A 57,671-nucleotide genomic window follows, 5' to 3' on the forward strand; every position below is an offset into this window, starting at 1 on the left:
TTGATTTTAAGAAGCTAATTTAAGTATTTTTTTGCAATAGGATAAAGCTATTACATTAAAAATCTTATTGATTAAAATAGATTAAAATAATTTTGTTAATGTACCATACGTCTAGAAGTTTAAATTATTGAAATTTTCTAGGTTCTGTGAACATTTATAATTGATTTTTAGTGAAAATTAATGAGATTTTTGAAGGAATAGCTACCTATTTTAAAAAAATATTATAATTTGTTGCAACAAACAAATAACCAAAATCAAATCTTTTTGGAAATGTTCGTAGAGCCTACACAAGATCTAAATAAGAAACTTACTAGGTTTCTTTAATTTAAGTTCTATGTGAAAAATTTTAAAACAGTATATTTTATTTTACTGCAAATTATAAGTATTTTATTGAAATAGGTATCTATTCCAATAAAAACTTTATTGTTTAAAATATAAATAATTTAAATTTTATATACAGAACCTAGGTTCTGAACACTTTTGATTAATGATTATTAAGGAGATATTTTTAAGCGAAAATTAATAAGATTTTTGAGAGGAGAGTTTATTACTATTTCAAAAAAATCTTATGATTTACAGCTAAAAAGAGCCATAATTATGATTATTCTATTAAAAGTGCATAGGACCTAATCACTGTAATACGGGCAGTAATTTTATCAGTCAGGAGATTATATGGTTTCATTAAGGGATAATATAGAAGCACAACCCTTGTCACATAATAGAAGAATAAGAAAAAATTTCGGTCACATAAATTTAGTAGCAGATATACCGAATTTGATTGAAATTCAAAAAAATTCATATGAGAAAAACTTTCTACAGTTAAATATTAAAGATTCTGAAAGAAAAAACAAAGGTTTACAATCTATATTAAACTCAATTTTTCCTATTTCAGATTCTTCCAATATTGCTAATTTAGAATTTGTAAAATATGAATTCGATACTCCAAAATATGATGTAGAAGAGTGCAGTCAAAGAAGTTTAAGTTATGCTGCTCCTCTTAAAGTTACTTTAAGATTAAGTATTTGGGATATAGATGAGGATACCGGTACTAGAGAAATTAAAGGGATTAAAGAGCAAGAAGTATATATGGGTGATATCCCATTAATGACTAAAAGCGGTACTTTTATTATCAACGGTACGGAAAGAGTAGTTGTATCACAAATGCATCGCTCACCTGGTGTATTCTTTTATCATGATGAAGGAAAAGTCCACTCTTCCGGCAAGCTTTTATATTCTGCTCGTGTTATTCCATATAGAGGGTCTTGGCTTGATTTAGAATTCGACGCTAAGGATGTTATTTATTTCAGGATTGATAGAAAAAGAAAGCTTTATACTACTACTTTGCTTAGAGCTATAGGTATGAGTACTGAAGAAATTATAAAATTTTATTATAATTCAGTAACTTATAAACTTGTTAAAAATAAAGGTTGGGCGGTTAAATTTATACCTCAGCATATTACTGCTCATCGTTTAACAAGTGATTTAGTAGATGCAGATACCGGAAATATTCTACTGAAAGCAGGACAAAAAATTACTCCGCGTTTGGCTAAAAAATATTTTGGGGAAGGGCTTAATAATATTTTAGTAGCTCATGAAACTTTAATCGGCAAATATCTATCCGAAGATTTAAGAGATCCTGCAAGCGATGAAGTATTAGCAAAAATCGGTGAAATGATTACTGCTGATATGCTAAATGTTATTAATGATCTTAAAATTAAAAATGTTAACGTATTAGTAATCAATCCTCAATCCGGTCCATATATAAGGAATACCTTATTTGCTGATAAAAATCAGGATCGTGAGGCAGCATTATGTGATATTTTCAGAGTTCTAAGACCAGGCGAACCTGCTAATATCGAAGCGGCTGAAAGCCTGTTTTATAATTTATTCTTTGATACGGAAAGATATGATCTTTCAGAAGTCGGGCGAATAAAAATGAATTCTAGGTTAGAGCTGAATATTTCTGAAGAAGTTACGGTTTTAACAATTGATGATATTAAAAATATCGTAAGAGTTTTAGTAGAGCTTAAAGATGGTAAAGGTATCATAGACGATATTGATCATTTAGGTAATAGAAGGGTTAGATCGGTAGGTGAATTGATAGAAAATCAATTTAGAATAGGTTTAGTCCGAATGGAAAAATCTGTAATTGAAAGGATGTCGGCAGGTGATGTTGATACCGTAATGCCGCATGATTTAGTAAATTCTAAAATTTTAGTTTCAGTAGTAAAAGAATTTTTTAGTACCTCCCAATTATCCCAATTTATGGATCAAACAAATCCATTATCGGAAATAACTCATAAAAGAAGGCTGTCGGCACTCGGTCCCGGAGGTCTTAGTCGAGATCGAGCAGGTTTTGAGGTGCGTGACGTACATCCGACTCATTACGGTCGTATTTGTCCTATTGAAACACCTGAAGGTCAGAATATCGGGTTAATTAACTCTATGGCTACTTATGCTAGAATAAATAAACACGGTTTTATAGAGAGTCCGTATAGAAGAGTTAAAGATGGATGTGTAACCGATGAAGTGGTATATCTTTCTGCTATTGAAGAAGGTAAATACAAAATCGGACAAGCAAATTCTAAAATTAATAAAGACGGAAAGCTGCAAGGAGAGTTTATTAATTGCCGTGTTGAAGGCGGTAATTTTGTAATGGTAGAACCGTATGAGGTAGACTTCATTGATGTGACTCCTATGCAGGTAGTATCGGTTGCGGCTTCTCTTATACCTTTCTTAGAAAACGATGATGCTAACCGTGCTTTGATGGGTTCAAACATGCAAAGACAAGCCGTTCCTTTAATTAAAACGGATGCACCTTTTGTAGGTACCGGAGTTGAAGGGGTAGTAGCTAAAGATTCCGGAGCGTCAGTGCTTGCATTACATGACGGTATTGTTGAGCAGGTAGATTCAAATAGAATCGTGATTAGAACTCTAGAACAAAAAGTTGACGGTTCTCCTTCGGTTGATATTTATAACTTACTAAAATTCCAAAAATCCAATCATAATACTTGTATAAATCAAAAGCCTTTAGTTAAGGTCGGTCATTACGTTAAGAAAAACGATATTATAGCTGACGGGCCTAGTACGGATAACGGTGAAATTGCTTTAGGTCGAAACGTGCTTGTGGCTTTCTTACCTTGGAACGGTTATAATTTTGAAGATTCCATTTTAATATCCGAACGTATAGTAAAAGAGGATGTATTTACATCTATTCATATTGAAGAGTTTGAAGTAATAGCTAGAGATACACGCCTTGGTCCTGAAGAAATTACCCGTGATATACCGAATGTAAGTGAAGAAGCGTTGCGTCATCTTGATGAGGTCGGAATAATTTATATAGGTGCAGAAGTAAAAGCTGGTGATATTTTAGTTGGAAAAGTAACACCAAAAAGTGAATCGCCTATTACTCCTGAAGAGAAGCTACTACGTGCTATTTTCGGGGAAAAAGCTTTTGACGTAAAAGATTCATCGCTGCATGTACCTTCCGGAGTGAGCGGAACTGTAGTAGAAGTAAGGGTATTTTCTCGTAGAGGTGTAGAAAAAGACCAGCGAGCTATTGCTATTGAAAAACAACAAATTGAAAAATTCGCAAAAGACAGAGACGATGAATTAGAAATTATTGAGCATTTTGTGTTTAGTTGGATTGAAAAGCTTTTAGTAGGGCAGGTGATTATTAACGGTCCTAAGCAAGTAAAAGTAGGACAAACTATTACTACTGAAATGCTAAAAGGCTTATCTAAAGGGCAATTTTGGCAGATTACCGTGGAAGATGCAAATGTAATGAATGAAATAGAGCAGATAAAGACTCATTATGATGAGAAAAAAGAGGCTCTTGATAAAAGATTTGCTGCTAAGGTAGAGAAATTGCAAAGTGGTGATGATTTACCTCAGGGAGCTTTAAAAGTAGTAAAAGTATTTATTGCAACTAAGCATAAATTACAACCCGGGGATAAAATGGCAGGAAGACACGGAAATAAAGGTGTTATTTCACGTATCGTACCTGAAGAAGATATGCCGTTTTTAGAAGATGGAACTGTGGTAGATATCGTTCTTAACCCTCTAGGTCTTCCGTCCCGTATGAATATAGGACAGATTTTAGAAACGCATCTTGGGTGGGCATCAATAAATTTAGCAAAAAAAATATCTACCTTAGTAAAGGAATATAAAAATAAACATATAGGTATTGAGCAGATTAAGAAATTCTTAATTGAACTGTATGGAGAAAATATTAATTCTATACTTGAAAGACCGGAAGAAGAGATTATCTCTTTTTGTAAGCAAGTAAGTAAAGGCGTACATTTTGCAACTCCTGTATTTGACGGAGCAAAAGTTCAGGATGTTAAAGATATGCTAAAGCTTGCCGGTCAAGACCCTTCAGGACAAGTGAAATTAATTGACGGTAGAACCGGTGAATATTTTGACCGTCTAGTAACCGTCGGACAGAAATATTTGCTGAAATTGCATCATTTAGTCGATAATAAAATTCACTCCCGTTCTATAGGACCTTATAGCTTAGTAACGCAGCAACCGCTTGGAGGTAAGTCTCATTTCGGCGGGCAGCGTTTCGGAGAAATGGAATGCTGGGCATTACAAGCTTACGGTGCAGCTTATACGTTACAGGAAATGTTAACGGTTAAGTCGGATGACGTAAACGGTAGGATCAAAACTTATGATTCTATAGTACGTGGTGAAAATAATTTTGAATCAGGCATTCCTGAATCATTTAATGTTATGATAAAAGAATTTAGATCTTTATGTCTTAACGTAAAGCTTGAAGTAACTTCAAGTTAAGAAAGACAGGTCATTTAAACAGATAAAAAACAAGTTTTTTATCTGTTTTACTAGATTCCCGCTTTTGCGGGAATGACATATAGGGTGCAATAAGAACTCTGGGTAGACGAAGGTCAATTTCAAAAAGAGCTAGGAGTTCACAAGGCGAGGAGCGGAGCGTATACTTAATACGTGAGCACCTCAGAACTTGTAGAACGACAACGCCAATTTTTGAAATTCACCGAGTATATACGAGTAATTTTTAAGGAAAAGTATTTATGAGCGTAGTAAATTTTTACGGACAATTAAGTAATACTCAACAATTTGATCAGATAAGGATTAATATAGCAAGTCCCGATCAGGTACGTTCGTGGTCTTTCGGTGAAGTAACAAAACCTGAAACAATTAACTATCGAACTTTTAAACCTGAGAAAGATGGTTTATTTTGTGCAAGAATTTTTGGTCCGGTAAAAGATTATGAATGTCTCTGCGGTAAATATAAGCGGATGAAAAACCGTGGCATTACGTGTGAGAAATGCGGCGTTGAAGTTACGGTTTCTAGAGTAAGACGTGAAAGAATGGGGCATATTGAACTTGCAGCTCCCGTTGCTCATATTTGGTTTTTAAAGTCGCTACCTTCAAGAATTAGTACACTTCTTGATATGACAATCCGAGATGTAGAAAAGATTCTTTATTTTGAAAATTATGTAGTAGTTGACCCAGGGCTATCGATTTTACAAAAAGGCGAACTCTTAACAGAGGAAGAATTACAGAAAGCAAAAGATAAGTACGGTGAAGATGCATTTACTGCCTCTATAGGTGCAGAAGTAATACAACAAATGCTTAAAGAGCTTGATTTTTCAAAGTTAAAGCAAGAGTTATACGAGGAATTACAAACTACTTCTTCAGAAGTCAAAAAGAAAAAATTAGTAAAGCGTTTAAAATTAGTAGAGAATTTTTTAGAGTCGGAAAACAAGCCGGAATGGATGATTATGGATGTTTTACCGGTTATTCCTCCTGAAATTAGACCGCTTGTTATGCTTGACGGCGGAAGATTTGCTACTTCAGACTTAAATGAACTTTATAGAAGAGTAATTAATAGAAATAATCGTTTAAAGAAATTAATAGAGTCAAAAGCTCCTGATATAATAGTCAGAAACGAAAAAAGAATGTTACAAGAAGCGGTGGATGCGTTATTTGATAACGGTCGTCGCGGTAGAGCAGCGAAAAATGCTAATAAGCGTCCATTTAAGTCATTAAGTGATATGCTTAAAGGTAAGCAGGGGCGTTTCCGTCAGAACTTGCTAGGTAAGAGGGTTGATTACTCAGGACGTTCGGTTATCGTGGTAGGACCTGAGCTTAAACTTCACCAGTGCGGTTTACCTAAAAAAATGGCTCTGGAGTTATTTAAGCCGTTTATTTATTCTAAGCTTGAGTTGTACGGCATCGCTACAACTATTAAAGCCGCTAAAAGAATGGTGGAAGCTGAAAAATCCGAAGTGTGGGACGTGCTTGAAGAGGTAATTAGAGAGCATCCGGTTTTACTGAATAGAGCTCCGACGTTACATAGGCTTGGTATTCAAGCATTTGAACCGCTATTAATTGAAGGTAAAGCGATCCAGCTTCATCCGCTTGTGTGTGCTGCGTTCAATGCGGATTTTGATGGTGATCAGATGGCAGTACATATCCCATTATCGATTGAAGCACAGCTTGAAGCTAGGGTATTTATGATGTCTACAAATAATATCTTAAGCCCCGCAAACGGTCGTCCTATCATTGTACCGGATAAAGATATAGTGCTTGGTTTATATTATCTAACCCTTGCATTTGATAATGAAGTAGGCGCAGGGATGATGTTCTCAGATTTAGCTGAGATGGAACATGCTTTATATAATAAATTTATAACTATTCATACAAAGATAAAATATCGCAGAAATCAGTTAAATGCCGAAGGTAAAATGGTCCCTGTTATCATTGATACTACTTATGGTAGGTTAATGGTCGGTGAGTTATTGCCTTCTAACCCTAATATAGAATTCAAGTTTATTAATAAACAACTAACTAAAAAAGACATATCATTAGTTATAGATTTAGTTTATCGTCACTGCGGTCAAAAAGCTACGGTAATTTTTGCCGATCAGCTAATGAAACTAGGTTTTAAATATGCTTGTTCTTCAGGTATTTCTTTTGGAATGGACGATATGGTAGTACCGGAATCTAAGAGTACTCATATCAACGAAACTCAGCTTGAAATAAAAGAATTTGAACAACAATATTCAAACGGTTTAATTACTTACGGAGAGAAATATAATAAAGTAGTCGATGCTTGGTCAAGATGTACCGATAGAGTAGCAAACGACATGATGAAAGAGATTGCTACGCCGCCGGTTAATGATGCTCCAAATCATCAGAAAATAAATGCTATATATATGATGGCTATTTCCGGAGCAAGAGGTTCTTTCCAGCAAATTAAGCAGCTAGGCGGTATGCGAGGTTTAATGACCAAATCAAACGGTCAAATTATACAAACTCCTATTATCTCTAACTTTAAGGAAGGATTAACTGAATTTGAGTGTTTTAATTCTGCTAACGGAATGCGTAAAGGGCAAATAGATACGGCTTTAAAAACGGCAAGCTCAGGTTACTTAACAAGAAAATTAGTAGATGTTGCACAAGATTGTATTATTACTGAAAAAGATTGTGGAACTGATAAAGGAATTGACGTTAAGAGTGTTATTGAAGGTGGAGAAGTTATAGTACCTTTAGCTGAAAAGATTTTAGGTCGTACTGCTGCTATTGATATATTTCATCCGGTAACTAATGATCTAATTCTCAATAAAGGCGAGCTTATTAATGAAGCAAAGTTAGAGCAGATTGAGTCGGCAGGACTCGACAGAATTATGATAAAATCCGTATTAACCTGTGAAAGTACTACCGGTATATGTAGCATATGTTACGGTAGGGATCTTGCTACCGGTACATTAGTATCGGAGGGTGAAGCAATCGGGGTTATTGCTGCTCAATCTATCGGTGAACCGGGTACGCAGCTTACAATGAGAACTTTCCATATCGGAGGAGCGGCAACAAAAGGTGCTGAGGTGTCTTCCGTAGACGCTTCCTATGACGCAAAAGTGAAAATTATAAGTCGTAACGTTGTGATTAATTCTGAAGAACGCAAAATTGTTATGAGCCGAAATTGTGAATTATTATTGCTTGATAATAACGGTAATGAAAAGGCTCGTCATAAAATTCCATACGGTGCTAGATTACTTGTTGATGACGGTGATATGGTGATTAAAACTCAAAAACTAGCAGAATGGGATCCTTATACTATACCGATTATCACGGAGAAGTCAGGTAAAGTTTTATTCAAAGATATGGTTGAGGGTATTTCTGTTCGTGACGTAACTGACGAAGCTACCGGAATACCGAGTAAAGTTATTATTGAATCAAAGCAATATTCACGCGGTGCAGAATTACGTCCGCGTATACAGCTTTTAGATGCTAAAGGTGAAGTTATCACCTTATCAAACGGTTTAGAAGCTAGATATTACTTGCCGGTTGGAGCAGTTTTAAGCGTAGAAGACGGAGTACAAATATCGGTAGGTGATATCATTGCACGTATACCGAAAGAATCAACCACTACTAAAGATATTACCGGTGGTTTACCAAGAGTTGCTGAGCTTGTAGAAGCAAGACGCCCTAAAGATCATGCAGTTATTGCCGAAATTGACGGTAGAGTAGAATTCGGTAAAGACTATAAATCTAAAAGACGTATTATTATACATCCGATTGATGAAACAATGTCTATTGAGTATATGGTACCAAAAGGCAAGCATGTTGTAGTTAACGAAGGTGACTTTGTTAAAAAAGGTGATTTATTGATTGACGGTAATCCGGTACTTCAAGATATTTTAAAAGTAATGGGCGTAGAGGTTCTTGCAAATTATATTGTTAATGAGGTTCAAGCTGTTTATCGTCTACAAGGTGTAAAGATTGATGATAAGCACATAGAAGTTATTATCCGTCAGATGTTACAAAAAGTAGAGGTTACGGATTCAGGCGGAACTACATTATTAGTAGGTGAAAAAATAGATAGACATGAATTTGATGAGATAAATGAAAAAGCTATGGAAAATGGTTTAAAACCTGCTGAAGCACAATTAATATTACAAGGTATTACTAAAGCTTCTCTGCAAACTAGATCGTTTATCTCCGCGGCATCATTCCAAGAGACTACTAGAGTTTTAACTGAAGCAGCTATTGCTGGTAAAGTAGATAAGTTGCGAGGACTAAAAGAAAACGTGATAGTTGGACGATTAGTACCTGCTGGAACCGGTTACTTTATGGATAAAATGCGTAAAGCAGCCGTAAAGCTTGATGAAGAGAAAGTATAAATATACTAAGATAGAACTTGAAAAATTGGCTGTGTCATCTTTGTAAGTCGTAGGATACTGAACGTTTAATATATGCTCTGTTCCTCGATTTACAGACCCTTTGCTCTTTTCCAAATTGATCTTCGTATGTACCGGATAGTTTATAAAAAACCCGTCATTGCGAGCCAACATTTATGTTGGCGTGGCAATCTCATGAAATAATAACAAACTCCCCTGAGCTGGCTTCGTCAATTACTTTGTAATGTCCTTGTAATGACGAGGTGGTATCCACGCAACAATGCCTTCCTAGCTAGAAGCGGGAATTCAGAAAAATAACTTACTACGCATTATTGACAAAAAAAAGCCTATAAAAAACCAAGTTTTTTATAGGCTTTTTCTTATATTTCCCACTTGCAGAAATGACGCTTTAATAACAAGCAATCGGTGCTGTTAAATGCTCGTAGGTTTGACCTAAATAAGATACTGGTTGTTCAAAGATATACGTATTATTGTTATCATGATTATAATTACCGTATAATTGTAATCTTGCTAAAGAATCGTCATATTGGAAGTTTTCAAGTGTTTCTTGATTTTTAGATATCTGAATTTCTGCTAAACAATGTTCAACATAAGTTTTCAGTACTTCTTGACGAATTGCATCATGTAAAGTTTTTAACATGAGTAAGTTTACTAATGGGGTAATACTATTATTTGCATTAGTAGTAATCGTAGCTTCTTCGTGTTTTTGATCAATAGACATCTTTCCAAACTTCACTTCTAGAGGTAATTTAGACGTCGATCCGGTACTCGCATCCTCACGTATGTCTATATACGCTGCGGTGCTGCGTTCCGTATCTCTTAATTCTTCTCTATAAGCTGGTTTAGAAAGATGTCTAACAGGCAATTCAGAAATTAAAGACTCTTCATTGCTTACTTCTACCTTCTCTGTTTCAAGATTGGCTGATGCAGCATTGACTTTTTCTTCAAAATTTATCTCTGGGAAAAGTGCTGTCACATCTGTTATGTCAAGTTTTCCTCCTTTTTTACCTACTTCATAAGCTTTAGCAATAATGTGTTTATAAATAACGTCAATTAATGCTCGTTTTGTTTGTATTTCATCAGAATAGTGAATTCCTCCTTCATTCCAAAACTTTACTATTCTAGACAAAGCAGGAATATATTTACTGGCCTTTGCTAAAAATTTTTGTATAAATGTAGGTTCAATAATAGGGGTTAATGTAGGATTTTCTTCATATTGTCTAAATACATACTCGACAATTTTAGGTATATTTTGATCTGCTTCTACTTCGTCAGGTAAGCCGTGTAATATTTTTTTGGCTGTTGCTTGAGCCATCTTCTCATGCAAAATATTAACTCCGATCCATGTCCATGACGGATTAGCCGTAAAACAAAGCTTTGTTATATAAAATGCTAGCGATATAGGTAGAGATAATAACTTTAAATAGTTAAGGCAATTATATCGTATTGGATGAGGAGTGAGGCTATAAATCTTACCCATATCTTGGTTTAACTCACATGATGCTTTAATCATTATATACTTCTGCTTAATTAAATGAGAAGTGATGTCATGTATTGGCATATTATTACTTAAATTTAACTAACTCGTCAGTAAGATATAAAAAACGTTAACATTTGTCAAATGCTATTTAATAAGATTTTGTTTTAAATCAATTATAATACTTGCAAAGTTTTATCAAGATAAATAGAATGACCCAAAGTCAAAAATAATATAAGGAGTAAATATGCTTAACGTAAATTTTGTGAATGAAGAATCATCTACTAATCAAGGTCTAGTAGTTTTTATTGATGAACAGTTAAAGCTTGATAGTAATTTAATAGGACTTGATCAACAACATCATGGATTAATTTCTAAAACTATTCAGAATAAACTGCAATTTACCGGTAAATATGGACAGATCAAGGTTATTCCGTCCGTCATTAAATCAGGCGAGGTTAGATATTTGATAATAGCAGGTCTTGGGAATGAAGAAAAATTAACTGAAGCAAAAATTGAAGAGTTAGGCGGCAAAATCTTACAGCATGCAACCGGTTGTAAAATTTCTACTATTGGCTTAAAACTTACAAATAGAATTAGCAGGTTTACATCTCAAACATTTGCATCTTTAGTTGCTAGCGGTGCGTTTCTTGCTTCTTACAGATTTGATAAATATAGAACTACCTTAAAAGAAGCAGAGAAGTTCGCAGTAGAGTCAATTGAAATTTTTACTGATAATAGCACTGAAACGGCAAAATTATTTGAAATCAAAAAATTAATTGCTGAAGCAGTATTTTTTACAAGAGATATAAGTAATGAACCGTCAAATATTAAAACTCCTCAAGTTTATGCCGAAAGAATAGTTGATAGACTTGAACCGCTAGGGGTAGATGTTGATGTTATCGGTGAACGTGAGATGAAAAACCTTGGTATGGGAGCATTACTTGGTGTGGGGCAAGGTTCACAAAACGAGTCAAAGTTAGTGGTGATGGAATATAAAGGTGGCAGTAAAGATGCTCCGACTATTGCTTTGGTCGGTAAAGGAGTGATTTTTGATACAGGCGGTATTTCATTAAAACCGTCAAGTGATATGCACTTAATGCGATACGATATGGGAGGTTCTGCAGCAGTTGTGGGTACCATCATTGCGGTTGCTGGTCAAAAATTACCTATAAATATAGTCGGTGTTGTAGGGCTTGTCGAAAATATGCCGTCCGGTAATGCACAGCGTCCAGGGGATGTAGTCACTACCATGTCAGGGCAAACTGCCGAAGTTTTAAATACCGATGCAGAAGGGCGTTTAGTACTTGCTGATGCTGTTTGGTATGCACAAGAAAAATTTAAGCCTAAATGCGTGATTGACGTTGCAACTCTAACAGGAGCAATAACCATAGCACTTGGTAATATATATGCTGGTTGTTTTTCCAATAATGATGAGTTAGCTGATAAGTTAATAAAAGTAGGGGAAGAAGTTAATGAAAAACTTTGGAGAATGCCGCTGCATGATGAGTACGATGCAATGATTAACTCCGACATAGCCGATATGGCAAATATCGGGAACGTACCGAGAGCTGCTGGAAGCTGCATAGCTGCACATTTCATTAAACGTTTCATTAAAGATGGAGTAGATTGGGCTCATTTAGATATAGCAGGCGTTGCAAATAGTAATAAAGCTTCAGCACTCGGTCCTAAGGGGGCAGTAGGATACGGCGTGAGATTACTAGAGAAATTTATCAAAGAATATACTTAAATGCTATTCTTGCGTTGCATTGCCTGCATGGATACCGAGTCGTCATTGCGAGCAGCCTTAGGCTGCGTGGCAATCTCGTCAAATATCCTGAGATTGCTTCGTCAATTTTACTTACGTCATTTTCTTGCAATGACGGAAAAAACTATCCACATGTGTAATACTGAGCTAAGGATGACATTAAACTTCGTCTATTTACTATTCGTTTATTCTGAATATAATTATGAACACAATAAATAAACCTTATATATTTGTTATAGGTAATGAGAAAGGCGGAGCAGGTAAAACTACCTGTTCTATGCATCTAATAATCGCTCTGCTTTATCAAAATTATTCGGTAGTAAGTATAGATACCGATTCACGTCAAAGTTCGTTAACGAATTATTTAAAAAATCGAGATTTATATAATAAACACAATCCTGATAAACCTGTATTAGTACCGAAACATTTTCATATATCGGAAAGCAAAGTAGAAGAGCAAGCAAAGAGTTTTGAGCCGATACTCAAAAATAATCAGGATGTCGATTATATAGTGATTGATACCCCAGGCAGTCATACTCCTTTATCAAGGGTTGTTCATTCTTACGCCGATACAATTATTACACCGATTAATGATAGCTTTCTAGATTTAGACGTAATAGCAAAAGTCGATAGCAAGGATGAAATTATTAGCCCATCAATATATAGTCAAATGATTTGGGAGCAGAAAATGGAACGTGCTAGTCGTGATAGAATTAGTATAGATTGGGTAATACTTCGTAATCGTTTAAGTAATCTTGATGCATTAAATAAAAGACGCGTAGGAAATGTATTAGCTAAACTTGCTAAAAGAATTAACTTTAAACTCGCAGAAGGATTTAGTGAACGTGTAATATATAGGGAGTTATTTTTACAAGGTCTAACATTACTTGATCTAAAAACTGCAAAATATGATAGAGCATTTAATAGCTCACACGTGCTTGCACGTCAAGAATTACGAAATTTTTTAGACTTTCTAGGTATTAAGGCTGCGTTCAAAGGTTAATTTCTATTAAAGTTTTTCTTGTATAAAAAAATATATAAAAATATATATATAATGTAAATTAATATGTTTTAACTTTATAAGAGAAGAGAAACAAATGCCAAATATTGCTGAAAATATTTCAAAACTACCGGAAGAACAAGAAAAAGTTAATAAGCTTGTTGATCAATATAAAAATTTAACTCCGGAAGAACAAAAAATTGTTGATAGAAAACTTAAGTCACATTTTACAAAAGAAGAGCTAGAACAAGATGAGCTTAAATCAAGAATGAATAGGATACGTAGTAATTTGTCTAAGCAAGACCAAGAAAAACTACAAGCAGGTAATAATTCTATAGGTGAAATAGCAAAAGATGTATTATCGTTAGTTAAAGGAATAATAAATCTAGTCGAAAATGTTGCAGAGATAATTAAAAATCCTAAGAAAGCAATATATGAATGGATTAAAGGTGAGTTAAATCAAGTAAAACCTCAACAACAAAATTATCAGCAACGCCCATCAAAGCCAAAAGCTGCTGTAATATCAAGATAAAACTTTGGCAAGATAAATTTTTAGTTTTTATTTGCGAAAATTTGTGATTTTATGTATATAATGGGGAAATCGTATAATAAAAAAATAAAAATGCATAAATACAGAACTCATAATTGTAACGAATTACAAATATCCGATGTAGAAACAGAAGTTAAGCTATCCGGTTGGGTACATAGAAGAAGAGATCACGGGAATCTAGTTTTTATAGATTTACGTGATCATTACGGTATAACTCAAATCGTGTTTACCGATCAAAACCCTCAGCTTATGGAGGATGCAAGTCGCTTGCGTTATGAGTCGGTAATTACGGTAAGGGGTACAGTTGTAGCAAGATCAGAGGACACGATTAATAATACGCTTCCGACAGGTCATGTTGAAGTGCTAGCTGTGGAATTTAGTGTTGAGTCAGTTGCGGACACTCTACCTTTTGTTATTAATACTGAAAAAGACGCTCCCGAAGAGTCTAGGCTTAAACATCGCTTTTTAGATCTTAGACGTGAGAAATTACATAATAATATAATACTCCGCTCACAAATTATTTCTCATATTCGTCATTTGATGACGGCAAGCGGTTTTACCGAATTTCAAACTCCGATTTTAACAGCAAGCTCACCTGAGGGGGCTAGGGATTTTTTAGTACCTAGTAGAATGCATCCGGGTAAGTTCTATGCATTACCGCAAGCACCTCAGCAATTCAAGCAGTTATTGATGGTATCAGGCTTTGATCGTTATTTCCAAATTGCGCCTTGTTTTCGGGATGAAGATGCAAGAGCCGATAGATCACCCGGCGAGTTTTATCAGCTAGATGTAGAAATGTCGTTTGTTACACAGGAAGACGTATTTAGTACTATTGAGCCTGTGATGTATGATTTATTCACTAAATTCACGGATAAGAAAGTATCAGAGACTCCTTTCGTTTGTATTCCATATAATGAATCTATGCTAAAATACGGCTCTGATAAGCCTGATTTGCGTAACCCTATTATAATTGCCGATGTAACTGAGATATTTAGAGATTCCGATTTTACAATCTTTAGAGAGAATATTAAAAAAGGTAGCATAGTTCGTGCAATTCCTGCACCTAAGGCAGCTGCACTGCCTCGTAGTTTCTTCGATAAAATGATAGAGTTTGCGATATCAGAAGGAGCAGGTGGACTTGGCTATATTCAGTTTAGTGAAACCGGTGAAGCAAAGGGACCGGTAGTAAAATTCTTAAGCCCGCAGCAATTAGAGAGTCTAAAAGCTACAGCTAGTATTAGTAACGGTGATGCTGTATTTTTCGCTAGCGATAAGAAAGAGAAAGCTACTAAACTTGCCGGTAAGGTTAGAATAAGACTTGGTGAAGAGCTTGATTTACTTGAAAAAGATTGTTTTAAATTCTGCTGGATTACCGATTTTCCATTCTATGAGTTAAATGAAGAAACAGGAAAAATTGATTTTAGCCATAATCCGTTTTCTATGCCGCAGGGCGGAATAGATGCTTTAGAGCAAGCTAAAACCACTGAAGAGTTATTAGAACTTACCGCATACCAATATGATATTGTTTGTAACGGTATTGAATTGTCCAGCGGTGCTATTAGAAACCATAAGCCGGAAATTATGTATAAAGCATTTTCCATAGCAGGTTATAGTAAAGAGGAAGTTGATAAGAGATTTGGAGGGATGATTAGAGCATTTAAGTTTGGAGCTCCACCACATGGTGGAATAGCCCCCGGTATTGACCGAATCGTTATGCTGCTTGCGGAAGCAACAAATATAAGGGAAATAATTGCGTTTCCTTTAAACCAGCAGGCTGAAGATTTACTAATGAACGCCCCAAGCTATGTAGAGGATAAAGCTCTAAAAGAGCTAAGCATTATGCTCTCACCGTCTGCTAGAAAAAATGCAGAAAAAGAATAAGAATTTATAGTTGTTGTATGTTATTATATCATGCCGCAACTTGGCTATAGTATGTCATTTCTAGCTAAAAGCGGAAAGCCAGTACTTTTCGCTGTCATACCGTGGCTTGACCACGGTATCGAGAAAAAAATTTAAAAAAGACTAGATACTGCAATCAAGTCGCAGGATGAGATTAATAGTTACTGGCTTTCCGCTTTTAGCTAGAAATGACATTAGGACTATGCAACGACTCTGTGACTGCTCGCAATGACGTTTAAGGCATACACTCAACAATGCTTATCTTTGTTGATGTCTTTCCTTCCTAGCTTGTAATTGAGAGAATGCGATTTCTTTTACCGTTTCTACTCTTTTTGTTTGAAGTCTTTCTTGCTTCTTCTGTTGTAGTACATTACCAATTTTTATACTTTCTGCTATAAGTTTTTCTGTATTATGAATTTTATTTAAATTCTCAGGAGAAATTTGTTTCATAAAATAATTTGAGATACTAGGTAAACCTCTCTTTTCACAAAAAATTCCTACCTTGTAATATATAGTATCTTTAGAATTTAACTTGAAAGATTTAGCATTTAATAAGTTGGTCGTGTTTTCGATGTTATCCTGATATTTTAAATTTTTCTTTATACCCTTAATATCTTGCTCAGTAAGATAATTTTCTTTTTTTAGCACTTTCATTATATTGTCGTAGAATTTTGCTACTGCTTTATCGGTTACGTTTTTAGTTGTTGCCTGCTTTGTAAAATCAACAATTAGTGATGCCAATTTTTCGCCTGTAGATTTGTCTTGTATACGCATTGATTTTGCAGGATCAGAAATTTGTACTTCTACTTTATCTGTCTTAACCTCAACTTCTTTTTCTTGCCATTTTCCGTCCAAATCTTTGCTCCATTGTTGTTCCTTGATTGTTTCTTTTTTCAAGCCTATAGAAATTTTAATTTGGTAATTATTTTCATACGCCCACTCTTTAGCATCTTTACCTTCAATTGTAATGTTATTATCTATTGCATAGAGTACCGGGTCTTTTACAGGTGAATTAGCGAAAGCCTCTAACCAACCACCATTTTTAAATTCAGGTGAAACATTACTGAATTTTGTTACTATCTCAGCTCCTTTGGCCACTTCTTGCATATTAACAAGATTTTCTTTTATACTGCTTTTATAGTGTTTTCTCAAATCATCAAAATTTTGAATATTAGTGGATAACATAATATTTTTTGGATCAAACCCAGCTTTTTTTAATTCATCAATTTTTTGATCAACTATTGCTTCCATCTGTTTCTCATCAAATTGACTTATCATTTGATTTAATGATGCGCTATATTTATCGATACTAAATGAGAAATTACCTGCTTTAATAGCAGCACTGTAGCCAACACCAGGATGTGTAAACATTTCAGCTGTTGATTGAATCATACTGCTAAAATTCTTATGAAATGCTAAAAAAGAGCGACCATGATCAATTTTGGTTATTGTTTTACCATCCTGTACCATTAAATTACCAGCATGATAATCTACTTCCCCCAGCATATGACAAGCAGCTATGGCTTTTTCAAATCCTTCCAACTTTTTTAAATTTTGATCATTAGCTCTGACTCTAGTTTCACCTGATAAACCGGAAAATTCTGTTAGTGTTACAGCATTATCAAAAAATTTAGAACGTACATAAAGTGAATCAGGGTGTTTTTCATCCGCTGTTACCAGCCCTTCTTTTGGTGCGCGATCATGTAATAAAAATTGATACATGGTAGAGCCTATTAATTCTTGTACTCCGTCTCTTCGGTCAGCCATAGCCTGTCTTTGTGCATGATTACCTTGTATTTTTTGGCATGCAGCATGAGTTTTATAAAAATGTTTTAAAATAAAAGTATTACCGGCGTTATCTTTAGCAACATAACCGGCCGAGACGCCTGCTGCCTTTTTTCCTTTCTCCTCAAACTCAGCTTGCTGTGCCACCCTCTTATCACGTAGCATAGCATCAATTACTTTTTGAGGGTCATTAGGATTTCTTATTTCTTCAAGTTTTCTGTAATCTGCGTTATATCGGCTATCATCTAATCCAACCTGTCGTTCAATTGCCTCTATCATAACTAAGTGCTCTAAAAGAGGTGCATCAATTATTTCCCTGAATTTCTTGTTTTTATCTCCTGGAAACGAGTTTTTTATTATTGTTGTAACTTTAGCTAAATCCTTAGTGTTTAAATCGGCTAGGGCCATATAGCTAATATATAGGCTTTCAGTAGTAGGAGATTGGTCATTAGAAAGGTCAATAACAGATTCGGCAATGCCTTTGCAGGTTTTAGATATTTTGGCATTCAATTCTGTATCGTTAGTTTTCAGGGCTTTAAAAAGTTGCTCTTGTAATAATAATTCTTGTTGAGTTTTCTCTTTAGACATAAAAATAACCTGCTTAATATTAACTAATAGTGAAAAAGTGCATTGTGAAGAAACCACGCAGCAATTGACGAAGCAATCCAGTAAACATTTTGATTTACAGAATTTTTTTATTATTTTTTCTGGATTGCCGAGTTCGCTGCGACCGTTTGCAATGATGATTCGGTATCCACGCAACAATGCCACGTGGGAATGACATTGAATAAGTTTTCGAAGCCGTGCAACAAAGCCCCCGCTTTTGCGGGGATATGACATCCAGGTCTTTTTAAAAACTATTCAGTACTATAGATTTGATCGTGATATAACAATGAAAAAACCGAAGCAATGAAATAAAATCATGACTTTGCAAGCATGATGATACCAATTAATCTCTTCTATTGCCTAAAAATCTCATTAAATATAGGAAAAGATTTATAAAATCTAAATATAAAGTAAAGGCTGCCATAATAGAAAGCTTTTGTCCTACTTCATCGTTTCCTGCCATGTAATACATAGACTTAATCTTTTGAGTATCCCAAGCAATTAATCCCATAAATATTACTATTCCAATAAGAGAAGTAGCAAAAGAAAGAGCCGAGCTTTTTATAAACAAGTTGACTAATGAAGCAATGATAAGACCTATAAGACCCATTGCAAAAAATGAACCCATAGATGTTAAATCTCTACTTGTACTATAACCGTATAAACTCATTGCTCCAAAAACGGAAGAGCAAATAAAGAAAGTACGAGCTATTGATGCACCGGTATAAATAAGAGCTAAATATGCAAGCGACATACCGGTTAAACCGGCATAAACCCAAAATAATATTTGTGTCGTTTGCAGGTTCATTTGTCCGAAGCCCATAAAGAAATATAAAGCAATACCGAGCGGAGCAAACATTATAATAGTACCGAAACCTGTTTGAAACATTAAATTATAAATAGGCTCAACTGATATAGTCGTTACGGCTGCTACACCGGTTAGTAAAAGTGCTAAAGCCATATAATTATATACTTTAAGCATGTATTTTCTTAAGCCTTCATCAAAAGTTTTATTTTTTGAGGCGGCAGTTAAAGTTTTTGTATAATCGATCATAAGTAACCTTAGGATTATGTTATTTACATAATAAAATATAGCCTCTTAAAGGTATTTTTTCAAGCTATATTAATTATATTTTATAAATATCTTGCATTGAATATAAAGCAGAAGGTTTATCTTGTAGCCAAATAGCGGCTTTAATTGCACCAATAGAAAAAGAATTTTTATTCAGAGCTTCGTGTTTTAAGGTGATTATTTCATCGTCACCTAGGAAAGATATTTCATGTATACCGTGAACATTTCCACCACGAAGCGAGGAAATACCTATTTCTTTTTCGCTTCTTAGTCTATTACCACGATTAAATGTTATATTTAATCCTTTTTTGCTGGCAATTGTTTCAGCAAGCATAACAGCAGTTCCTGAGGGTGAATCTTTTTTATTACGGTGATGCGTTTCTAGAATTTCAACATCGTAATCATCTAGTATTTTTGTTACTTCTTTAGCTAGATAGCTAAGCAAATTAGCTCCTATACTCATATTTGCAGAATATAAAACAGGTAAAGTTTGAGCTGCTTTTTCTAAAAGCTTAAAATGTTGAGGTTGGAGACCTGTGGTTCCGATTACTAATTTTGTATTATGTTTTAATGCATAATTAATTAATTTTTCTAATATTTCAGGGGTAGAAAAATCGATGATCACATCAGAATTTTTACAAAAATTATCTAAATCATCTAAATTATTAGTACTATTAAATTTTGCTGCAATTTTGCAATCTTTAAATTTATCTATTCTCTCTAGAATAGTTTCTCCCATTTTACCGGTAGAACCACTAAGACCGATATTTAACATATTGGCAATGTATACTCCTAATAAATGAACAGTAAATAGACGAAGTTTAATTTGGACAAGAGCAAGGCGTCTAAAGTCCTTGGATCGCAGTGTATACTTAATTATAGTTCGAACCGCAGATCTTATTAGACGACGCCAATTTTTCAAATTAAACTAGGTTCTGTAAATATTTCTAATTGATTGGCTATTTTGAGGTGTTTTTTAGCGAAAATTAATAAGATTTTTGCTGGAATAGTTACTTATATTTCAAAAAATCTTATAATTTGCAGCAAAAAATAACCAAAATTAAATCTTTGTATACGATTTATGAAAATATAATAGAGGCTTTAAATCATTTTTAATAGCGGTATTTATTACTTCACCGATAAATATAACATGATCACCGGCATCGTAAGAAGCATATTTATTACACTCTATATGATAAGTTGCACCGTTTATTAAAGGGCAATCAGTTTTATTACCAAGCTCATAATCAATTTTTGTAAATTTATTAGATTGTGATTTAGCAAAATGTTTTGAGATATCAATTTGATTCTCTGCTAAAATACTAATTGCAAACTTATCACTTTTTTGAAAACTGTTTATACTAAAAGAGTTTTTATTAAGGCAAAATAATATTAATGGCGGTTTTAAAGATACGGAAGTAAGAGAACTAGCAGTAAAGCCAAAAAGTTCGTTATTGCAATTTGTTGTTATAATAGTCACTCCCTGAGGGAATCGGCTCATAGCATCTTTAAATTGACTTTCTGTTACTGTCCCAGCCATTTTTTCATAATTTTGTTAATGGTTCCGTCTTTTTTTAATGAATCGATTGCCTCATTAATTTCATTAATTAGTCCTGAGTTTTTAGACATGCCTATAGCAAAATCGGATGAAAATTCTTCTAAAGTACTGCTTTCTAAATTTGCATTATTTTCTTTTAATTTTTTGCCTTGAAATTCCTCAGAAATAATAGCATCTATGACTCTGGCTTTTAATTCTTCAACCAACATTAAATGATTTGCTAAAGAATGAACTTTAATATTTATTGTCTTTGATAGATCGTGTGCTTTTTTTTCTAAAACACTACCGAGCTGTACCCCTACTATTTTATTTTCGAGATCTTTGCTATTTTGTATATTATCACCTGTTCTATATATTATGGCAAATCTTGCAGTAGCATAATTATCGGAAAAGCTGATATATTCAGCACGCTCCGGTGTTACGGAAAGCTCCGCCACCGCAACATCAATATTTTCACTAACCAAAGCTGCAAGTAAACCGTTAAAGTCGAAGTTTTTTATGATAACTTTTTTATTTAGACGTTCGCTTATTGCTTTGATAATATCAATATCAATCCCAACAATCTCTCCGTCTTGGATAAATTCATAAGGAGGATTATCTGCGGCAGTACCGACTATTAAAGTTTTTTCCGTTTCTTTTTTTTCACAAGAAACTAGTAAGCAAGATAGTAAAAATATTTTCAGAAATTTCATAAAAATAATGTTTTAAGTTTGAGTATGTTCTGTGTCATCCTACGAGGCATTGCCCTTGTTGTACGGATATCAAATCGTCATTGCGAGGAAAATTACGTAGTAATTGACGAAGCAATCTCAGGATATTTGGCGAGATTGCCATGTAGCCTACGGCTGCTCGCAATGACGATAAAACCGAGCCATGCAACAAAGTCTATGGCTGCTCGCAATGACAGGAAAATCTATCCACGCGGGCAATATCTTCAAAGGAATAGCATCAAGAACTCAATTTCTCCTTTAAAAGCTGATTCACAAGCGTCGGATTAGCCTTACTGCCGGTTTTTTTCATTACCTGCCCTACAAAGAAACCGAATAATTTATCCTTACCACTTCTATAACCCTCTACTGATTCAGGATTTTCAGCTATTACCTCGTCAATTACCGTGTTTAGCACGTTATTATCCGAAACTTGTACAAGTCCTTTTTCTTCTACTATTTTATCAGGTGCTTTACCGGTTTCAAACATAATTTCAAAAACGGTTTTTGCAATTTTACCGGAAATAGTATCATTTTCTATTAATTTTACCAGTTTTGCAAAGTTACTAGGGGTAATTTTGCATTCATTTATTCCTATCGATGCTTTATTTAATTGGCCAAATAATTCACTAGTTAGCCAATTAGTAAGCATTTTAGGGTTACATTCATTTGCTGCTTTCTCAAAGTACTCAGCAACCGATTCATCGGCTACTATTACTTCGGCATCATATTTACTTAAGCTAAATTCCTTCGTATATTTTTCAATCTTTTGATCAGGTAGCTCAGGTAAATTTGCTTTTAGCTCATTTATTAACTCATCAGAAATAACAAGCGGTAATAAATCGGGATCAGGAAAATATCTATAATCAAGTGCTTCTTCTTTTAAACGCATAGTTCTTGTTTCGCCGCTATCGGCATTAAATAGGCGTGTTTCTTGAATTATTTCTTCACCGCTTTCAAGCAAGTCAACTTGTCTTTTAGCTTCAAATTCTATTGCTTTAATGATGTTACGAATTGAATTAATATTTTTAATTTCGCATCTTGTGCCGAGTGGTTCGCCGCTACGTCTTACTGAAATATTAGCATCGCAACGCATCGAGCCTTTTTCCATATCACCGTCACAGCTGCCAATATAACGTAACAAATTTCTTAGCTTTTTTACAAATTCAGCTGCTTCTTCTGGTGATGATATATCAGGTTCGGTCACAATTTCCATAAGTCCAATACCGGCACGATTCAAATCGATAAAGCTGTAATGTGGTGATTGATCATGCATAGATTTACCCGCATCTTGCTCTAAATGCAAACGGTTAATACGAATAGTTTTAAGATCGCCGGTACTAGTCGGTATTTCCATAGTGCCGTTTTGTACTATAGGATAGTAAAATTGCGAAATTTGGTAACCTTGCGGCAGATCGGCATAAAAATAATTTTTACGGTCAAATACCGAATATTTATTTATTTTAGCTTTAAGCCCAAGCCCTGTTTTAATTGCTTGGTGTACACAATGCTTATTTAATACCGGTAACATCCCGGGCATTGCTGCATCGACATAGGAAACCTGCGAATTTGGATTTGCTGCAAAAATAGTACTACTTCCTGAAAAAAGCTTAGATTTTGAAGAAATTTGAGCATGGATTTCAAGCCCTATTACATATTCCCATTTCCCCGTATTACCTTCAATATATGCCATAATTAAAAACCCTTTGGTTCAAAGTTAATATGTTTTACACCTGACTCAATTGTCGATGCTACTTTCAAAACATTATATTCGTCTAATTGTTTACCTATAATCTGTATCCCAAGAGGTAAACCGCGTGCCGATAATCCAGCAGGAACCGATGCACAAGGTAAACCGGCTAAACTTGCAGGAATAGTAAATAAATCGTTTAAATACATAATAGTCGGATCATTTTGTTTTTCACCAATCTTAAAAGCTGCAGTCGGGGCAGCCGGTAATAAAATGGCATCAACTTTTGCAAAAGCATTATTAAAATCGTTTGCAACTAAACGACGTACTTTTTGAGCTTTTAGATAATATGCATCCATACCACTAGATGATAGCACATATGTTCCAATCATAATACGACGTTTTACTTCCTCCCCAAATCCGGTTGATCTAGTCATTTCATACATTTCGTCAAGCGTCATATTTTCACGTTCTACTCGAAGACCGTATCTAACGCCGTCATATCTAGATAAATTTGAAGAAGCTTCAGCCGGTGCTATTACGTAATAAACAGCAACACCGTATTTAGCATGCGGCAAAGTAATATCAACTATTTCAGCACCGGCGTTTTTAATGAGTTCTATGGTATCCTGCCACATTTTCATAATATCAGGTTCAATAACACTGCCCTCACCAAGGCTAAGAGGTACGCCTATCTTCATATTTTTCATAGAACTTCCGATAGCGGATTGTAGCTCTGGAACTTCTGCTTTAATCGAAGTAGAATCTTTTTCGTCAAACCCCATCATCGCTTCAAGCATAATGCTACTGTCTAAAACGCTTCTAGTAAATATTCCTGCTTGATCAAGGGAGCTAGCAAACGATATCATTCCGTATCTTGAGCAACGACCATATGTCGGTTTAAAACCGACTAAACCCGTAAAGCTTGCAGGTTGACGTACCGAGCCTCCCGTATCGCTACCAAGAGCAGCAGATGCCATAAATCCGCTAACTGCTGCAGCTGAACCGCCTGAAGAACCGCCTGGAACTAAATCAGCATTGTCATCATTTGCTTTCCAAGGGCTAATTACATTTCCAAAACAACTAGTGATATTTGCTGAACCCATAGCAAACTCATCCATATTGGTTTTGCCGAGCATCACACCGCCCTTATCAAAAATATTTTGTGTAACACTTGATTCATAATTAGGTATAAAATTTTTCAGTATATTAGAACATGCCGTAGTTCTAATTCCTTTCGTGCAGAAAAGATCTTTAGCGGCAAACGGGATACCCTCAAGGGTTCTTGCGTTATTTTGAGCATAATTTTGATCGGCTGCTTCAGCCTGTTTTAAAGCTAAGTCAAAAGTTTCGGTAACATAAGCATTTAGGTTTCTATGCTTCTCTATTTGTTTAATATGTGCACCTATTAATTCCGTACTTGTAAAATCTTTATTTTTTAGACCTTTTATACTGTCTGCTACTGTTAGTTTGTTTAGTTCCATCATAATTATTCAACAACCTTTGGAGTGATAAAATATTTTACTTCTTTAGCCAGCTGAGCACTATTTCCACTTACATTATCAAATAACTCACTTGATAAATCAGAACTTGTAATGGCGTCCTCTCGCATTCTAGCACTTATATTACAAACCGAAGTTAAAGGCTCTATATCTTTGCAATCTATTTCATTTAAAATATCGATCATATCCATAATAGTACTAAGCTGAGTAAAAAATTTTTCTACAGTATCTTCTTCAAATTTTAATCTAGCTAATTTTGCTATTTTCTGTGCTTCTTCTTTTGTTATCATAGTTTTATTATTTTGAGTGATATAGTCTGATGTTATTCCTGTGAAGGCTTGCCTGTTTGTAACGGTATTTCTGTCGTCCTGCGACTTGTGAGCTAGATCCTGGATACAGCCTGTGATACAAGGTTCTATAGCCGATTTTATTGCATGACTCCTTTATTTTATTAAGGCAAAAAAGCTAATTAGTTATTTTTTCTAAAATTATCTTATTATCAAAACCACCATTAACTTTCTTTTTTGTTTTTTAATTTTTAATATATCTTTTAGTTTATAGCCATTAATATTACAGATTGTTTCAAGTATTTCTAATATATCGGCAACTTCTCCATATACTCATCTTGTAAAATTTCCTCTACTTCTTCTAGTAGTTTATTTTTTAATAATTCTTTATACTCACATGATTTAGCAATATGAGTAGCTGGTATCCTGCCTGATTTTAAGATAATTTCTGGAATTAAGTCTCTAACTAATTTTGTCATTTTATTTTGTCAGTATAGATTCAATTTATGTCATTCTCGCTTAGCATTGTTGCATGGATCGATTCCACTGCTGTCATCCCGCGACTTGATTGCGGGATCCAGTTAAAAATAAAATTATTAGTATTTTTTATTGTTTTTATAGACCCTGTGGTCAAGCCACGGGGTGACACAGTGGATTTTACCGGTCCACGCAACAAATCTAAAGCAGGAATGACATAGAAAATCAAACAGTCATTATTTCTTGTTCTTTTTGTTTTATTACCGAGTCAACTTTACTACTATAATCATCGGTTAGCTTTTGTACTTGTTCAGATAAGCTATGATGCTCATCTTTTGCGATAACGTTATCCTTTTCTAGCTTTTTAAGTGCTTCATTGCCGTCTCTTCTAATATTACGTAATGCAATTTTAGTATCTTCACCGTATTTATGAGCAAGTTTTACCAGTTCTTTACGTCTTTCTTCAGTTAAAACCGGTATCGGCAGTCTGATTAATTGACCGTCCGTTGCAGGAGTTAAGCCAAGATTTGCTATCGTAATTCCTTTCTCTACCGATGATACCATAGATTTATCCCAAACCTGCACGTTAATTGTTCGTGCATCAGGTGTGGATAGAGAAGCAACTTGTGAAAGCGGTATTTTACTCCCGTAAGCTTCCACGGTTACGCTATCAAGTAAATTCACTGAAGCTCTACCGGTACGTAGCCCTTTAAGCTCATGATCTAAAACTTTTAGAGCTTTCTCCATCTTTTCTTGTAAGTTTTTCTTTAAATGCTCTTTATCCATCTTTATTTATCCATATATTATTAGTACACGAATTGAGACATTGTTATATGTATTAGGAAATGCCCCCGATGTAATTCCCGCGTAGATTGGTTTTTCCGTCATTGCAAGGAAAAACTATAAGTTTTGACGAAGCAATCTAGTAAAAAATTCTGATCTACAGAATTTTTTACTATTTTTTCTAGATTGCCACGCAGCTTACGGCTGCTCGCAATGACGATTTAGTCTCTACGCAACAACACCTATGCGGGAATGACATAAAAATCATACAACAATTCACACTACAATATATTATTCCTCAATTGTCGTATATTCCCCTTTATCTTGTATTACTCTAGCAAAATTTCCCTGTTCTTTTATCGAAAATACCCTTATAGGTAATTTATTTTCTCTTGCAACTGCAATAGCTGCCGTATCCATGACTTGCAGGTTATTAGTTATAACATCTTTATAGCTAATAGTGAAATATTTCTTAGCATCCGGATTTTTTTTAGGGTCGGAATCATATACACCGTCAACCTGAGTTGCTTTTAATAAAATATCGCAATTCATTTCGATTGCGCGAAGTACTGCGGCACTATCGGTTGTACAAAACGGGTTACCCGTACCGCCGGCAAAAATTACTACACGCTTTTTTTCCATATGTCTTTTAGCTTTGCGGCGCATATAAGGTTCGCACACGCTCATCATAGGAATAGCCGATAGAACTCTTGTATAGATATTGAGGCTTTCCATAACGTTTTGTAAAGTTAAAGCATTAATCACCGTTGCAAGCATACCTATATAATCCGCTGAAGCTCGGTCCATACCGACAAGTGCTGCATTAATCCCGCGGTAAATATTTCCACCGCCGACTACAATAGCGACTTCTACTCCTAAATCGATAACTTCTTTAATATCGATGGCAATCTTTTTTATTACGTCATATTCATGCCCAAATTGCTTATCTCCCATTAAAGCTTCCCCTGACACTTTAAGTAAAACTTTTTTATACTTTAGAGCGTTTATATCTGATATCATTTTCTGCTTCAAGTTGTTTTTAATATCTGCTTAATTTTTTTAATCATTATACCTCTTTGTAGGTCGGTAATCGATGATTTATTGAGTGCATGCACTAATAACATATTATTATTTATATCAAGTGTTACTGTACCTGGAGTTAGAGTAATCGAATTACCATAAATTATTTCGCCTATTTCTTCTAGCCCTTCTGCGTCAACCCATTCAAAAACCGGCTCTATTCCTATCTTTCTTTGCCAAATTATTTTAATAACCGTGAAAGCCGATTTCCATATTTCTAATAATAACCAAGGAAAATATAATATAAATTTAATTTTAGTGAGCATTAACATTTTCGGTTAATTTGATATTTGAAGTAAAAGGTATTAGTAGCATTATAAATACAAATAACAGCCCTATCATATTAAATATATTATTTATTGCAATTACAAAAGCATCATGATTTAATTTGTTTGCTAATAACAAATATGATGCTTTTTCGGGATTTAAAACTTTTCCGCTTAATAATTCATTATAAGAATCTAGTTGTTCTAATGCCATTATAGAAGTAGACGAGATATTTTCCGATAAATATTGCATAAAGGTTTTAGTATCATTAGTAAGTATAGTACTGATTATTGCAAGCCCTACCGCTCCTCCTAAATTACGAGTAAGATTATAAAGCCCGCTAGCGTTACCTACTCTTTCTTTCGGCATATTGCCAAGAGCTATATTATTAGTCGGTATAAAACAAAACATTAATGAAAGCCCTCTAACAAATTGAGGAAGCACAAATGCAGCAAATTTAGAATCAGGCGTTAGAAAACTATTCAAATGACATCCAAGAGCAAACCCTCCAAGCCCTATAATAAGCATCAGGCGTAAATCTACCCCTAACCCTAACATTCTACCGACGAGTGGTGCAGATAAAAATTGTGCTCCGCCCGTCACCATCATAGTAGCCCCGATTTGTAATGTATCATATCCGGCAATAGTAAAGAGAAATAGCGGTAATATATATACTGCCCCGTATAATCCGATACCCATAACGAACGAATAAAGGCAACCAAAAGTAAAGTCTTTATAAAGAAATGTTTTTAAGTCTAAAATTGGATTAATAAAGGTTAGTTCTCTAATGATTAATAAAATAAAACCTAAAACTACTGTAATACTTAAGAATAATATTAAATTATCCTCAAGCCAACCTTTTTTGTTTCCTTCTTCTAACACATACTGTAATAAGCCAAGCGTTAAAGCCATTAATAATATACCGAGAAAATCAAAATTTTTCAGTAATTTATAATTTGGTTTATCAAAATCCCCATATAAAAAAACCACCGTACATACGAAAATACCGGGTATGACGTTTAATAAAAACATAAAATGCCATGATAAAATCTCCGTAATATATCCACCGAGTGTAGGTCCTAAAGTAGGGGCAACAGTTACGACAAGTCCGATTAAGATAATAACGATAGGACGTTGCGATGCAGGAAAAAGTATAAAAACGGTACTAAAGACCGTCGGTATCATAGCACCGCCAAAAAAGCCTTGTAATGCTCTAAAGATAATCATGGATTCAATATTAGTTGCAAGCGAACATAATACGCTCATAACCGTAAACCCTAAAGCTGCAATAAAATAAGAAATTCTAGTAGTAAGTAACCTTGCTAAAAAGCCGGTAATAGGAATAATGATAACTTCAGCTATTAAGTACGATGTTTGAACCCAAGAAAGTTCATCGCTTGAAGCGGCAAGACCGGCAGCTATTACGGATAATGAGCTAGCGACAATTTGAATATCAAGTACCGACATAAACATGCCGACAACCATACCAAAAAAAGCAAATAATTGCTTTTTAGAAAGAGCAGGCGGTTGTAAATTATCATTTGACATAATTAAATTATACAGTTTAAATTAAATAAAGTTAATAAGTGACATATATGTTTAAAATAAAAAATCATCGTACAACTTTTAATTTTTAATTAAACTATTTATTAGGATATAAGTAGACAAGACATAATATATGGTAATCATTTTATGTATATTTAGCAAATAATAAATATGTGATTGATTTATTAAAAATATTTACTATAATACTAATTAACTATAATTGATTTATCAATATGCAAAACCCAGCACAAAAAGTTATATCTTTTTCAGAGCATAAATCTGATATAGAACGCATAAAGAAATCAATAGAAGAGGGGTGGGCGATAGTAAAGCTAGTACCTAATAACGACCGTTTTATCGGACTTTTAGAAAAGATTTCGCATGCTGAAGATGAAACAATCTATATTCCTCCAAGAAAAAAGATAATAGTTAATTAACACAAATAGCGAATTATTACATAATCTGCTATTCGGCTTAAGAAGTTGAATATAAAAGGTGACAATTGGCTTTCACTTGTTATATAAAGCTAAGTATATATTGTTTTTAGCAACAACTTATAATTACCTAAAAAAGGTAGTTTTGTTTTACCCCATGCTTAAAAAGACCTTATTGTCGTTTTCGTGTAGCATTGGTGTTATTGCATGGATTAATTCCACCCTGTCATCCTAGCTCATTTGTAGCGAGATCCAGTTTAAAATACTCAGGTGACCTTGCGGTTAATAAAGTGCATTACCGCAGTTGCTGCAATCTGGCCTATATTTATTGGGGAATCACGAATGGCGTCATATTCTCTTGTTACCGTCCTGCTCTAAACGACTGTAAGCACTTAGCAATATCCCGTTATTAGAATTTAAAGTTGGAGTAACGCTCCCCGCTATTTTATTCTCTATCTTCTGCCCTAAACCAGATAGTGCGTTGTTATTTACAGCATTTACTGCAAGTTCCGTTACTTTCTCTATCGCTATCATCTTCGCCAGCTGTACTCCCGATGCTTTCGCTAGCTCTATGATGGTCTTAAAAAAGTTTCCCACTTCAATCTTTCAAGCATTTTGATAGTTCAATACTCATAGGTCTTATTGGTAAAGGTTTATTTTCTGCTATAGCTTGCTGACGTTCTTTCGTGATTGCTTCCCAGCATCTGTAATCTTCATCTTGTCTTTTCATAAAATCAAATTGGGCAAGGTAGGTATTTAGCTTTTCTTGAGCCTTTGTTACTTCTCCATCTTTAGCGTGTAAAAATTCTATTAAATGCGGGACATCTTCTGGAAATAGTCTTGGATTACACATTTGTATATATAGTTACTATCAATAACCAACCTAAATTATGTCTATCCTCTTTAGAATATTTAGGATAATGTATATATTTTTCATCATCCATAAAAACATAATCGCAATATTCTTCTAATATTTCTCCAGTATCATATAATTCGCCTAAATGAAAATGATATTGTTGATAATGTTTTAACATTACTTCTAAAAATTCACCTAAATTTTCTAAGGTTATATCTTCTACTGCTTTAAATTCTACAGAATCAAAGAAATATAAATCTATATATTCTTGAAGTGTTTTTCTGATATATGCATCTTCTTCATTTATTTTTGCATACCATAATTTATCTGTCATTGTTTATTTCATTTTGTTATTCTAATAATTTATAGCGCTTCGAGGTTTCATTAAAGTTTTTATTACCTTATTTGCATATTTTTGTTGTGATTAGGTTATTTTTTAAAACAGCATCTCTCTCTATTTCTTGATATGTCCTTACATGAGCTACATTACCACTTGTATTATCAAATATTACAAACTGGTCATTTTTTATATCAACAGCAATAAGTTTTTCAGTATCATTACTTATTTTATAAGCATTTTTTAAAACCGCTTTAGGTTCTTTAGATGCTGGATTTTTGACCACTTGAATTGAGGGTGATAATAAATGATTAGTATTTTAAGTTATTTTTTTGGATATCGTGGTCAAGCCACGGTATGACACGAATGCGTTTTTCTACACATTATTAGTATATCAGGTTCTACCACGTCTATCACAAATAGGGCTATAGTTTTATTTAGAAGATGGTGCCAATGTGGGGATTTGAACCCCAGACCTACGCATTACGAATGCGCCGCTCTACCAGCTGAGCTACATCGGCTGAAATATGATTATATTATGCTGAGATATGGATTCCTACGAGACATGTTTCGTCATTGCGAGCGATGACTGACAAGGAGCGTGGCAATCCAATAAAAAATTTTAAAATGCTAAAAGACTAGCATCCTTAATTGGATTCCGTGGTCAAGCCACGGGGTGACAATGAAACATCTTTATAAATGCGTCGAAAATCTTAAATGGAAATGCTGCGTATCGTCATATTTCTTCTTCTTAACCGGGAAACCCCAATCCATTCTGATTGGTGCAAAACGTGTTACCCAAATAAAGCCGAAACCAATGGAAGCTCTAAGAGATTTATCGTTATAAAAACCGTTTGGAGTTTGATATTGTTTCTTATTTAGGCCTACTCCCCAAACGCTTCCTAAATCCATAAAGACTGTACCGGTTAAATTAAATTCCTCAGGTATAGGTGTTGGGAAATTAAGCTCTGTTGAGAATGTGTAATATCGCTCACCACCAAGTCCTTCGTTAGTGACCTTTTCACGAGGTCCTACACCACCGCTTGCAAAGCCTCTTAAACTATAATCACCTAAATTAAAGCGATCGGAAATTCTAATAATTTTTCCTCCAAGCCCTGCAATATCGCCTCCGGAAGCAGATAATTTTAAAGTAAGCTTGTTATGTATGAAAGATTTATAATATTTACCGTCAACTTCATGCTTTATATATTTGTTATCACCTCCAACGCCGGCAAATTCTTGTGTGCCGCTTACTAAATAACCGTTCTTTGGAACAATTTTATTATCGGTTTGATCATAAGTAATAGTATGTCCTATAGCAGAAGTAATGAATCTTCCCATTTGCTCCTTTAAGAATATTGAGCTTGATGGAGTTGGAGCACTTAAAATATCACGTTTGATTAAATAATCTATTTCGTGACCTAAATCCTCTTTAATTTCATAACCAAGAGAAGTTTTGACTCCTATAGAGTGTAACTTATAGCTTTGATCAGTTGTATTTAATACACTAGCACCGCGTCCGGTATAGTTTCTAAATGTGTTTACGCCAAGTGATAAATCACGATCTAAAAAGTGCGGTGCGGTAATACCACCGTAATAGCTTGTAGTGTTTTTACTTACTTGCACACCGGCATTAAGCAGTTTCCCGGTACCGACTAAATTACGCTCTAAGAAAGAGAAACGTCCGAATAAACCGCCGGCAGTATTATATCCTAAATCAAAACCTATAGAGGAAGTAGATTTTTCATCAACTTCAACGTTAACATCATATTTATCTTTAGCTTTAGTCGGAGTTAAGCTAATTGCTACTTTCTCAAAATAATCTAAATTTCTAAGATTACGCTCACCTTTTTCAATATATGAACGATTAATTATATCACCTTCTTCTATTTTAAATTCTCTTCTTATAACAGGGTCTTCGGTTTTAAGGTTATTAATAATATTAATTTTATTAATATAAACCTTATCGGCTTTTTCAATAATAAATTTAATATCTGCAGTATGATTAGTATTTTTCATTATATCCGGATAAACATTTACCGCAGGATAACCGTTCGCTGTAAAATATTCTCCGATTTTTTCAGCTATATCATCAACCTTTTTCATATTGAAAACCTTGCCTTGCTTAATATTAACAATTTTATTAAGCGGTGTTATATCTATATTAGTTAATTTATTGTCTATTGTAATATTACCGAAGCTATATTTTTCTCCCTCTTCAATGGAATAGGTAAGGGTGAAATATTCTTTAGTATTATTGAGTTCTGCCGATGCCGAAATTACTCTAAAATCTGCAAAACCTACAGATTGATAAAACTCTCTAAGTAATTCTTTATCATATTCCATTCTATCAGGATCGTAAGTATCGTTACTTTCTAAAAAACGAAACCAACGAGATTCTTTAGTTAAAACAATAGATTTAAGTTCTGAATCACTATAATTTTCATTACCGCTAAAATAAATATATTTAATACCGGTTTTTGGTCCTTCTGCTATATCAAAAATAACCTTAACTCTGTTGTTTTCTAAATTTTCGATTTTAGGTGTTACCGTAGTAGCAAAACGTCCGCTACGTTTATAAATTTCTAATATTTTCTTTACATCTAATTCAATTTTAGCTTGGCTAAGAGATTCACCCGACATTGTGTAAATTTCTTTAGCGAGCATATTAGTTTTGATTTTAGAATTACCGCTAAATACTACACTACTTATAAAAGGCGTTTCAGTAACGTTAACTATTAAATTACCATAATTTGTTATATGCATGTTTATATTTCTAAAAAGTGATGTGGCATATAAACGTTTTATTACCTCATCTTCTTTAGAATTATTATAGGTTTCTCCTACCTTAAGCTTTAAATAGCTCTCAATAGTAGAACGCTCAACCCTATGATTACCCTCGATAGTTATTTTACGAATTACAGAGTCAGCTAATGAAATATGATAATAAAAAATCGTTAATAATAAAATTGTTAACTTACTAATTGATCTGATTGTCACCTAAAACCTTCTTTAAGATTTAATTTAAATTTTTGTGTTTAAACCCAATGTCATCCCGTGGCTTGACCACGGTAAAAATAATAAATTAGATACCGAGTTCAAGTCGCGGTATGACAAAGAACTGGATTGCCGCTTTTAGCTAAGAATAATATAAAGTTCTCCTAACTAATGCATTCAAACATAATTAATGTACTCCACTATAGTAGATAATATAAACGAGAGCAAGCAAATCTATAATTTAGGAAAACAAATTTTGTATATCGTTGGAAACAGCAATTATAATAATAAAAATTATGATTATTGCTCCTAATTGTAATAAAATATTTTTAGTCTTAGGATTCGGTAATTTACCTGTAATTGCTTCATATAATATAAATACTAAATGTCCGCCGTCAAGCACCGGTATAGGTAGTAAGTTAAGTAATCCTAAATTAACGGAAAGTATTGCTATAAATAACAGATACATTTGGGTTCCACCAGCTATAGATTTGCCTGACTCTTTAGCAATAGCTATCGGCCCTCCTATTTCATCGAATGAACGTTTTCCTACAATCATTTGCGATATTGCGTTTAGAGTTAAAGCAGACATATCTATAGTAGTATTAATAGCTTCCCATAATCCTCCTAAAATTCCTATTTTAGTATGAATAGGTTCATTTTTAGCTATAATACCGATGCGAAGAGTTTTCTTAACTTGCTTTTCTTCGGGAGGTGATATAATTATTTCTTGAGGCATTATATTAACGATAAATTCCTCACTTTTTCTTTCTATAGTTAAAGTAGAAGAGCTAAAACCGTTAATTAATATCTCTCTCTGCACGTCCCCGAAATCTTTAACAGATTTATCGTTAACCTTAACAATTTTATCTCCTGCTCTTAAGTCTGCTCTCTCTGCCGGTGATGAAGCTACTACATCACCTATTATAGGAGGAATCTCTGTTTTTCCAAAGTAACAATAAAAACCTGCAAATATTATTATGGCAAGTAAATAATTAATTAACGGACCTGCTGCAACGATTAAAAAACGTTCTAAACAAGATTTAGCATCAAAAGCTACTTTTTCGTTAACTTCTTTAGTCTTATCCATAAGGCTGCGATCATAGCCGTAAATCTTGACATAACCGCCAAGCGGTATAAGGCAAATCTTCCACCTAACTCCTTTTTTATCGGTAATGCCTATTAGTGCTTTACCGAAACCTATCGAGAACTCCTCAACTTTTACATTAAAATATCTAGCAATACAATAATGCCCAAATTCATGGATAAATACCAAGATACTAATTGTTATAATAAATCCTATTATAGAGAGCATAAAAATTTTATAAGTTTACTAATAAATTATTTTAAGGTATACCTTGTAAGGTTATAGATATCATTTCGTCGTTGTGAGTGGGCGTTGCTCCTTGGTTTCCGATGTCATTCCCGCGAAAGCGGGAATCCACAGAAAAAAAATGAAGTAATCCAAATGTATTAGTTTTAAAAACTAATAGTATTTATGTTTTTGAATTACTGGATTCCCGCTTTCACGGGAATGACATCACGCCATATCACACTCGCAATGACGAAAATTAAATTTTAAATTTCTTTTCTCTATGAGTTCAAATAAAATTAATAAAAAGTCGATTGCACGTATTGCAGCAGTGCAAGCTATTTATCAAAACATATTGCAAAATAACGACGATATGGATGATATCATGCAAAATGTACTTTCTTTTTATCAAAATAATAATTCTATAACAGAGTTACCTGAGAATTTAAAAATATCATTAAGTATAAGTCATTTTAAAATGCTGGTAAAGTTAGTATTTGAAAATATTCATAAACTAGACGAAATTATCGACAATCATTTAACAAATGATAAAGATCCTGCACATATGCCGATCTTACTCCGAGCTTTATTGCGTGTTAGTATATGTGAGCTATTATTTTGCCCTACTACGCCTGCTAAAGTAGTAATCAACGAATATACGGACATAGCAAATGATATGTTAAATGAGCATGAAATTGGTTTTGTTAATTCTGTATTAGATAAAATAGCAAAAGAGCATACTCGTTTAATTTGAAAAATTGGCTACAAGTACTGTGGTACTCAAGTATTATTAACGGCTTTCGTGCCTCGTCTTGTGGATTCCTTGCTCTTTTCCAGATTAAACTTCGTCTACTTATTCTTCATTTATTTATAAGTATAAAAGATTTTATGACAAATAATTTAAGCGGTTATAGAAATAAATTCGTTAGAGTTAAGACTTCTAAAAAACGTACTGTCTCTTCTAGTAATTGGCTTAGACGCCAATTAAACGATCCGTATGTTGCAAAAGCACGTATAGACGGCTTTAGGTCGAGAGCTGCATATAAACTACTTGAAATTCATGAAAAATTTAAACTTTTTACTCCTAACATGAAAATTGTTGATTTAGGAGCAGCTCCTGGGGGATGGAGTCAAGTAGCTTCCAAGCTTATTAAAGCTTCGGATAATAACCTAAATAATAAAATAATCTCTATCGATGTGTTAGAAATTGAACATGTTGCTGGAGTTGAATTTTTTCAAAAGGACTTTTTTGAAGCAGATACGGAAGAATTAATTATTCAGGCTTTAGACGGTAGAGCTGATATAGTAATGAGTGATATGGCATCAAATACCATAGGTCATAAAGCTACAGACCATATAAGAACCTTACTTTTATGTGAGCAAGCTTTTGAATTTGCTTTAAAAGTACTAAAACCCTCCGGTCATTTTATTGCTAAAATTTTTCGTGGCGGTGCAGAAAATGAATTATTACATAAAGTAAAGCTTGAATTTAAAACAGTGAAACATTTTAAACCTTCATCCAGCCGCAGTGAATCTACGGAGATCTATTTAGTTGCTCTAAATAAGAAATAATGAATATGAAAGGCGAAAGGTGATTTCTGCCTATAAATTTATTTTTTATTTAACATATTAGAGGATATAGATGATAATTACTTATATCTCCTGTTGTTTGGACTTCCTGAGCATATTCTTGACTGCAGCTTTGAAAATTATTATACATCCCAACTAAATTAGCTCCGGTTTCAGTTTCAACTATTTGATTATATAAATTATTTTTTAAATTTAGAGTATTTTTAGCATATTTTGGTGTTGCTGCTTCCCAATCATCTATGGTTAAAGTAATATTCTGTTTCAAATCAGAAAAATTAACAAGTCCATGTTTACTGATTCCGGCTATGATTTCTTCAAAGCCTTCGACTATTCCATTAATTCCTAGATATTTTGTAACTTTTTGTTTGGCAAAATTATATAAATATGATGCCCATTCTTCTGATTGTGATAGTGTTGTTTTTTTATCAGGAAGTACCATTGTTGTTTGTCCAAAATGCTTATTAGTAATATTAATAAGATTATGTTTTGCATTATATATCTTAGAATGGGTAGCTAGCTCTTTTATTGGAGTTGTTACTTTTCCGGTAAATAAATTTTTTTCTATGCCTCTTTCAATTATCGGTTTTGAGCCAGGGCTGTCAAAAGTTGTAGATTTATTAAAATGTAGGTTGCGAGAATGTATTTCTACTAAGGTTAAATCTGCAATTATTGCTCCAAGTGAATGACCGCTAGTATTAAAACTATATTCTGTGGCTTTACTTAAGCCGCCTAATTTGTTAATTATTTCATTAACAAAATCCTGAAGTGGAGTTAGTTTAGTAGGTAAATAGTGCAGCGCGATAAGCAAGTCGTCTAATAAATCATATATATTGAATTTTGTGCCGGCACTAGCAATATGAACTTCTTTAGTTTCTTTATTTATAAATGCGACGGCTTTATAAGCATATTTAGCAGTGTTGATATTATCACATGAAGCAGTCAGTATTTCCCAGCCGCTATCTGTTAATTGTTCATTGACCTTTGATGCTTTTAGCTTATAAATATTTAAATCATCTGTTTTATATGCGAGGTCTAAACCTATATAAGCAAGCTTTTTAGTGCTAATATGTTTAGAATTTTTGTACGTAGGCATATCTACCTCTTTTTGATCAATATTACCATAAAATATGGTTTTTTTTAAAATGTCAAGTCAAATATTAATCTATTATTAAATATAAGGATTGATATTTGATTACTTTTGTTATATAGTGCATTTACATATAGTGCATTTACATATAGTGCATTTACAACCATGAAATATGGTGACTTAAATTAGGAGATAGACTATGTTGAAATTATTAATACAAAACTTATTCGGAAGTAATAAACCGATTACTTACTTATCTTTAATAGAAAAAGCAAAAGCAGATTATAGTTTTTATACAAAATTAGCATCAGGAAGCTTTTTTGTAGGAGTAAGTAGTTTGTTTTCATTTAATAGTTGGTTAAGCAAAATACCTTTAATAACAGGGGGTGTTTTTGGTACTAGTTATGGGGCAAAAGGCATTATGGAGAGTAATGAACAAATAAAGCTTTTTACTCAAGCTCATGAAGCAACTAAAGTTGAAGAGTATTTGGCTACTTCGGGGTTAGGAAGTTTTGTATACGGTACTGCTATAGATAAAAATGGTATAGATAAATTCACCAGTAAATATATTGAAGGAACAAACGCTAAGATAATATCTAATGCAATAACTCGCGTACCAACCTTAAGTTTAACGGGAGATGGCGTTGGTTACAAACATAATGGTGGCTATGAAATAGTAGAATCAGCAGATCGTGCGTTATATCAGGCAATACCTGGCGTGAAAGGACAATATACAAATAAATTAGTTCTAGATACTAGTATTCTTCCTTTACATGATTGTATTATTCATCAGCTAATACAAAATGGCTATTCAAGTGAAGATATTGAAAAAGCTTTAAGTTTAGGAACTGTTGCAAAGAGAGAAAGTTACAAAAATAAGCAATTAGCAGAATACAAGCCAAATTTGACAAGTAAGTTATGGCATGGTACAGAAAAAGCTATGCAAAATAAAGTAGTAGAACTTTCAAAAGAAATACAGAAATATGCTGCAATAAATGAAGCTTATGAAGAATTATTTAATTATCATACTTCCAGTACTAGTGAAGAACAAGAAGAGCAGTTTTATAGCCTTGATTATGATAATCTTAATGATGATCAAACTCAAATCTTAGGAGATGAAGGATATATATCTGATATTGCCTAGTAACTAAATACAAAACTTTCTAAAGAGTAAGGTTATAGATCTATAACCTTACTCTTTTTTATTTAATAACCTCTTTAGCTCTCCTTTCGAAAGCTATAATCATTTTTTCGGTTGCTTTGGTAAAATAAGTGCCGATTAATTTATCCAGTATTACGGATTGCATTTTAAAATCAATAAAGAATTTTAATTCAGTTCCTGCCGTGCATGGAACAAATTGCCAAGTACTTTTTAAATATTCAAAAGGTCCTGAAATAGCTACCGTATTAATCAAATATATTCCATCATTTGTTATTTCGCTTGTAACTCGTGAGTTATATTTTTCTGAAAAGCCTTTTAACTGAATTACTAATTCAGCAATAACCTCTTGATTATTTTCTGAAATAATTCTAGAAGCAGAACACCAAGGCAAGAATTTAGGATAAGATTTTACATCCCAGACCAAATCAAACAATTCTTGCGGTTTATAGGGTAAAATTTTAGTGTGTTGAAGGCAAGGCATTAGAAATCTGTGACTTTACCTTTATACTGCCAGTCCCCGTATCTTGTCGGTTCTAGACCTTTAACACCGCCAATTTCTTTTTCTTTTGGTAAATTTTCTTTTTCTGATATATTATTAGATATCTTTACAAACTTCGCTTCTAGAGGTAATTTAGACGTCGATCCGGTACTCACATCCTCACGTATGTCCATATACGCTGTAGTGCTGCGTTCTGTGTCTCCTGTACATTCCTCTCTATAAGCTGGTTTGGAAAGATGTCTATTATCTTTTTTATCGTCCATAGTACTAAATATATGAAATATAACCGTATTTATATTAATAGTCGTTTAGCTGAAAATAGCAAGATAGAATTAGCAAGTGATCATCATGTTCATTATGTCAAAACGGTGCTACGTCTTAAAGTAAATGATGGCTTACGTCTCTTTAACGGTACGGATGGAGAATTTCTAGCACAAATTAACGATATAGGTAAAAATAACCTATCGGTTAGACTTAAAGAACAGTTAAAAAAGCCTTATAAAGAATCTACGTTAACTCTTGCTGTTGCTATAATAAAGCAAGATAAATTAATGCTTGCAATAAATATGGCTACGCAACTCGGTATAACTAAAATTATTCCGTTAATTACTAGGTGGTGTCAATTTAGATCGGTAAATATCGAACGTTTAACGAAATGTGTTATTGAGGCAACAGAGCAATCAGAACGTCTTACTCCCCCGATAATTGAAAAAGCTATCACAATACAAGATTACCTAAAAAAGAATAATAATTTGATGTTATATGCTAATGAACATGAAAAAGAAGAAAATTCTATATTACGAATTTCATCATCACTTAGTAATAGTGATATAACTATTATTGTAGGACCGGAGGGAGGCTTTACTAATGATGAGCTGGAACTTCTTGCCTCATATAAGAATACAAAATCTATAAGTTTAGGAAGTAATATATTACGTGCTGAAACAGCAGCAATAACTGCTATAGCACAAGTGAGGTTGTTAGGTAGTCATTGCGAGGAAATTGCATAGCAATTGACGAAGCAATCTCAGGAGTTTGTTATGATTTCATGAGATTGCCACGCAGCCTACGGCTGCTCGCAATGACGAAAAGGTAGAGTTACTTCGCCTTTTCTATTCCGGGTTTACAAAATAGCTTACCTAAACAAAGGAAAGAATATACACCACAAAAGCCTATAATTATATAAAGTATTGTAACAATAATTGGAAATGAGCCAAATAAAAGTGTGACTAAATTAAAATTAAATAATCCGACTAAGCCCCAATTTATAGCACCTATAGAAGATAATAAATGTACAGTAGTAATAAGTGGATTATTAGAAGTATTTATTAACATATTTAAGCTCCTTTTAGTTAAACGTGAAAGACCTTGTTGTGTGGCTCATACCTCTGTCATCCCACAACTTGATAGCGGGGTCCAGTTAAAATACTAAAATTACACTAGTATTATGGGTTACATTTTTTTGGATCCCGTGGCGAGGCCTCGGGATGACACTATATGCGTTTTCCGAGCCATGCAACAAAACTAACGTAAAATAATCATTTCTCATTTTGAGCTATATGTCTACTAAATTTTATTATTCTATAATTTATTAATCCTTCTTAAAAGTGTGATATATTACAGGTATAACAAAAATTGTAAATATAGTACCGATGCTTAATCCTCCAACTATTACAAAGCCTATAGAATTACGAGCAGCAGCACTGGCCCCGTCTGCAAAAACTAGAGGTAAAGCTCCGACTACGGCAGCAAGAGTAGTCATAAGAATTGGACGCAAGCGAAGTTTTGAGGATTCTATTATAGCTTCTTGAACCTTTACTCCTTTTGCTCTTAGCTGATTAGCAAATTCTACTATCATAATAGAATTCTTAGTAATTAATCCAATTAAAGTAATAAGTCCGATATTACTATACATATTAAGGCTATTACCGGCAAGCCAGAGAGCAAGTACACCACCGGTTATTGAGAAAGGTACGGCGAGTAATATTAATAAAGGGTCAGTAAAGCTTTCAAATTGAGCTGCAAGCACTAAATAGATAAATATAAGAGCAAACACAAATGTTATAAGCATATTACTGTTTGCCTCTCTCATTTGTTTAATTTCTCCGATATATTCAATTATAGTATTACTAGGATCAAGTAACTTAGAGGCTATTTTATTGATTTCATTAATTGCATCATCAATTTTCCTGTCAGGAGCAAGATCGGAAGAAATAGTAACGGATTTTGAATTATTATAATGACTATATGATTTTACTGATATTTTTTCCGTAATATTGGCTATCGATTCAAGCGGTAACATATTATTATTTTTTGTTCTGATTAAAATTTTACTAAAATCGCTAATATCTTTTCGATCTTTTTGATTAAATTGTAATATAACGTCATATAAATCATTACTCATTCTAAAATGCCCGATTTGTTGACCTGCAAGTAAATATTGTACCGTTTTGCCTATATTTGCTAAATCCATTCCGTATAAATAAGCCTTATCACGGTTGACTTCTATACTTATAGTCGGCATTGCCGATTGTAAATTTCTATTGACGTTTAAGAAAATAGGATTTGTTTTCATTATATCAATAAATTGTTGTGATATTTTATCTAGATCATCATATTCAAGGTTCGTTTGAATAGTAAACTCGATAGGGCTACTTGCATTCCTGCTAACCATTGAACGTGGATCCATAGCGTAAATCGACATGCCCGGTATTTCAGAAAACTGCTTATTTAACATATTCTTAATAGTTTCTTGGGAACAAGAACGCTCACCCCAATTTTTTAGAGGAATGAATCCAAAAACGTTATCGCTACCGCCTGCACCTATTACCATCAGATAACCTAATATATCTTTATAATTAGCAAGGATTTTTTCGGCTTCTTTCACTACTTTAGTAGAAGATTCTAAATTAGAACCTTCAGGACCTTTAAGAGAAACTTGTAAGCATCCATCATCTTCTTGGGGTACGAAAATGTTTTGAGTAAATTTAAAACTAATAATCAGCACTATAAATGATGATGCAATAATAATGACAAATTTCTTTTTATTGTCAAAAGTTAGCTTTAGATAGTAAATATATTTATTTTGAATAAATTGTAGAATGTCGTTAAACTTTACTAAGAATTGCGGTAAGTCCGTATTATGTTTTGTAACCATACGACTTGACATCATAGGAGTTAAAGTTAAAGCAACAAATCCTGAGAACAAAACACAAAATGCTAAAGTCCAAGCAAATTCAATAAATAATTTCCCGATAAAACCCTCTATAAAACCCACGGGTAAAAATACGGCAGCAAGCGTAATAGTCATAGCAATGATTGCAAAGCCGATTTCTTTAGAAGCAAGCATAGCCGCTTCCATGGGTTTATGCCCCATTTCATTATATCTAAAAATGTTTTCAAGCATAACTATCGCATCATCGACCACTAAACCTATAGCAAGTATCATAGCAAGGAGCGTAAATATATTAATAGAAAATCCAAAAGCATACATTACGCTAAAAGTACCGATCAACGATACCGGAATCGTTACAAACGGAATTAAGGTAATTTTAGTAGAAGCAAGGAATAAATAAGTGACTAAAACTACTAATATTAAAGCTTCAAAAATTGTTTGAAATACTGCATAAATTGATGCTTTTACAGGTGTTGCTGCATCATATGCAATACCCATGCTTATTCCTTTGGGCATGGATTCTTTAATTCTTTCTAGTGCTTTAGTTACTTCATGTGATAAATCTATGACGTTAGCTTTTGATTCTTTTATAAGACCAAGGGCAATAGAGCTTTTGCCGTTATATCTAAAAATTATGTCCTCATCGGGAGAAGTTAAAGATATTTTTGCTATATCTCGTAATTTTATGATACCTCCGTTTTGTACTTTTAGAATAATATTACCGAATGCTTCCGGTGTAGATAAAGAACCTGCAAGAGTTACTATAAAATTATTGCTTTTTGTTTTAATCGTACCTGCGGGATAATCTTTATTTTGCTCTTTTATTGCGGATTCAATCTCCAATAAAGAAATTTTATGTTGATATAATTTTTTAGAATCGGGTTCTATTCTCATTATATATTCCCGACCGCCGTAAATTTGTGACTGTCCTACACTTTCAAGTTTATCTAACGGTGTTTGTAGATTATCTTCGACGATCTTTGTTAATTCTAAATCGCTATATTGATCACTTTCAATGCTTATGAAGAGGCTTGGGAAACTATCGGCATCAAGTTTTGTAACTGACGGGGTTTTCATATCTTGCGGGAACATATAAGTGATATCCGATATTTTGGCGCGGACATCGTTTAGTGCTACTTCAATATCGGTAGATAATAGAAACGATAAAGTAATACTACTTTCGCCGGTAGAACTTTGAGAAGTTATATAATCTAAATTTTTAACCGTCTTTAAAGCTTTTTCTATACGTGTCGTTATTTCTTGCTCCATATATAAGGCATCGGCACCTGTATAATGAGCTTCGACATTTATAATAGGAACTGAAATATCCGGAGTACCTCTAATTTGTAGTTTGGTAAAAAAAATTGCTCCAAGAGCTACGATAACCAAATTCAAAACTGTAGCAAAAACAGGGCGTTTAATACAAATTTTAGACAATAACATTGGATTTAATATATTTTTCTTTAAAATTTTTATTCTAAATTAATGTGCATAGTGAATTATTACATAATCTGCTATTCGGTTAGAAATATTCTATATAAAAGGTGAAAGACGGTTCCCACTTTTTATGTAAATTAAGTATATATTGTTTTTTATTAAAAAACTTATAATTTTTTATAGAGTAGAAAATTAATTTTTGTAATTTACTACTGACAATAAATTAGGGTTTTAACGATAAATTTTCACTTTAATTACTTGATTATAGTTTTAACAGTATAACTGATGTAAAATGGCTACATTTTTCTATAAATTAATATAATAACGTATATATTTTAAATTTTGTAAATAACTGGCATTTGCAGTATGTGGGTAGTTTGTTATAATTAACTCACATAAAAAATATATTGATGTATATTATTACCAGTTGTATATATTGTTTTATAAAAAAACATCAATACATATTAACCTATCAAAGGAGAATTGATTTTATTATGAGTACACATAACACAAAAGAACCAAAAAAAATGAATAAAACCGAATTTATAGCATTTATGACCGACCATGGTCATAAACATGCTTCACATAAAACATTAACAAAAGCTGAAGCCGAGAAAGCACTTAATTTAGTTCTTGATAGTGTGATTAGTGCTATAAAGAGCCACCATAATATTAATATAACAGGTTTCGGTTCATTTGAAATACATCATAGAAAAGCACGTGAGGGTCGTAACCCAAAAACCGGAGCAAAAATGAAAATAGATGCTTACAATCAACCTACTTTTAGAGCCGGAAGAAAAATGAAAGAAGCTTGTAATTAAAAGAAGTAACGTATTTACAGTACTAATAATTTCCGAACCCCGTTACACGCTTGCGGGGTGACACTAGAAAAACCAGCTCATGCAATAATGCTCTGCAAAAGCCGGAATGATATAGAATACTTCTTAAGTACAATTCATAATGATATTACAACCATTGATAATTGAACGCCTAGAGTTTAACTTAAAACATAATAAGCTATACAATAGTTGGCTTATCGAAGCCGAAAATATAGAACAAGCTTTAAAAGATTTAGAAGAGTTTATATATATTAAGCTTTTTAAGAATAGCATTCCTCTTGAAAACAATCCTGATTATCATTTCATCGCTAGGGAAACTTCAGCTACATCTAATGCTAAAAATATTTCTATTGAACAAATAAGAAAATTACAAGACTTCTTAAGTAAAACTTCTGCAATTTCAGGTTATAAAGTTGCAATAATTTATTCGGCAGAGCTTATGAATTTGAATGCAGCGAATTCATGCTTAAAAATTCTTGAAGATGCACCAAAGAATAGTTACATTTTTTTAATTACTTCAAGAGCTGCAAGTATTATTTCTACAATTAGATCAAGATGTTTTAAAATTAATGTTAGATCATCTATCCATCATACTAAAAACGAATTATATTCCGAGTTTATTCAGTTAATAGCAGATAACAAAACGTTAGATTTTATTAATCGCTTTAATACTAAAGACCGAGAATTATGGCTAGATTTTATTGATAATTTATTATTATTAATGAATAGAATCCTTAAAAAATCTGCCAACGTTAATATTGAACTTCTAGATTTGGAAAATAAGATTTTTAATAAACTATCAAATAGACACCCTTCATATTTACTGCAAAAATTTACCGACATAAAAAAGTTAATATATAATACCATTGATTATGATTTGGACTTAAAAACAAGTTATATATTAGTGGTGAATGAGTTTTCTAGTAATTAACACGATATCACTACGTTCCTTTCTATGTTATCCATAAAACAACAAAATATATTGAGATACTCTTTTTTTAAAAAATAGTTAATAGATATTCAAGATAGAAAGCGGCTTCCCTCTAGAATCCCTCTAGAATATAAATTTAATTTATGTTTTATTTTGACTATTGTTCATTTACTCGTAGTATATATTAGGTTTTAGGAACTTTATAAATTAAATTATTTGCATGTTTAAAACTTTAACACAAAATTTAACGAAGATTTTTGATAAGCTAGTTAGCTCAGGCATTTTGACGGAAGCCCAAATAGATGCTGCTATGCGCGATATAAGAGTGGCTCTTTTAGAGTCAGATGTTGCATTACCGGTGATAAAAGATTTTATAGCGGAAGTTAAACAGAAAGCTTTAGGGCAGGAGGTTATTAAGTCTGTTTCACCTGGACAGATGATAATTAAAATTATCCATGAAGAGATGATCAATATCTTAGCTTCAAGTAAAAGTGAGACAAAGCTAAATTTAAATTCAAAGCCGCCCGTAAATTTTCTAATGGTAGGGCTGCAAGGGAGTGGTAAAACTACGGCGAGTAGTAAGCTTGCTTTACGGCTTAGAAATCAAAATAAGAAAGTTTTACTTGTTTCTTTGGATACTTACAGACCGGCCGCACAAGAGCAGCTCGCTATACTTGCAAACTCAGTACAGATTAATTCATTACCTATTGTGCAAGGTGAGAAACCCCTCGATATTGTCAAAAGAGCTATTGCCGAGGCTAAAATTTCTGCTTATGATGTCGTAATTTATGATACGGCAGGTCGTACACAAATTGATAAAGCGATGATGGAGGAAGCGCTTGCAATAAAAAAGATAGTGGAGCCTACAGAAACTTTGTTAGTAATCGACAGTATGACAGGGCAGGATGCAGTAGTTACGGCAAGTAGTTTTAATGAAAAGTTAGCAATTTCAGGATTAATTTTATCTAGAATTGACGGCGATTCCAAGGGTGGTGCAGCACTCAGTGTAAAATATATTACTAAAAAGCCGATTAAATTTTTAAGTAGCGGTGAAAACCTAATTGATTTAGAAGAATTCGATGCTGAACGTTTAGCTTCTCGAATACTGGATATGGGTGATATTATCTCTTTTGTTGAAAAAGCAGCTAGTATTGTTGATAGAGAAGAAGCCGAAAAAACGGCAGCTAAATTAAAAAAGGGTAAGTTTGATTTAAATGATTATCTTCAGCAAATGAGAAGTATAAAAAAAATGGGAGGTTTTGGAAGTATACTTAGTATGTTACCGGGTAGCGGTAAAATTATGGATCAAATAGATCAATCAAAATTAAATAGTAAAATAATTGAACATCAAGAAGCAATTATTTTATCTATGACGCCAAAAGAACGTAAAAATCCCGATATAATTAATGCTTCTCGTAGGAAACGTATAGCTGTTGGAGCAGGAACTACGGTACAAAAGGTAAATATTTTGCTAAAGCAATATAAACAAATAAGCGAGATAATGAAAAAAGCCAGTAAAATGAATCCTAAAAATATATTACGTAGCGGAATTGGAAAATTGTTTTCTTGAATTTATATTATATCTACATTATGTCATTCCTGCGAAGCGGAAATCCAGTCAAGCATATAAAAACAAGTGTTTGTATGGTTATTTTATCCAGTATGTAACTTCTGTAGCAATATTGAAGTTATTTTTCTCGATTCCCGCCTACGCGGGAATGACATCGAGTAGGTTTTCCGATCCATGCAACAATGCCGACTTGATTGCGGGATCTAGTTAAAAATACTAAAATTATATGGATCCTGTGGTCAAGCCACGGGGTGACCTTTTCCTTAAGTTGAAACCCATGTGTCTTCGCAGGAATGACATCGACGGGTTTTTTTAACTATCCAGTATTATAATAAGTAACACATATTGACCTAGTATTAAATTTAATTAATTTTTAATTTCAAAGCATTTGCAAAAAATGTATAAATATTGATCAAATAATTGGCACTATCTTTTAAATCACTACCATTACCATGCCCACTATCTACACTTCCTAGCAAGTAAGTTTTAGTATTTGGGTTTTTCTCATCAAGCACATACTCAAAAATTCTTCCATGTCATGGGTGTACACGCTGCTCTAATACTGAATCTGTAATTAACACAGCTTGGTATTTTTGCGTTAAAGATAAATTCTCTAGCGGTGCATATTTTTTGATATGTACTAAATCTTCTACTTTGGATCACCATATTCTGTACCCCATGAATGTCCTGCTCCGAATTCTTTATATCGTATCAAGTATCGGCACTTCACATGCTATAGCTCCAAATAAATCAGGACGCTGTGTCATTGCAACACTTACTAGCAATCCGCCGTTACTTCCTCCTTTAATTCCTAAATACTCAGGGCTAGTAATATTTTGCTTTATTAAATCCTCTGCTACTGCAATAAAATCATTCAAGCCGGTTTGACGTTTTATTCCTTGAGTCGCCTTATGCCACTCAGGACCAAACTCTCCGCCACCTCTAATATTAGCAAGAACACTAACCCCGCCATGTTTAACCCATACTTCATTTTCCATGCGAGAGAAATATGGAGAGTTGATTACTTGAAAACCTCTGTATGCTTCAAGTAATGTTGGATTCTTACAATCTTTGTACCTTTTTTATAGACAATAAAATATGGTATTTTAACTCCATCCGAGCTTGTAGCTTCCTTTTGATCTACAACATAATTTTTGCTATCAAACGGATATAAAGGCTTTCTAGTAACTTTTAATTCATGAGTTTTATCCCATAAATAGATAGTGGGAGGAACTATAGAATTTTCTATAGTAATTAATGCATCTTCTTCCTCATCATCAGACAACATACCAAAAATTGTATTTTCATAAGACAGTAAAGTTACCGGTTTTGTCCATTCATGATTTTCTAATGTAAATGTTACTATTTTTGAAATAACATTCTCATAGCTAGTTAAAAATACCGTATCTTTAGTCATTCCTACAAAATACAATATTTCCCTCTCTGTTGGGGTAAATAATATTTTTAAGCTAGCTTTATCGCTATCTTCTTTTAGAAGATCAGCGTAGTGTATGGCAACAAGTGAACCTGCTTTATATTACTATCTTTAAATTGCCAATCGGAACGCAGTAGCCAAAATACATATTCTTTAAAAGAACCTTCAGGTATTGCATCTGATGGCATATTTATTTTTTGTAATTTTAAGCTCTCATCTTTAGTATCTAAAATATAATTATCGTAATTATAAAAAGCCTTATCTGCAGATATAAATATTAAAGATGAAGAAATATTATCGGTAAAAGCTTACTGGCTGATACACGTATATAATTCTTTGGTATTTCAAATAGTTTTTTGGCTTTCTCTATAGGTTCTCCTCGCTTTCATATGTAGAGCAAGCTAGGATATAAAGAGTCAGTCACTTCCTCTTGATGCAAAACTGGATAAATATATATAGTATCTTGATCAACCCAAGTAGGGACAGTAAATTTACCTTCTAGTAATTGCCCGCTACTTGTTTTTAGCTCAAAACCATTTTTTACAAAATCTTTTTCTCTAAATCCCATGCTCTAAAAAACATCTCATCCTTACCGCCAAATGACATGGTAATTAAGAAGCGATTAGGATTTTGAAAACAATCACTCCCACCTCGATACATTACTTTTTTACCGAGTTTTTTGGATAATTTATCAAAATCGATTAGAACTTCCCAATTTGGTTTATCTTTCGAGTAATTCTCAACCAATGTCCTACGCCATAACCCTTGCGGGTTTTTATAATCCATCCAAAAATTATACACGTAACCTTTACGTATAGCACAAAAGGAGTTTTTCTTTGATCATAGCAAACAGATTCTATTTCTTTCTTAACTACCTTATAAGTAGGCATAGATTGGCAGCCTTTGCTGTTTTATCAGTACGCTCTTTTTGCCCATTTTAGAGCTTCAGTTTCTTCTAGAAATTTAGTGTCTTTTGGGTTATATATTTGTTCATTATTACTTCCCATAGCTTGAACACAAAAAATTATAAAATAGTGGGTAATTTTTTTTCATTATTTTAATAATATCTATTAAATTAAAAGCTTTATTTAAAGTTTTCTTTGAATTAGAATAGTGTTTTATCATACACCTTGAATAACATCAAAGAAAATGCTAGGTTTTGTGGACATTGCTAATTGATTTGCTATTTTGAGGTCTTTTTTAGCGAAAATTAATAAGATTTTTGTAGAAACAGTTATTCATATTTCAAAAAAACCTTATAATTTGTAGCAAAAAATAACCAAAATTAAATCTTTTTAGCAATGTCCACAAAACCTAAGTTAGCACTAGCAAAAATACAAAATATGAGAGTTATGGCTAATGATTTAAGTATTTATATTCATTGGCCTTTTTGTTTGTCCAAATGTCCGTATTGTGATTTTAATTCTCATGTAGCAAGTACTATAGATCATAATCAGTGGCTTAAATCTTATGAAACTGAAATTGAATATTTTAAGGATATTATTCAAAATAAATATATAAAATCTATTTTTTTTGGGGGCGGTACTCCCTCTTTAATGAATCCTGTAATAGTTGAAGGAATAATAAATAAAATCAGTAATCTAGCAATTATTGATAATCAAACCGAGATAACTCTAGAAACTAATCCCACATCATTTGAAACTGAAAAATTTAAAGCATTCAAAGCCGCTGGAATTAATCGTGTTTCAATAGGAGTGCAATCCTTAAAAGAGGACGATTTAAAAAAATTAGGTAGAACTCATGATTGTATGCAGGCCATTAAAACAATTGAGGCGGCAAATACGATTTTTCTACGAGTGTCATTTGATTTAATATATGCACGTAGCGGTCAGACATTAAAAGACTGGCAAGAAGAATTAAAACAAGCTATGCAGCTCGCTACCTCACATATTTCTCTTTATCAATTGATTATCGAAAAAGGTACGCCGTGTTATAAATTATTTAAGGAGGGTAATCTGATTTTGCCGCATTCAGATGCGGCAGCTGAAATGTATGAATGGACGAATCATTATCTAGAATCTAAAAAGTATTTTAGATATGAAATATCCAATTATGCTATGATAGGGTATGAATGTTTGCATAATTTAACTTATTGGAATTATAATAGCTATTTAGGTATAGGCCCCGGAGCTCATAGTAGAATCATTGAATCCTCAAGTTCGGTATCGGCAATTATGATGTGGCATAAACCTGAAAAATGGTTAGATTCGGTTAAAACAAAAAATGTTGGTATTCAAACTAATACTAAGTTAACACATCAAGAGATTATTGAAGAAATGCTAATGATGGGTTTACGCCTTAGCAAAGGTATAAATATTTCTACATTAGAGCAGAAATTAAACACGAAATTAGAGAATATTTTAGATATGAATAATCTTAAGCATTATCAAGCGTTAGACTTAATTAGACTAGATGAAAATATCTATCTTACCGACAAAGGTTTAATGCTGTATAGCTACATAGTACCTAGATTGATTATATGAAAATTATTCAAGTAATTTTAAAGTTTATAATTAGTTTTATTATTGCTTCTATTCATGTTATGGAATGTAAACTTGAGTTTAAAAAAGATATATGTGAATGGTGTTGAGTATGATCAAAAAGTCGAAAATCCAATTACACCGATAGCAAATGCTATTAAAGCAGATAATATTGATGAAGTAAAAAAATATTAGATGAGGGATATGGAGTAAATCAACCATACTTGGGCTGGACTCCTTTAGATTATGCTATATCGAATAATAATATAAAAATTGCCGATTTTTTATTAAAGTGTGGTGCACCTATGAATTTAATCCATATAAATATAGGATTTATGAAGCCGGAAATTGCCGCACTTTTAATTAATTAGGGAATGAGTCCTAATTTAAGATATGCAGACGGTATTACCGGAATGATGCTAGCCGCAGAAAGAAATCATCTTGATTTAATAAAACTTTTGCTTAAGTTAGGTGTTAATCCTAATGTTCAAAATTCTAAAACCGGAATGACTTCCCTTATTATGCATCATCATATCTTAATGTTGAACCTACTCGTATTTTATTAGAATATGGAGCGGATCAAAAAATTAAAGATTGCAAAGGGAAAAGAGCTTTAGATTGGATAGCGGTGGATGCTAATAGAACTTTACATGCTTCTGACGTAGAATACTATACTGCTTTATTTGTTGTTCCATTTAAAACTAAACTGAAAATTATAAAAGAAAGAAATAGAATAAAGACTCAAAACAAAGAAAAGCAATAAAAAAGCTTCTCAATTCTCACCGTTAAATTTTTGTAGCGTTTCTATTTATACTTCACAAGTTAGGATAAAAACCTATCTTAATTTTCTGCCTTATGTTCTGTCTCTGTCATTGCAAGAAAATTGCATAGCAATTGACGAAGTAAGGAAGAGAAAAAATTCTGATTGAATTTTTTTTTATTATTTTTTGGGGAGTGCCATGCAGTCTACGACTGCGATGTTGTTAGCCCGATTAAGATATCTTGGTAGCTCAATTGATTTAATATATCTTTAAGGCTAATATATACTATAGGTAGAGTCTCATGTCCTTTATGTACAATCCCCAAAATTAAATAGTCAACTATAGGAGATAAGTTATCACTCTGCTTGGTCATTTGGACGGTATGCAGCATCTACATGCCAATCTCAATCATTATACGGCGATTGAGAGCTATGTTCATTATGCGAATTACGTCTTGGTGCTACTGCGCTTTAATAATATTCTTATCTTCTTTATATAATACAGGCAAACTACCAATTATCCCTATTACTCCATACATATGACAAATTAATTCTTCTATTCCGCTAATCCGTACCTCACCGTCATAGGGATTCATTATATTATAATTTTTTTGATCGATATTTTTTATATGTATAATTTCTGCATTATTATTTACGGCATCTTTAATTTCTTTTGTATAATTTACATATTTTGTATCTACTAAATATAAATCTTTGTTTTCTTTCAACCAGCTAGTTAATCTAACGATTTTATTGTTTAAATTTTCTAATATTGCTATACAAGTTTTTTCATCTAAAATTTTCCTCCAAACATCATAGCACGCATTATTATAGTCAATATTAGTATCTTCAATGATGAAATAATCCCCTTCTTCAACAATATTCTAAAATACCTATAGTTATTAATATGAGCATCTTCTATTCAAAGTATAGGATGTACTATTTCAGATATTTTTTCTTTTGGGAATATTGCCTCTACTTTATTAGAATCATCTTGTAAAAATTCTATTCTATGATCTTCTTTTTGATAACTATATTTTAATTTCGCTTTTCCTTGGATTCCCGCTTTCGCGGGAATGACATAAAACGCATTTTTCAATTCAGACAACAATGCTTATAGTTGCTCGCAATGACAATGTCTGGTCTTAGTTAGCAATATCATTAAGATAAATATACTTCCTTATCTAAAGTATCTTCGCTGTTATCTATAATCATAGTAATTGTTGCATCGCCGGTAATATTGATAGTAGTACGTAGCATATCAAGTATTCGGTCAATACCAGCAATAATTGCTACTCCCTCTATAGGTAAGTGAACCGAAGAAAGAACCATAGGAAGCATTATCAAAGAGGCACCGGGAATACCGGCACCACCGATAGATCCAAGTGTTGAGGTGAGAATAATGACTAAATAGTCGTGAGGAGCAAGCGTTACTCCCATCATCTGAGCAAAAAATATGGTGGTAAGAGATAAATTTATAGCAAAGCCGTCCATATTAATTGACGCACCTATCGGAAGTACGAACGAAGTACTAGACTCTGAAATGCCAAGCTTTTCACGACAAACTTGCATAGTAGTTGCAAGAGTTGCCTTACTGCTTGAAGTAGAAAAAGCAAGTATCTGATACTCAAAACTTTTCTTATAAAAAGGTATAGGTGAAACACGACAGAATATACATATAAGTAAGCCAAAAACTAAATATTGGAATGTCATCGCCACAACTACCGCTACAACAAGTTTCGATAAACTAATCATTACCTCAACTCCCTGCATGCCTACAATCCAGCCTGTTAAAGCAAAAGCACCGTAAGGGGATAATTGAATAACAAACGATATCATTTTTAATATTAATTTTGATATTACATGAATTAAATCAGTAATAGGTTCACCGATAGATTTCATTTTGTTTAAGGTAATTCCAACAAAAATAGCAAAAAATACAACTTGTAAGACATCACCGTTTGCAAAAGCCCCAACAGCATTATCAGGGACGATATTTACAAAAAAATCAATTATATTAAATGAAGTTCTGCTTGTCGTTCCTGAAGAGGTGAAATCTATATGTACGCCTACTCCTGGCTTTAATACTAAGGCAACAGTGAGTCCAAAAACCGTGGCAAAAAAAGTAGTACCTAAAAAAGCGGCTACCGCTTTCATTCCTACTCTACCAAGGGCAGAATTATCATTCATACTAGTGATACCGGAAACCAAACTGAAGAAAATTAAAGGGGTAATGATCATTTTTATCAAACGTAAGAAAATGTCACCGATAGGTTTAATATAATTAACATATTGTGGTAAGTATATACCAAATATAATACCTAAGATTAACCCTAAGGTAACTTTTTGCCATAATTTCATAATTTACTTACTTAATTTTTAAATTTGCTCAACTAAAAGTTTATTTATTATTTTGATTAACCCATTCTAAGTACTTTTGAAAGCCATAGTCAATATTTATTTTTATTATTTGTGGTAATTCATAATTATGAATTTCAAGGAGTTTATTTTCAATTTCATTATAATTAGAAGATTTTGTTTTAATTACAAGTCTATATTCAGTTTCTAAAGTTACTCTACCATTCCATCTAAAGTAACTTTTGACATCGTCAATTTGAATGCAGGCAGTAAGATTTAATTCTAACAAAACAGATGCTATTTTCTCGGCAATTTGCAAATCATTAGTAGTAGTTAAAATTAAACAGCAATCTTGCATGCCTAAACCTCAACAAAACAATTCGGTGTTTCATATAGTTTGAGGCTAGTTACGAAGAAGTTTTGACTTACGAAAAGTTTAGGAAAAATTTCATTCTTTAAATGCGTCGCTATATTTTCTGCAGTCGGGTTATTTTGCATGTAATATATTTTTTGACCGGTACAATTTTCTATTTGTTGCCCCATTTCCTTATCGTCTTGATGTAGGATTAAGCTATGATCAAAATTTTCGTCAATCCATTTTTTAGCTAAATCCTTAATTAAACCAAAATCGATTACCATACCAAGTTTATCGGTTTTGTTTGCGGCTATAGCGATCTCAAGAACATAGCGATGACCGTGCAGGAATTGACATTTATTTTGATGTTCTATAATTCTATGTCCTGCATCGAACTCAATACGACGAGTACATTTTATCATTATTATATACTTCCTTTCTTTGAATGATTTTACTTTTTTTCAAAGAGTAAAAACGGGACCACGTCATTGTGAGGAAAATTACGAAGTAATTGACGAAGCAATCTCAGGAGCTTGTTATGATTTCATGAGATTGCCACGCAGCCTACGGCTGCTCACAATGACAATTTTTTACAAATTTAACAATAACTTTTCAGGATTCTCAATAAGCTGCTTAATTTTTACCAAGAACGATACTCCTTCTTTTCCGTCAATTATACGATGATCGTAAGATAAAGCTATATACATCATCGGACGTATTTCAATTTTACCGTCTATAACTACAGCTCTTTCCTCGGTTTTATGTAAGCCTAGAATACCTGATTGAGGAGGATTAATAATCGGTGTAGACAATAATGAGCCATATACGCCTCCGTTAGAAATCGAGAATGTCCCACCTGACAAATCAGCCATAGAAAGCTTACCCTCACGAGCTTGTTTAGCCAAAATTCCTATAGCTTTCTCCACTTCGGCAAATCCCATTTTATCGGCATCCCTAACAACCGGTACAACAAGCCCTTGCGCTGTTCCGACAGCTACACCTATATCATAGTAATTTTTATATACTAAATCATCGCCATCTATTTCAGCATTTACCGACGGAATAAGCTTTAAAGCTTCAATTGTTGCTTTAACAAAGAAAGACATAAACCCAAGTTTCACAGCGTGCTTTTTCTCAAACTCTTCTTTATATTGATTACGCAAAGCAATTACTTGTGACATATCGATTTCATTAAAAGTAGTCAAAATAGCTGCTGTATTTTGTGAATCTTTTAAACGCTGTGCAATAGTTTTACGCAAGCGTGACATACGAACACGCTGCACTCTTTCTTCATTAGATTTACTTATTGCAGGAGTAGAAGTAGTCGTAGTGTTTATTGTTGCAAGCACGTCACCTTTGGTAATTCTACCGTCTCTACCTGTTCCTTTTATATTATTGGGGTCAAGCTTATTTTCGGTAACTAATTTTTGTACAGAAGGAGCAAGAGTATTATTAGCCACGGCAGGTTTTTCTGAAGTAGGTTGTGTTACTGCTTGAGCTTTAGCAGATTCATTATTAGTACCGGCAGTATTTGCAGATGCTCCTTCATTTATTTCGCCTATTTCTTCGCCAACTGCTACATTTGCACCGTCAGTTTTCGATATTTTACCTATAGTACCATTGCAAGGAGCATTAACTTCTAAAGTCACTTTTTCGGTTTCGATTTCTAACAGTAATTCATCCGTTTTAACCGCATCGCCTTCTTTCTTATACCATTTGGCAATAGTTGCTTCCGTTATGGACTCCCCAAGTGACGGTACTATAATTTTAACGCTCATAATTTATTTTACTCCTATATTTGTATAGCATCGCCCTGTATAGTTTTATCGTCATTGCGAGAAGACGCTATAAGCGTCGACGAAGCAATCTTAGGCAAATTCCTGAGATTGCCACGCTCCTTTTAGTTTAGTCGCTCGCAATGATGATTATTAGGCAATACCCTAAGAATCATATTCCCAATGCTGTCCTTAATAGCTTCTCTTGCTGTTTATTATGTGCTTGCAGCGAGCCTACTGCTGGAGAGGCTGATTCCTCTCTACCTACATATTTAAATTCATTTTTAATTCCTGCTTCTTTTAAAGCATCGTTTAAGTGAGAAACTATATAACACCAAGTTCCCATATTCTTTGGTTCTTCCTGACACCAAATAAATTCCTGCGTCCTATTATATTTTTTTAATAGCGATGCTACAAGTTTTTTTTCAAAAGGGTATAATTGCTCAATCCTAATAATCGCTATATTACTGTTATTGCCACGCATTTCAAATAGATCGTAATATACCTTACCGCTGCATAAAATTACTTTAGTAATATTGTTTGTATCTACTTTAGTTACTTCATCTAAAACTGGTAAGAAAGTAGTATTTTCACCTAGCTCGTCAAGTTTAGATACGGCATATTTATGACGTAATAATGATTTCGGTGACATTACGATTAACGGTTTACGGGTATCATCAAGTATTTGGCGACGTAGCAGATGGAAAATCGAAGCAGGGGTAGTAGGGTATGTAACATACATATTATTCTCAGCCGCGAGTTGTAAGAACCTCTCAAGTCTTGCCGAACTATGCTCTGGTCCTTGTCCCTCAAATGCATGAGGTAACAAAACCACAAGCCCGCTCATACGAAGCCATTTAGTTTCGCTGCTTGAAATAAACTGGTCAAAAATAATCTGAGCTCCATTAGCAAAATCACCGAATTGTGCTTCCCATAAAACTAAATTTTTTGGGTTTGCGAGTGAATAACCATACTCAAAACCAAGCACCGCATATTCAGATAAATTACTATCGGCTACCT

Annotated in this window: 46 protein-coding genes, 1 tRNA gene and 3 pseudogenes (1 of these 50 running past the window's edge); 17 read left to right on the forward strand and 33 right to left on the reverse strand. The window is 33.3% G+C overall.

What is annotated here, in order from left to right:
• The first annotated feature begins 672 nt into the window (after positions 1 to 672).
• Together rpoB and rpoC are read left to right on the forward strand one after the other, a co-directional pair.
• Positions 673 to 4,794 carry a DNA-directed RNA polymerase subunit beta gene (gene rpoB, locus WSW_RS0102280; RefSeq protein ID WP_016916910.1) on the forward strand — a complete coding sequence of 1,374 codons (4,122 nt, stop codon included), beginning with the start codon at positions 673 to 675 and terminating at the stop codon, positions 4,792 to 4,794.
• A gap of 257 nt (positions 4,795 to 5,051) precedes the next feature.
• A complete protein-coding gene (gene rpoC / locus WSW_RS0102285) occupies positions 5,052 to 9,170 on the forward strand; it encodes a DNA-directed RNA polymerase subunit beta' (RefSeq protein ID WP_016916911.1) in 4,119 nt (1,372 codons plus the stop codon).
• Positions 9,171 to 9,576: 406 nt separating this feature from the next.
• On the opposite strand, the gene WSW_RS0102290 is transcribed toward rpoC, so the two are convergent.
• Entirely contained in the window at positions 9,577 to 10,749 is a 1,173-nt protein-coding gene (locus WSW_RS0102290; RefSeq protein WP_016916912.1) for a palindromic element RPE1 domain-containing protein, read from the reverse strand.
• A 163-nt stretch (positions 10,750 to 10,912) separates the two neighbouring features.
• On the opposite strand from WSW_RS0102290, the gene WSW_RS0102295 reads away from it, so the two are divergent.
• From WSW_RS0102295 to aspS, 4 genes are all read left to right on the forward strand, one after another.
• Positions 10,913 to 12,415: a leucyl aminopeptidase gene (locus WSW_RS0102295; RefSeq protein ID WP_016916913.1), complete on the forward strand. Its 1,503-nt coding sequence runs from the start codon at positions 10,913 to 10,915 to the stop codon at positions 12,413 to 12,415.
• Between the two features lie 220 nt (positions 12,416 to 12,635).
• Positions 12,636 to 13,436 carry a division plane positioning ATPase MipZ gene (locus tag WSW_RS0102300; RefSeq protein WP_004996620.1) on the forward strand — a complete coding sequence of 267 codons (801 nt, stop codon included), beginning with the start codon at positions 12,636 to 12,638 and terminating at the stop codon, positions 13,434 to 13,436.
• A 94-nt stretch (positions 13,437 to 13,530) separates the two neighbouring features.
• Positions 13,531 to 13,965 (forward strand): DUF3106 domain-containing protein, encoded by a 435-nt coding sequence (locus WSW_RS0102305; RefSeq protein ID WP_016916914.1) that lies wholly within the window; start codon positions 13,531 to 13,533, stop codon positions 13,963 to 13,965.
• 90 nt (positions 13,966 to 14,055) lie between these two features.
• Positions 14,056 to 15,864, forward strand: coding sequence for an aspartate--tRNA ligase (gene aspS / locus WSW_RS0102310; RefSeq protein WP_029374951.1), 1,809 nt, complete (start codon positions 14,056 to 14,058; stop codon positions 15,862 to 15,864).
• 276 nt (positions 15,865 to 16,140) lie between these two features.
• On the opposite strand, the gene risK1 is transcribed toward aspS, so the two are convergent.
• The 9 genes from risK1 to WSW_RS1000000111925 form a co-directional block, all read right to left on the reverse strand.
• On the reverse strand, positions 16,141 to 18,255 hold the full coding sequence (gene risK1, locus WSW_RS0102320; RefSeq protein WP_016916916.1) for a T4SS effector phosphatidylinositol 3-Kinase RisK1: 2,115 nt from the start codon (positions 18,253 to 18,255) through the stop codon (positions 16,141 to 16,143).
• Between the two features lie 361 nt (positions 18,256 to 18,616).
• The gene (locus WSW_RS0102325) at positions 18,617 to 19,327 is read right to left on the reverse strand and encodes a Bax inhibitor-1/YccA family protein (RefSeq protein WP_016916917.1); all 711 of its coding nucleotides are present in this window, start codon (positions 19,325 to 19,327) and stop codon (positions 18,617 to 18,619) included.
• Positions 19,328 to 19,400: 73 nt separating this feature from the next.
• Positions 19,401 to 20,120: a 4-hydroxy-tetrahydrodipicolinate reductase gene (gene dapB / locus WSW_RS0102330; protein WP_012150406.1), complete on the reverse strand. Its 720-nt coding sequence runs from the start codon at positions 20,118 to 20,120 to the stop codon at positions 19,401 to 19,403.
• Positions 20,121 to 20,405: 285 nt separating this feature from the next.
• Positions 20,406 to 20,885, reverse strand: coding sequence for a flavin reductase family protein (locus tag WSW_RS0102335; protein ID WP_010976860.1), 480 nt, complete (start codon positions 20,883 to 20,885; stop codon positions 20,406 to 20,408).
• Positions 20,870 to 21,595, reverse strand: a complete 726-nt coding sequence (locus WSW_RS0102340) for an ABC transporter substrate-binding protein (protein WP_016916918.1) — start codon at positions 21,593 to 21,595, stop codon at positions 20,870 to 20,872. Before WSW_RS0102340 ends, WSW_RS0102335 begins: the two co-directional genes overlap by 16 nt.
• 256 nt (positions 21,596 to 21,851) lie before the next feature.
• Positions 21,852 to 23,303, reverse strand: a complete 1,452-nt coding sequence (gatB, locus tag WSW_RS0102345) for an Asp-tRNA(Asn)/Glu-tRNA(Gln) amidotransferase subunit GatB (protein WP_016916919.1) — start codon at positions 23,301 to 23,303, stop codon at positions 21,852 to 21,854.
• A gap of 2 nt (positions 23,304 to 23,305) precedes the next feature.
• A complete protein-coding gene (gene gatA / locus WSW_RS0102350; protein ID WP_016916920.1) occupies positions 23,306 to 24,787 on the reverse strand; it encodes an Asp-tRNA(Asn)/Glu-tRNA(Gln) amidotransferase subunit GatA in 1,482 nt (493 codons plus the stop codon).
• A 2-nt stretch (positions 24,788 to 24,789) separates the two neighbouring features.
• The gene (gene gatC / locus WSW_RS0102355) at positions 24,790 to 25,092 is read right to left on the reverse strand and encodes an Asp-tRNA(Asn)/Glu-tRNA(Gln) amidotransferase subunit GatC (RefSeq protein WP_016916921.1); all 303 of its coding nucleotides are present in this window, start codon (positions 25,090 to 25,092) and stop codon (positions 24,790 to 24,792) included.
• Positions 25,093 to 25,394: 302 nt separating this feature from the next.
• Entirely contained in the window at positions 25,395 to 25,568 is a 174-nt protein-coding gene (locus WSW_RS1000000111925) for a nucleoside triphosphate pyrophosphohydrolase family protein (protein ID WP_016916922.1), read from the reverse strand.
• Positions 25,569 to 25,595: 27 nt separating this feature from the next.
• On the opposite strand from WSW_RS1000000111925, the gene WSW_RS1000000111930 reads away from it, so the two are divergent.
• Positions 25,596 to 25,787 (forward strand): hypothetical protein, encoded by a 192-nt coding sequence (locus WSW_RS1000000111930; protein ID WP_167316242.1) that lies wholly within the window; start codon positions 25,596 to 25,598, stop codon positions 25,785 to 25,787.
• Positions 25,788 to 25,791: 4 nt separating this feature from the next.
• Here WSW_RS1000000111930 and frr read toward each other — a convergent pair whose 3' ends face one another.
• The 4 genes from frr to WSW_RS0102380 form a co-directional block, all read right to left on the reverse strand.
• On the reverse strand, positions 25,792 to 26,352 hold the full coding sequence (gene frr, locus WSW_RS0102365) for a ribosome recycling factor (protein WP_016916923.1): 561 nt from the start codon (positions 26,350 to 26,352) through the stop codon (positions 25,792 to 25,794).
• Positions 26,353 to 26,640: 288 nt separating this feature from the next.
• On the reverse strand, positions 26,641 to 27,369 hold the full coding sequence (gene pyrH / locus WSW_RS0102370; protein WP_016916924.1) for a UMP kinase: 729 nt from the start codon (positions 27,367 to 27,369) through the stop codon (positions 26,641 to 26,643).
• 8 nt (positions 27,370 to 27,377) lie between these two features.
• Positions 27,378 to 27,701 (reverse strand): monovalent cation/H+ antiporter subunit E, encoded by a 324-nt coding sequence (locus WSW_RS0102375; protein ID WP_016916925.1) that lies wholly within the window; start codon positions 27,699 to 27,701, stop codon positions 27,378 to 27,380.
• Entirely contained in the window at positions 27,685 to 29,244 is a 1,560-nt protein-coding gene (locus WSW_RS0102380) for a DHA2 family efflux MFS transporter permease subunit (protein ID WP_016916926.1), read from the reverse strand. The genes WSW_RS0102375 and WSW_RS0102380 overlap by 17 nt, the downstream gene beginning before the upstream one ends.
• Positions 29,245 to 29,474: 230 nt before the next feature.
• Between WSW_RS0102380 and WSW_RS0102385 the strand changes: the two genes are divergently transcribed.
• Positions 29,475 to 29,678, forward strand: a complete 204-nt coding sequence (locus WSW_RS0102385) for a DUF2674 domain-containing protein (protein WP_004996604.1) — start codon at positions 29,475 to 29,477, stop codon at positions 29,676 to 29,678.
• A gap of 345 nt (positions 29,679 to 30,023) precedes the next feature.
• Here the strand turns inward: WSW_RS0102385 and WSW_RS0102390 are convergent, their stop codons facing one another.
• From WSW_RS0102390 to rseP, 6 genes and pseudogenes are all read right to left on the reverse strand, one after another.
• Positions 30,024 to 30,209 carry a hypothetical protein gene (locus WSW_RS0102390; RefSeq protein WP_014273210.1) on the reverse strand — a complete coding sequence of 62 codons (186 nt, stop codon included), beginning with the start codon at positions 30,207 to 30,209 and terminating at the stop codon, positions 30,024 to 30,026.
• A gap of 64 nt (positions 30,210 to 30,273) precedes the next feature.
• Positions 30,274 to 30,865 (reverse strand): annotated as a pseudogene (locus WSW_RS1000000113845) (hypothetical protein).
• Positions 30,866 to 30,932: 67 nt separating this feature from the next.
• Positions 30,933 to 31,154, reverse strand: a complete 222-nt coding sequence (locus tag WSW_RS0102400) for a hypothetical protein (RefSeq protein ID WP_016916927.1) — start codon at positions 31,152 to 31,154, stop codon at positions 30,933 to 30,935.
• A gap of 159 nt (positions 31,155 to 31,313) precedes the next feature.
• Positions 31,314 to 31,389, reverse strand: a tRNA-Thr gene (locus WSW_RS0102405).
• A gap of 172 nt (positions 31,390 to 31,561) precedes the next feature.
• A complete protein-coding gene (gene bamA / locus WSW_RS0102410; protein WP_016916928.1) occupies positions 31,562 to 33,868 on the reverse strand; it encodes an outer membrane protein assembly factor BamA in 2,307 nt (768 codons plus the stop codon).
• Positions 33,869 to 34,106: 238 nt separating this feature from the next.
• A complete protein-coding gene (gene rseP, locus WSW_RS0102415) occupies positions 34,107 to 35,180 on the reverse strand; it encodes an RIP metalloprotease RseP (RefSeq protein ID WP_016916929.1) in 1,074 nt (357 codons plus the stop codon).
• A 280-nt stretch (positions 35,181 to 35,460) separates the two neighbouring features.
• On the opposite strand from rseP, the gene nusB reads away from it, so the two are divergent.
• Both nusB and WSW_RS0102425 read left to right on the forward strand, forming a co-directional pair.
• Entirely contained in the window at positions 35,461 to 35,931 is a 471-nt protein-coding gene (gene nusB / locus WSW_RS0102420; RefSeq protein ID WP_016916930.1) for a transcription antitermination factor NusB, read from the forward strand.
• Between the two features lie 134 nt (positions 35,932 to 36,065).
• Positions 36,066 to 36,749, forward strand: a complete 684-nt coding sequence (locus tag WSW_RS0102425; protein ID WP_029374952.1) for an RlmE family RNA methyltransferase — start codon at positions 36,066 to 36,068, stop codon at positions 36,747 to 36,749.
• 49 nt (positions 36,750 to 36,798) lie between these two features.
• Here the strand turns inward: WSW_RS0102425 and WSW_RS0102430 are convergent, their stop codons facing one another.
• Positions 36,799 to 37,860, reverse strand: coding sequence for a hypothetical protein (locus WSW_RS0102430; protein ID WP_016916932.1), 1,062 nt, complete (start codon positions 37,858 to 37,860; stop codon positions 36,799 to 36,801).
• A gap of 193 nt (positions 37,861 to 38,053) precedes the next feature.
• On the opposite strand from WSW_RS0102430, the gene WSW_RS0102435 reads away from it, so the two are divergent.
• The gene (locus WSW_RS0102435; RefSeq protein WP_016916933.1) at positions 38,054 to 38,998 is read left to right on the forward strand and encodes a hypothetical protein; all 945 of its coding nucleotides are present in this window, start codon (positions 38,054 to 38,056) and stop codon (positions 38,996 to 38,998) included.
• A gap of 58 nt (positions 38,999 to 39,056) precedes the next feature.
• On the opposite strand, the gene WSW_RS0102440 is transcribed toward WSW_RS0102435, so the two are convergent.
• Entirely contained in the window at positions 39,057 to 39,497 is a 441-nt protein-coding gene (locus WSW_RS0102440) for a type II toxin-antitoxin system RatA family toxin (RefSeq protein WP_016916934.1), read from the reverse strand.
• Positions 39,497 to 39,778, reverse strand: coding sequence for a DUF1674 domain-containing protein (locus tag WSW_RS0102445; protein WP_016916935.1), 282 nt, complete (start codon positions 39,776 to 39,778; stop codon positions 39,497 to 39,499). The genes WSW_RS0102440 and WSW_RS0102445 overlap by 1 nt, the downstream gene beginning before the upstream one ends.
• A gap of 12 nt (positions 39,779 to 39,790) precedes the next feature.
• Between WSW_RS0102445 and WSW_RS0102450 the strand changes: the two genes are divergently transcribed.
• A complete protein-coding gene (locus WSW_RS0102450; RefSeq protein ID WP_029374953.1) occupies positions 39,791 to 40,525 on the forward strand; it encodes a 16S rRNA (uracil(1498)-N(3))-methyltransferase in 735 nt (244 codons plus the stop codon).
• 88 nt (positions 40,526 to 40,613) lie between these two features.
• Here the strand turns inward: WSW_RS0102450 and WSW_RS0102455 are convergent, their stop codons facing one another.
• Together WSW_RS0102455 and WSW_RS0102460 are read right to left on the reverse strand one after the other, a co-directional pair.
• Positions 40,614 to 40,850, reverse strand: coding sequence for a DUF378 domain-containing protein (locus WSW_RS0102455; protein WP_012150427.1), 237 nt, complete (start codon positions 40,848 to 40,850; stop codon positions 40,614 to 40,616).
• A gap of 256 nt (positions 40,851 to 41,106) precedes the next feature.
• Positions 41,107 to 44,133, reverse strand: coding sequence for an efflux RND transporter permease subunit (locus WSW_RS0102460; protein ID WP_016916937.1), 3,027 nt, complete (start codon positions 44,131 to 44,133; stop codon positions 41,107 to 41,109).
• A gap of 488 nt (positions 44,134 to 44,621) precedes the next feature.
• Between WSW_RS0102460 and WSW_RS0102465 the strand changes: the two genes are divergently transcribed.
• From WSW_RS0102465 to ffh, 3 genes are all read left to right on the forward strand, one after another.
• On the forward strand, positions 44,622 to 44,948 hold the full coding sequence (locus tag WSW_RS0102465) for an HU family DNA-binding protein (protein WP_016916938.1): 327 nt from the start codon (positions 44,622 to 44,624) through the stop codon (positions 44,946 to 44,948).
• Between the two features lie 139 nt (positions 44,949 to 45,087).
• Positions 45,088 to 45,897, forward strand: a complete 810-nt coding sequence (locus WSW_RS0102470; protein ID WP_016916939.1) for a DNA polymerase III subunit delta' — start codon at positions 45,088 to 45,090, stop codon at positions 45,895 to 45,897.
• A 220-nt stretch (positions 45,898 to 46,117) separates the two neighbouring features.
• Positions 46,118 to 47,467 (forward strand): signal recognition particle protein, encoded by a 1,350-nt coding sequence (gene ffh / locus WSW_RS0102475; protein ID WP_016916940.1) that lies wholly within the window; start codon positions 46,118 to 46,120, stop codon positions 47,465 to 47,467.
• A gap of 362 nt (positions 47,468 to 47,829) precedes the next feature.
• Here the strand turns inward: ffh and WSW_RS1000000112825 are convergent.
• Positions 47,830 to 49,909, reverse strand: a pseudogene (locus tag WSW_RS1000000112825) (prolyl oligopeptidase family serine peptidase).
• 294 nt (positions 49,910 to 50,203) lie between these two features.
• Here WSW_RS1000000112825 and hemW point away from each other — a divergent pair.
• Both hemW and WSW_RS1000000111510 read left to right on the forward strand, forming a co-directional pair.
• Complete coding sequence (hemW, locus tag WSW_RS0102505; RefSeq protein ID WP_016916945.1) at positions 50,204 to 51,406, forward strand: radical SAM family heme chaperone HemW; 1,203 nt, start codon at positions 50,204 to 50,206, stop codon at positions 51,404 to 51,406.
• Positions 51,407 to 51,627: 221 nt separating this feature from the next.
• Positions 51,628 to 51,969 (forward strand): annotated as a pseudogene (locus WSW_RS1000000111510) (ankyrin repeat domain-containing protein).
• Positions 51,970 to 52,624: 655 nt separating this feature from the next.
• Here the strand turns inward: WSW_RS1000000111510 and WSW_RS1000000114115 are convergent.
• The 7 genes from WSW_RS1000000114115 to WSW_RS0102565 all read right to left on the reverse strand — a co-directional run.
• Positions 52,625 to 52,891, reverse strand: coding sequence for a hypothetical protein (locus tag WSW_RS1000000114115; RefSeq protein WP_016916950.1), 267 nt, complete (start codon positions 52,889 to 52,891; stop codon positions 52,625 to 52,627).
• A gap of 194 nt (positions 52,892 to 53,085) precedes the next feature.
• Positions 53,086 to 53,271, reverse strand: a complete 186-nt coding sequence (locus tag WSW_RS0102540) for a hypothetical protein (protein ID WP_029374956.1) — start codon at positions 53,269 to 53,271, stop codon at positions 53,086 to 53,088.
• Positions 53,272 to 53,324: 53 nt separating this feature from the next.
• Entirely contained in the window at positions 53,325 to 54,524 is a 1,200-nt protein-coding gene (locus WSW_RS0102545) for a dicarboxylate/amino acid:cation symporter (protein WP_016916952.1), read from the reverse strand.
• A 40-nt stretch (positions 54,525 to 54,564) separates the two neighbouring features.
• Positions 54,565 to 54,879 carry a divalent-cation tolerance protein CutA gene (cutA, locus tag WSW_RS0102550; RefSeq protein WP_016916953.1) on the reverse strand — a complete coding sequence of 105 codons (315 nt, stop codon included), beginning with the start codon at positions 54,877 to 54,879 and terminating at the stop codon, positions 54,565 to 54,567.
• A 2-nt stretch (positions 54,880 to 54,881) separates the two neighbouring features.
• Positions 54,882 to 55,298, reverse strand: coding sequence for a 6-pyruvoyl trahydropterin synthase family protein (locus tag WSW_RS0102555; protein WP_004996555.1), 417 nt, complete (start codon positions 55,296 to 55,298; stop codon positions 54,882 to 54,884).
• Between the two features lie 168 nt (positions 55,299 to 55,466).
• Entirely contained in the window at positions 55,467 to 56,654 is a 1,188-nt protein-coding gene (odhB, locus tag WSW_RS0102560) for a 2-oxoglutarate dehydrogenase complex dihydrolipoyllysine-residue succinyltransferase (protein ID WP_016916954.1), read from the reverse strand.
• A gap of 169 nt (positions 56,655 to 56,823) precedes the next feature.
• Positions 56,824 to 57,671: the end of a 2-oxoglutarate dehydrogenase E1 component gene (locus WSW_RS0102565; RefSeq protein WP_016916955.1), read on the reverse strand. Its footprint extends 1,939 nt past the window's final position; 848 of the gene's 2,787 nt are visible here — the last part of the coding sequence; the start codon falls outside the window, past its right edge; it ends in the stop codon at positions 56,824 to 56,826.

Source organism: Rickettsia honei RB, from assembly GCF_000263055.1.
GTDB lineage: Bacteria > Pseudomonadota > Alphaproteobacteria > Rickettsiales > Rickettsiaceae > Rickettsia > Rickettsia rickettsii.

Bases quoted from the DNA above. Each gene is read 5' to 3' on its own strand.
- rpoB (WP_016916910.1), top strand. From the start codon at position 673: ATGGTTTCATTAAGGGATAATATAGAAGCACAACCCTTGTCACATAAT.
- rpoC (WP_016916911.1), top strand. From the start codon at position 5,052: ATGAGCGTAGTAAATTTTTACGGACAATTAAGTAATACTCAACAATTT.
- WSW_RS0102290 (WP_016916912.1), bottom strand. From the start codon at position 10,749: ATGCCAATACATGACATCACTTCTCATTTAATTAAGCAGAAGTATATA.
- WSW_RS0102295 (WP_016916913.1), top strand. From the start codon at position 10,913: ATGCTTAACGTAAATTTTGTGAATGAAGAATCATCTACTAATCAAGGT.
- WSW_RS0102300 (WP_004996620.1), top strand. From the start codon at position 12,636: ATGAACACAATAAATAAACCTTATATATTTGTTATAGGTAATGAGAAA.
- WSW_RS0102305 (WP_016916914.1), top strand. From the start codon at position 13,531: ATGCCAAATATTGCTGAAAATATTTCAAAACTACCGGAAGAACAAGAA.
- aspS (WP_029374951.1), top strand. From the start codon at position 14,056: ATGCATAAATACAGAACTCATAATTGTAACGAATTACAAATATCCGAT.
- risK1 (WP_016916916.1), bottom strand. From the start codon at position 18,255: ATGTCTAAAGAGAAAACTCAACAAGAATTATTATTACAAGAGCAACTT.
- WSW_RS0102325 (WP_016916917.1), bottom strand. From the start codon at position 19,327: ATGATCGATTATACAAAAACTTTAACTGCCGCCTCAAAAAATAAAACT.
- dapB (WP_012150406.1), bottom strand. From the start codon at position 20,120: ATGTTAAATATCGGTCTTAGTGGTTCTACCGGTAAAATGGGAGAAACT.
- WSW_RS0102335 (WP_010976860.1), bottom strand. From the start codon at position 20,885: ATGGCTGGGACAGTAACAGAAAGTCAATTTAAAGATGCTATGAGCCGA.
- WSW_RS0102340 (WP_016916918.1), bottom strand. From the start codon at position 21,595: ATGAAATTTCTGAAAATATTTTTACTATCTTGCTTACTAGTTTCTTGT.
- gatB (WP_016916919.1), bottom strand. From the start codon at position 23,303: ATGGCATATATTGAAGGTAATACGGGGAAATGGGAATATGTAATAGGG.
- gatA (WP_016916920.1), bottom strand. From the start codon at position 24,787: ATGATGGAACTAAACAAACTAACAGTAGCAGACAGTATAAAAGGTCTA.
- gatC (WP_016916921.1), bottom strand. From the start codon at position 25,092: ATGATAACAAAAGAAGAAGCACAGAAAATAGCAAAATTAGCTAGATTA.
- WSW_RS1000000111925 (WP_016916922.1), bottom strand. From the start codon at position 25,568: ATGACAAAATTAGTTAGAGACTTAATTCCAGAAATTATCTTAAAATCA.
- WSW_RS1000000111930 (WP_167316242.1), top strand. From the start codon at position 25,596: ATGTCATTCTCGCTTAGCATTGTTGCATGGATCGATTCCACTGCTGTC.
- frr (WP_016916923.1), bottom strand. From the start codon at position 26,352: ATGGATAAAGAGCATTTAAAGAAAAACTTACAAGAAAAGATGGAGAAA.
- pyrH (WP_016916924.1), bottom strand. From the start codon at position 27,369: ATGATATCAGATATAAACGCTCTAAAGTATAAAAAAGTTTTACTTAAA.
- WSW_RS0102375 (WP_016916925.1), bottom strand. From the start codon at position 27,701: ATGTTAATGCTCACTAAAATTAAATTTATATTATATTTTCCTTGGTTA.
- WSW_RS0102380 (WP_016916926.1), bottom strand. From the start codon at position 29,244: ATGTCAAATGATAATTTACAACCGCCTGCTCTTTCTAAAAAGCAATTA.
- WSW_RS0102385 (WP_004996604.1), top strand. From the start codon at position 29,475: ATGCAAAACCCAGCACAAAAAGTTATATCTTTTTCAGAGCATAAATCT.
- WSW_RS0102390 (WP_014273210.1), bottom strand. From the start codon at position 30,209: ATGATAGCGATAGAGAAAGTAACGGAACTTGCAGTAAATGCTGTAAAT.
- rseP (WP_016916929.1), bottom strand. From the start codon at position 35,180: ATGCTCTCTATAATAGGATTTATTATAACAATTAGTATCTTGGTATTT.
- nusB (WP_016916930.1), top strand. From the start codon at position 35,461: ATGAGTTCAAATAAAATTAATAAAAAGTCGATTGCACGTATTGCAGCA.
- WSW_RS0102425 (WP_029374952.1), top strand. From the start codon at position 36,066: ATGACAAATAATTTAAGCGGTTATAGAAATAAATTCGTTAGAGTTAAG.
- WSW_RS0102430 (WP_016916932.1), bottom strand. From the start codon at position 37,860: ATGCCTACGTACAAAAATTCTAAACATATTAGCACTAAAAAGCTTGCT.
- WSW_RS0102435 (WP_016916933.1), top strand. From the start codon at position 38,054: ATGTTGAAATTATTAATACAAAACTTATTCGGAAGTAATAAACCGATT.
- WSW_RS0102440 (WP_016916934.1), bottom strand. From the start codon at position 39,497: ATGCCTTGCCTTCAACACACTAAAATTTTACCCTATAAACCGCAAGAA.
- WSW_RS0102445 (WP_016916935.1), bottom strand. From the start codon at position 39,778: ATGGACGATAAAAAAGATAATAGACATCTTTCCAAACCAGCTTATAGA.
- WSW_RS0102450 (WP_029374953.1), top strand. From the start codon at position 39,791: ATGAAATATAACCGTATTTATATTAATAGTCGTTTAGCTGAAAATAGC.
- WSW_RS0102455 (WP_012150427.1), bottom strand. From the start codon at position 40,850: ATGTTAATAAATACTTCTAATAATCCACTTATTACTACTGTACATTTA.
- WSW_RS0102460 (WP_016916937.1), bottom strand. From the start codon at position 44,133: ATGTTATTGTCTAAAATTTGTATTAAACGCCCTGTTTTTGCTACAGTT.
- WSW_RS0102465 (WP_016916938.1), top strand. From the start codon at position 44,622: ATGAGTACACATAACACAAAAGAACCAAAAAAAATGAATAAAACCGAA.
- WSW_RS0102470 (WP_016916939.1), top strand. From the start codon at position 45,088: ATGATATTACAACCATTGATAATTGAACGCCTAGAGTTTAACTTAAAA.
- ffh (WP_016916940.1), top strand. From the start codon at position 46,118: ATGTTTAAAACTTTAACACAAAATTTAACGAAGATTTTTGATAAGCTA.
- hemW (WP_016916945.1), top strand. From the start codon at position 50,204: ATGTCCACAAAACCTAAGTTAGCACTAGCAAAAATACAAAATATGAGA.
- WSW_RS0102545 (WP_016916952.1), bottom strand. From the start codon at position 54,524: ATGAAATTATGGCAAAAAGTTACCTTAGGGTTAATCTTAGGTATTATA.
- cutA (WP_016916953.1), bottom strand. From the start codon at position 54,879: ATGCAAGATTGCTGTTTAATTTTAACTACTACTAATGATTTGCAAATT.
- WSW_RS0102555 (WP_004996555.1), bottom strand. From the start codon at position 55,298: ATGATAAAATGTACTCGTCGTATTGAGTTCGATGCAGGACATAGAATT.
- odhB (WP_016916954.1), bottom strand. From the start codon at position 56,654: ATGAGCGTTAAAATTATAGTACCGTCACTTGGGGAGTCCATAACGGAA.